At 59.9% G+C, this 56,277-nt stretch carries 50 protein-coding genes and 1 pseudogene; 28 read left to right on the forward strand and 23 right to left on the reverse strand.

What is annotated here, in order from left to right; genetic code table 11:
• Window positions 1-210 (reverse strand): annotated as a pseudogene (locus OXR00_RS18565) (MFS transporter); the annotation flags it as partial.
• A gap of 118 nt (window positions 211-328) precedes the next feature.
• Between OXR00_RS18565 and OXR00_RS18570 the strand changes: the two are divergent.
• The gene (locus OXR00_RS18570) at window positions 329-925 is read left to right on the forward strand and encodes a TetR/AcrR family transcriptional regulator (RefSeq protein WP_267389710.1); all 597 of its coding nucleotides are present in this window, start codon (window positions 329-331) and stop codon (window positions 923-925) included.
• 258 nt (window positions 926-1,183) lie between these two features.
• Window positions 1,184-1,843, forward strand: a complete 660-nt coding sequence (locus tag OXR00_RS18575) for a DUF2971 domain-containing protein (RefSeq protein ID WP_267389711.1) — start codon at window positions 1,184-1,186, stop codon at window positions 1,841-1,843.
• A gap of 610 nt (window positions 1,844-2,453) precedes the next feature.
• Here OXR00_RS18575 and OXR00_RS18580 read toward each other — a convergent pair.
• The 9 genes from OXR00_RS18580 to OXR00_RS18620 form a co-directional block, all read right to left on the reverse strand.
• Window positions 2,454-3,038 (reverse strand): hypothetical protein, encoded by a 585-nt coding sequence (locus OXR00_RS18580; protein ID WP_267389712.1) that lies wholly within the window; start codon window positions 3,036-3,038, stop codon window positions 2,454-2,456.
• A 110-nt stretch (window positions 3,039-3,148) separates the two neighbouring features.
• Window positions 3,149-3,616, reverse strand: coding sequence for a TIR domain-containing protein (locus OXR00_RS18585; RefSeq protein ID WP_267389713.1), 468 nt, complete (start codon window positions 3,614-3,616; stop codon window positions 3,149-3,151).
• A complete protein-coding gene (locus tag OXR00_RS18590; protein ID WP_267389714.1) occupies window positions 3,616-4,209 on the reverse strand; it encodes a 7-cyano-7-deazaguanine synthase in 594 nt (197 codons plus the stop codon). Before OXR00_RS18590 ends, OXR00_RS18585 begins: the two co-directional genes overlap by 1 nt.
• Complete coding sequence (locus OXR00_RS18595; RefSeq protein WP_267389715.1) at window positions 4,206-4,916, reverse strand: hypothetical protein; 711 nt, start codon at window positions 4,914-4,916, stop codon at window positions 4,206-4,208. Before OXR00_RS18595 ends, OXR00_RS18590 begins: the two co-directional genes overlap by 4 nt.
• A complete protein-coding gene (locus OXR00_RS18600) occupies window positions 4,916-6,322 on the reverse strand; it encodes a toll/interleukin-1 receptor domain-containing protein (protein ID WP_267389716.1) in 1,407 nt (468 codons plus the stop codon). The genes OXR00_RS18595 and OXR00_RS18600 overlap by 1 nt, the downstream gene beginning before the upstream one ends.
• Window positions 6,323-6,346: 24 nt before the next feature.
• Window positions 6,347-7,537, reverse strand: coding sequence for a PfkB family carbohydrate kinase (locus OXR00_RS18605; RefSeq protein WP_267389717.1), 1,191 nt, complete (start codon window positions 7,535-7,537; stop codon window positions 6,347-6,349).
• 10 nt (window positions 7,538-7,547) lie between these two features.
• The gene (locus OXR00_RS18610; protein WP_267389718.1) at window positions 7,548-8,420 is read right to left on the reverse strand and encodes a DUF4231 domain-containing protein; all 873 of its coding nucleotides are present in this window, start codon (window positions 8,418-8,420) and stop codon (window positions 7,548-7,550) included.
• A 33-nt stretch (window positions 8,421-8,453) separates the two neighbouring features.
• Window positions 8,454-9,731, reverse strand: coding sequence for a tetratricopeptide repeat-containing protein (locus OXR00_RS18615; protein ID WP_267389719.1), 1,278 nt, complete (start codon window positions 9,729-9,731; stop codon window positions 8,454-8,456).
• A gap of 92 nt (window positions 9,732-9,823) precedes the next feature.
• Window positions 9,824-10,240: a TIR domain-containing protein gene (locus OXR00_RS18620; RefSeq protein WP_267389720.1), complete on the reverse strand. Its 417-nt coding sequence runs from the start codon at window positions 10,238-10,240 to the stop codon at window positions 9,824-9,826.
• Between the two features lie 1,260 nt (window positions 10,241-11,500).
• Here OXR00_RS18620 and OXR00_RS18625 point away from each other — a divergent pair.
• The 6 genes from OXR00_RS18625 (at window position 11,501) to OXR00_RS19850 (ending at window position 22,198) form a co-directional block, all read left to right on the forward strand.
• Window positions 11,501-12,256, forward strand: a complete 756-nt coding sequence (locus OXR00_RS18625; protein ID WP_267389722.1) for a TnsA endonuclease N-terminal domain-containing protein — start codon at window positions 11,501-11,503, stop codon at window positions 12,254-12,256.
• Between the two features lie 132 nt (window positions 12,257-12,388).
• Window positions 12,389-14,563: a hypothetical protein gene (locus OXR00_RS18630; RefSeq protein ID WP_267389723.1), complete on the forward strand. Its 2,175-nt coding sequence runs from the start codon at window positions 12,389-12,391 to the stop codon at window positions 14,561-14,563.
• Window positions 14,560-15,507 (forward strand): TniB family NTP-binding protein, encoded by a 948-nt coding sequence (locus OXR00_RS18635; RefSeq protein WP_267389724.1) that lies wholly within the window; start codon window positions 14,560-14,562, stop codon window positions 15,505-15,507. Before OXR00_RS18630 ends, OXR00_RS18635 begins: the two co-directional genes overlap by 4 nt.
• On the forward strand, window positions 15,504-17,351 hold the full coding sequence (locus tag OXR00_RS18640; protein ID WP_267389725.1) for a TniQ family protein: 1,848 nt from the start codon (window positions 15,504-15,506) through the stop codon (window positions 17,349-17,351). Before OXR00_RS18635 ends, OXR00_RS18640 begins: the two co-directional genes overlap by 4 nt.
• A 1,338-nt stretch (window positions 17,352-18,689) precedes the next feature.
• The gene (locus OXR00_RS18645) at window positions 18,690-18,983 is read left to right on the forward strand and encodes a hypothetical protein (protein ID WP_267389726.1); all 294 of its coding nucleotides are present in this window, start codon (window positions 18,690-18,692) and stop codon (window positions 18,981-18,983) included.
• 1,736 nt (window positions 18,984-20,719) lie between these two features.
• Complete coding sequence (locus tag OXR00_RS19850) at window positions 20,720-22,198, forward strand: alpha/beta fold hydrolase (protein ID WP_267389727.1); 1,479 nt, start codon at window positions 20,720-20,722, stop codon at window positions 22,196-22,198.
• Between the two features lie 250 nt (window positions 22,199-22,448).
• Here the strand turns inward: OXR00_RS19850 and OXR00_RS18655 are convergent, their stop codons facing one another.
• Window positions 22,449-22,781 carry a hypothetical protein gene (locus tag OXR00_RS18655; RefSeq protein WP_267389728.1) on the reverse strand — a complete coding sequence of 111 codons (333 nt, stop codon included), beginning with the start codon at window positions 22,779-22,781 and terminating at the stop codon, window positions 22,449-22,451.
• A gap of 274 nt (window positions 22,782-23,055) precedes the next feature.
• Here OXR00_RS18655 and OXR00_RS18660 point away from each other — a divergent pair, with 274 nt between their 5' ends.
• From OXR00_RS18660 to OXR00_RS18680, 5 genes are all read left to right on the forward strand, one after another.
• Window positions 23,056-23,457, forward strand: a complete 402-nt coding sequence (locus OXR00_RS18660; RefSeq protein ID WP_267389729.1) for a hypothetical protein — start codon at window positions 23,056-23,058, stop codon at window positions 23,455-23,457.
• A 125-nt stretch (window positions 23,458-23,582) separates the two neighbouring features.
• Window positions 23,583-24,017, forward strand: coding sequence for a hypothetical protein (locus tag OXR00_RS18665; protein WP_267389730.1), 435 nt, complete (start codon window positions 23,583-23,585; stop codon window positions 24,015-24,017).
• Window positions 24,018-24,155: 138 nt separating this feature from the next.
• Window positions 24,156-24,647 carry a hypothetical protein gene (locus OXR00_RS18670; protein ID WP_267389731.1) on the forward strand — a complete coding sequence of 164 codons (492 nt, stop codon included), beginning with the start codon at window positions 24,156-24,158 and terminating at the stop codon, window positions 24,645-24,647.
• The gene (locus tag OXR00_RS18675; RefSeq protein ID WP_267389732.1) at window positions 24,640-25,242 is read left to right on the forward strand and encodes a hypothetical protein; all 603 of its coding nucleotides are present in this window, start codon (window positions 24,640-24,642) and stop codon (window positions 25,240-25,242) included. Before OXR00_RS18670 ends, OXR00_RS18675 begins: the two co-directional genes overlap by 8 nt.
• 170 nt (window positions 25,243-25,412) lie before the next feature.
• Window positions 25,413-25,775, forward strand: coding sequence for a hypothetical protein (locus OXR00_RS18680; RefSeq protein ID WP_267389733.1), 363 nt, complete (start codon window positions 25,413-25,415; stop codon window positions 25,773-25,775).
• A 120-nt stretch (window positions 25,776-25,895) separates the two neighbouring features.
• On the opposite strand, the gene OXR00_RS18685 is transcribed toward OXR00_RS18680, so the two are convergent.
• Together OXR00_RS18685 and OXR00_RS18690 are read right to left on the reverse strand one after the other, a co-directional pair.
• Window positions 25,896-26,441 carry a hypothetical protein gene (locus tag OXR00_RS18685; protein ID WP_267389734.1) on the reverse strand — a complete coding sequence of 182 codons (546 nt, stop codon included), beginning with the start codon at window positions 26,439-26,441 and terminating at the stop codon, window positions 25,896-25,898.
• 15 nt (window positions 26,442-26,456) lie between these two features.
• Entirely contained in the window at window positions 26,457-27,434 is a 978-nt protein-coding gene (locus tag OXR00_RS18690; protein WP_267389735.1) for a hypothetical protein, read from the reverse strand.
• A 461-nt stretch (window positions 27,435-27,895) separates the two neighbouring features.
• Between OXR00_RS18690 and OXR00_RS18695 the strand changes: the two genes are divergently transcribed.
• The 5 genes from OXR00_RS18695 (at window position 27,896) to OXR00_RS18715 (ending at window position 31,640) form a co-directional block, all read left to right on the forward strand.
• Window positions 27,896-29,788, forward strand: a complete 1,893-nt coding sequence (locus OXR00_RS18695) for a KUP/HAK/KT family potassium transporter (RefSeq protein WP_267389736.1) — start codon at window positions 27,896-27,898, stop codon at window positions 29,786-29,788.
• A gap of 330 nt (window positions 29,789-30,118) precedes the next feature.
• Window positions 30,119-30,385 carry a hypothetical protein gene (locus OXR00_RS18700; protein WP_267389737.1) on the forward strand — a complete coding sequence of 89 codons (267 nt, stop codon included), beginning with the start codon at window positions 30,119-30,121 and terminating at the stop codon, window positions 30,383-30,385.
• Window positions 30,386-30,446: 61 nt separating this feature from the next.
• Entirely contained in the window at window positions 30,447-30,950 is a 504-nt protein-coding gene (locus OXR00_RS18705; RefSeq protein ID WP_267389738.1) for a DUF892 family protein, read from the forward strand.
• Window positions 30,951-31,044: 94 nt separating this feature from the next.
• Complete coding sequence (locus tag OXR00_RS18710; RefSeq protein WP_242154462.1) at window positions 31,045-31,227, forward strand: CsbD family protein; 183 nt, start codon at window positions 31,045-31,047, stop codon at window positions 31,225-31,227.
• Window positions 31,228-31,280: 53 nt separating this feature from the next.
• On the forward strand, window positions 31,281-31,640 hold the full coding sequence (locus OXR00_RS18715; protein ID WP_267389739.1) for a hypothetical protein: 360 nt from the start codon (window positions 31,281-31,283) through the stop codon (window positions 31,638-31,640).
• Window positions 31,641-32,238: 598 nt separating this feature from the next.
• On the opposite strand, the gene OXR00_RS18720 is transcribed toward OXR00_RS18715, so the two are convergent.
• From OXR00_RS18720 to OXR00_RS18730, 3 genes are all read right to left on the reverse strand, one after another.
• Window positions 32,239-32,451 carry a hypothetical protein gene (locus OXR00_RS18720; protein WP_267389740.1) on the reverse strand — a complete coding sequence of 71 codons (213 nt, stop codon included), beginning with the start codon at window positions 32,449-32,451 and terminating at the stop codon, window positions 32,239-32,241.
• An 18-nt stretch (window positions 32,452-32,469) separates the two neighbouring features.
• Complete coding sequence (locus OXR00_RS18725; protein WP_267389741.1) at window positions 32,470-34,356, reverse strand: AI-2E family transporter; 1,887 nt, start codon at window positions 34,354-34,356, stop codon at window positions 32,470-32,472.
• Between the two features lie 906 nt (window positions 34,357-35,262).
• On the reverse strand, window positions 35,263-37,455 hold the full coding sequence (locus tag OXR00_RS18730) for a FecR family protein (RefSeq protein ID WP_346732016.1): 2,193 nt from the start codon (window positions 37,453-37,455) through the stop codon (window positions 35,263-35,265).
• Window positions 37,456-37,586: 131 nt separating this feature from the next.
• On the opposite strand from OXR00_RS18730, the gene OXR00_RS18735 reads away from it, so the two are divergent.
• The 8 genes from OXR00_RS18735 to OXR00_RS18770 all read left to right on the forward strand — a co-directional run bounded on the left by OXR00_RS18735 (window position 37,587) and on the right by OXR00_RS18770 (window position 46,946).
• Window positions 37,587-39,242 carry a ShlB/FhaC/HecB family hemolysin secretion/activation protein gene (locus OXR00_RS18735; RefSeq protein ID WP_267389742.1) on the forward strand — a complete coding sequence of 552 codons (1,656 nt, stop codon included), beginning with the start codon at window positions 37,587-37,589 and terminating at the stop codon, window positions 39,240-39,242.
• Window positions 39,242-41,539, forward strand: a complete 2,298-nt coding sequence (locus OXR00_RS18740; RefSeq protein WP_267389743.1) for an EAL domain-containing protein — start codon at window positions 39,242-39,244, stop codon at window positions 41,537-41,539. Before OXR00_RS18735 ends, OXR00_RS18740 begins: the two co-directional genes overlap by 1 nt.
• 257 nt (window positions 41,540-41,796) lie before the next feature.
• A complete protein-coding gene (locus OXR00_RS18745; RefSeq protein ID WP_267389744.1) occupies window positions 41,797-42,213 on the forward strand; it encodes a globin family protein in 417 nt (138 codons plus the stop codon).
• A gap of 3 nt (window positions 42,214-42,216) precedes the next feature.
• Window positions 42,217-42,954 (forward strand): methyl-accepting chemotaxis protein, encoded by a 738-nt coding sequence (locus OXR00_RS18750; protein ID WP_267389746.1) that lies wholly within the window; start codon window positions 42,217-42,219, stop codon window positions 42,952-42,954.
• Window positions 42,955-43,107: 153 nt separating this feature from the next.
• On the forward strand, window positions 43,108-43,692 hold the full coding sequence (locus tag OXR00_RS18755) for a recombinase family protein (protein WP_267389747.1): 585 nt from the start codon (window positions 43,108-43,110) through the stop codon (window positions 43,690-43,692).
• Window positions 43,693-44,207: 515 nt separating this feature from the next.
• The gene (locus tag OXR00_RS18760; protein ID WP_267389748.1) at window positions 44,208-44,432 is read left to right on the forward strand and encodes an antitoxin VbhA family protein; all 225 of its coding nucleotides are present in this window, start codon (window positions 44,208-44,210) and stop codon (window positions 44,430-44,432) included.
• A gap of 330 nt (window positions 44,433-44,762) precedes the next feature.
• Window positions 44,763-45,731 carry an AraC family transcriptional regulator gene (locus tag OXR00_RS18765; RefSeq protein WP_267389749.1) on the forward strand — a complete coding sequence of 323 codons (969 nt, stop codon included), beginning with the start codon at window positions 44,763-44,765 and terminating at the stop codon, window positions 45,729-45,731.
• Between the two features lie 90 nt (window positions 45,732-45,821).
• Window positions 45,822-46,946, forward strand: a complete 1,125-nt coding sequence (locus OXR00_RS18770) for a catalase family protein (RefSeq protein ID WP_267389750.1) — start codon at window positions 45,822-45,824, stop codon at window positions 46,944-46,946.
• A 749-nt stretch (window positions 46,947-47,695) separates the two neighbouring features.
• Here OXR00_RS18770 and OXR00_RS18775 read toward each other — a convergent pair.
• The 7 genes from OXR00_RS18775 to OXR00_RS18805 all read right to left on the reverse strand — a co-directional run bounded on the left by OXR00_RS18775 (window position 47,696) and on the right by OXR00_RS18805 (window position 53,752).
• Window positions 47,696-48,607: an NADP-dependent oxidoreductase gene (locus OXR00_RS18775; protein ID WP_267389751.1), complete on the reverse strand. Its 912-nt coding sequence runs from the start codon at window positions 48,605-48,607 to the stop codon at window positions 47,696-47,698.
• Window positions 48,608-48,769: 162 nt separating this feature from the next.
• A complete protein-coding gene (locus tag OXR00_RS18780; protein WP_242154290.1) occupies window positions 48,770-49,219 on the reverse strand; it encodes a hypothetical protein in 450 nt (149 codons plus the stop codon).
• Between the two features lie 38 nt (window positions 49,220-49,257).
• Window positions 49,258-50,130, reverse strand: coding sequence for an SDR family NAD(P)-dependent oxidoreductase (locus OXR00_RS18785; protein WP_267389752.1), 873 nt, complete (start codon window positions 50,128-50,130; stop codon window positions 49,258-49,260).
• Window positions 50,123-50,758 carry a cupin domain-containing protein gene (locus OXR00_RS18790; RefSeq protein ID WP_267389753.1) on the reverse strand — a complete coding sequence of 212 codons (636 nt, stop codon included), beginning with the start codon at window positions 50,756-50,758 and terminating at the stop codon, window positions 50,123-50,125. The genes OXR00_RS18785 and OXR00_RS18790 overlap by 8 nt, the downstream gene beginning before the upstream one ends.
• Window positions 50,759-50,762: 4 nt before the next feature.
• Window positions 50,763-51,011, reverse strand: a complete 249-nt coding sequence (locus tag OXR00_RS18795; protein ID WP_242154294.1) for a hypothetical protein — start codon at window positions 51,009-51,011, stop codon at window positions 50,763-50,765.
• A gap of 523 nt (window positions 51,012-51,534) precedes the next feature.
• The gene (locus OXR00_RS18800; RefSeq protein WP_267389754.1) at window positions 51,535-52,227 is read right to left on the reverse strand and encodes an alpha-ketoglutarate-dependent dioxygenase AlkB; all 693 of its coding nucleotides are present in this window, start codon (window positions 52,225-52,227) and stop codon (window positions 51,535-51,537) included.
• A 568-nt stretch (window positions 52,228-52,795) separates the two neighbouring features.
• Window positions 52,796-53,752, reverse strand: coding sequence for an AraC family transcriptional regulator (locus OXR00_RS18805; RefSeq protein WP_267389755.1), 957 nt, complete (start codon window positions 53,750-53,752; stop codon window positions 52,796-52,798).
• A gap of 91 nt (window positions 53,753-53,843) precedes the next feature.
• On the opposite strand from OXR00_RS18805, the gene OXR00_RS18810 reads away from it, so the two are divergent.
• Both OXR00_RS18810 and OXR00_RS18815 read left to right on the forward strand, forming a co-directional pair.
• Window positions 53,844-54,590: an SDR family oxidoreductase gene (locus tag OXR00_RS18810; RefSeq protein ID WP_267389756.1), complete on the forward strand. Its 747-nt coding sequence runs from the start codon at window positions 53,844-53,846 to the stop codon at window positions 54,588-54,590.
• A gap of 347 nt (window positions 54,591-54,937) precedes the next feature.
• On the forward strand, window positions 54,938-56,020 hold the full coding sequence (locus OXR00_RS18815; RefSeq protein WP_267389757.1) for a molybdopterin-dependent oxidoreductase: 1,083 nt from the start codon (window positions 54,938-54,940) through the stop codon (window positions 56,018-56,020).
• Window positions 56,021-56,277: the final 257 nt, after the last annotated feature.

Here is a 56,277-nt window from a genome sequence, read left to right on the forward strand (position 1 = left end):
TCCAAGCGCATAGACGGCAACGAGTTGTCCCGCGATCGCCTCGGAGATCCGCAGGCCGGATGCGATCTGCGGGAGTAGGCCAGCGGGCAGCGTCTCGGTGACGATGCACAGAAAGCCACTGGCGGCGAGGCCGGCAAGGGCCGCGATCGGGAGTGCGGCGCGGGCCGCCGAGCCCGCTTGAACGCCGATTTCGTTGGAGGAGGGCGGCATGGGTGTCCTTGTTCGTCGATGTGATGCCCGCCTCTTCGCCATGACGATCCTGAGGCATCGCTATTTCCATTAATGCTCGCTATATAAATACGACTCTCAGAGGCAAGCGATTTCTGTAATGGACGTTAATGCAAATAAGCGACAACGGGGGCGCCCCCGTGGTTTCGAGCTTGAGGCTGCGATCGAGGCCGGGCAGCATCTGTTTCATGAGCATGGCTATGAGAACGTCAGCGTGGCCGCGCTGACCGAGGCGATCGGGATTTCCCCGCCGAGCTTTTATGCAGCGTTCGGCAGCAAGGCCGCATTCTTTAAAGAGAGCCTAAGGCTTTACTCGGCCACCGTGGTGCCGCTGGACCGCTTCCTGACGCCGGGCGCAGCGCCGATGGCGGCGCTTGGCGACATGCTGCGAGCTGCGGCGCACGCTTATATCACTAGTCCGCAGCGGCGTGGTTGCCTGATCCTTGAACACGCAAAAACGGGCACAACGGATTGGGGCATCGCAGCCAAACAAATTGCGGCAGAAAACCGCAGCAGGGTGGCGGAATTTCTCAACGATGCGGGAATTAAAGCTTCCGGACGTGTCGCGGATTACGTTGCTACGACAATGCTCGGCCTATCGGCTGCAGCGCGAGAGGGATGGGACGAGCCAAGACTGCTTGCCGTCGCCGACACGGCAGCCCAGGCTCTACTTTGTCGCTCAGCCCTTGAGAAGTGAACAGGTTTCCGCTTGGGCCGGCTTTCCCACTGGGACCTGTGACCCAAAGTCCGTCGCTCAGCGGCACGGGAAGGCTTTCCACAATCCGACGTTCGTTCATCTGCGCTGCTCCCTACCCCAGTCGGCTTGCGATGTTGTCGATTGAACGGCTTTCCGGCATTCTGGCGAGAACGGAAAGCTGACAATAAGAAGCGCTTTAGTCGGCTTCGCGGGCCACATCGTCTGTAATGAGCCAAGCGTGCACAGGAGAGACCGCAAGTGGATGCGTTTAAGTTCCGAACATTGCGCGATCTGGATCGTGTGCTGGGTATGATCCGCTCCAATGACTTGTGGTGCGCGGAATGGCAAAATTTGAACGATCCGATGGAAGGTTTCTACTATTATGATCCGGGCGGCGCCCAAACCGACGCCCAAGGAATCATCAATGCTATACGGCGAGGGAAACGTGGCAGATTCGTATGCTCACTGTCGGCTCGTTTCGACATCGCTACCCAGTGGGCCTATTATGCCGACGAGTTCCGCGGCTTAGCTTTGGAGTATGATCTCTTCGACTTGAGAAGATCTGGAGAAGTGACCGTTGATCACGTGCGCTACGAACCTCTCGAAGCCAGCTTCGACATCTATCAAGACGCCGATCCCGAACGGTTGGCTGAGTTAGTCTTGCTGACGAAGATCGATGAATGGAGCCACGAACAGGAAATTCGAATCATTTCCCGTTCGTCCGGTCGGCTGCGAATACCTGGAGGCGTGCAATCGGTTACTGTAGGCCACCGGATGGCTCCAGAAGTAAAAGAAGTTATTTTCTCCTACTGCCATGCTCGCGATGTGCCGGTCTATGAACTAGTTTTAGACGGTCGCGGTATGAGCCGCGAACTTTTCGATCCGAACGCTCGAATTGGGCGGCGGCGACGAGTCTGACCCATAAGACGACGTTCGCGGCTCAATTCCGGCTCGCCGAAGTCAGCCGTTCGTTCATGTTCGGCTTCGACGTGGTTCGACCGCCTAGGAGCGGCAGGGTTGCCGGCATAGCCGAGTAACGGATTCAAGGCTTGGAACGCTGTCCCTTCGTGCCTTCCGCACACTAGACGCGACGATCTGTTCGAGCGAGGTGGCGCGAGTCGTCGCGCCCGACTGGCGCGGCGCGATGACCGCGGCTCTCGCCGCGATCGATGGCCCGGTTCGCAACCGGCTGGCGCGACTGAGCTGGAGGGGACGATCGCTGGCGATGAAACGTCGATCGTATAGATCGGTCGCCGCAACGGTTTCACACCTTCATCAGCTCAAGGATCCGATGTTCCAAATTGTCTCTGGTAGGCTAGCATCAACCGCGAGATATTCGCTCATATCGAGCGATATCGGCAAGGATGAGGAGATGGCGACAATGCCAATTATTGTGCCGCCAACTCGCCATCGTTGATACTGTTGACTTGATCGTGGATCTCAGACGCCGGTACCGCAAGTTCCGAGACAAAATAGCACCGGTTCAGGTCTACGACTTGAATCTTGTTCACGATTGAGCATTCAGTGATCACTCGTTTGAAGCTGTAGACCGGCGCCTTGTGGTCAAACTTGCCCTATCCCTAACCTGCCAAGCCCAGACGTCGGCGGCTGTTGCATCCTCTCTGTGGCGATACCGCGCTCGTGCTGTAGGAAGCTCCCTACTATGCTTGATGAGATCCCGCACCTGTCCCAACGGAGGCGCATGCCGTCTGCCGAGACCATCCAGCACGCCGAGTTTAACTGTGCTCGGATCGTCCAGCCACTCCTTCTGTATTCTTGTCTCCACTCTGCAGCCCGGATCCACCACAACCGGCAATCGCTCCGAGGTGATCTGGTGAAGAACATCCTCCCCATCACCGACGAACACGGACACAATTTGCGTAGGTTTAGCCCCTCGGTTAATGATGACTACGTTCACGACCGCTTCCTGGCGACCATGTTCCGTTTCGATGACAGTACCATAGGCGGCTTCCTCGGAGCCCAAGGCAGTGAATGCAAACCCGACGCTCACTTCAACTGAAGCGCGGTCGCGAACCGCCTTTACAATATCCTTGAGACCCACAGCGGTTGCGACCACTGCACCCCAAACCGCGGCTAGATCTACCAAGGTCATCGTGATGCGTTCTCCCCACCAGCACGTGCTTCACGGCGTTCATTACGATCTGGCACATCACAACCGCGCCTTCCACAATCCTGCGCCGGTCATGGGCCAGCCACGTGAGATCATGACAGCTTTCGGGCGAGATCCTTCCAAGCCACCTTTGTGATGTTCGTGTTTTGCAACCAAGATGGCATGTTACGCGGCGGGGCATCGCCCTTGTACATAGCTATCACACGCTTGCCGAGTTCTAGGCTAGTCTTGACCTCCCACTCGACCCAGTTGCTTTTCGCGGTATTCTCCGAAACATAGACCACGGTTGTCGAGGACTGATTGATACGCTCTTTCAGTCTCGAGCGGATATATTCCGCCCGTTCGCTGTTGTACGGCTCACGCACGGAACGATCGTTGAATTCGATGTCGCTGTTCTCGTTCTTGGCATGCGCGCGGACGAGGTTGACCTCGTCAATATCCTTCACAGAAAAACTGATAAACACGTTCTTGCGCCCGCCCTGCAGCGCTTCCTTCGCCTTTTGCTCCAGTCCTTTCACATCTCCCAGCCGACTGTAGCCGCCCCCGCCGCTGCCACCCATCAGCCCTCTCCCTCGAAAACAAACTCACGACAGGCAATGCACGCGCCGCAAGGCTCGGCCTCTCCCAGATGACACGAATAGGAACCCGTTAGGCCCTTCTCTTCTGTCAGCCGCACCACGTCGCGCTTGTGGAACGCCGCAAGCGGCGCGAGCACACGGACGGGCCTAGCGACCGCCATCGCGAGGGTCGACTCCGCCGATTTAAGAAAGGCGCCGGTCTGATCGGGAAAGAGGCTGGTATCCTCATGCAGCAGACCAATGGAGACGGCGTCGGCGCCAACCTGCGCGGCATAGGCCGCAGCGGTCAGCAAAAACAGGAGGTTCCGGCCGGGCGTGTAGGCATCCTCGTACACCCGTTGACTCACATCGGTGAGCCCGGATCGAATGAGTTGACCAAATCCGCTGAGACCCGCAGTGGCCGGCACGGGAAGTCCCAGGCGCCTCATGCCTTGCAGACAAGCCGCGTACTCCTGTTCGCGGGCACGTTGGCCGTAATCGATGAAGAGCGGATACTGCGTCAGCCCCTCCTCTTTGGCAAGACACGCTACGAGGAGGGAGTCGAGACCGCCGGAGACGAGTGTGACGACGCTCATTCAGCCTGTTCCTTCATCTCTTTGGCGTTCATTACACGCATGACGATCCAAACGGCCCAATCGAGGAACCCGACCGGCAGGCCGAAGCCCGCAGCGTGATCCTTCAGTACGATCTCATCCCGCCGGTAGTCTGCCATTCTGCGCATTGGCTTCGGATCCGCGGTCAGCCCCATCATCATCATGTAATTTATGAGATGACGATCAAGAACCGCTAGATCATAGCTCGCTCCGACGTTTCGGAGAAACATGCTCGCCTGCTTCGGTCCGAGACCCTTGGCATTGGTCACGAACCATCCTCGGGCCATCTCGATATCGCCGAAACTCCCAAGTAGGTCAGAAAGGCCTTTTGCCTCGCGCCGGACCTCAACGACCGTCGCGGTCAACTGGCGAGCGCGACTGTCGGGAAAGCGGTATCGCCGTGACGCGCCATCGATGTCGAACGGACATCTCAACAGTTCCGCCAGCGCGACCTCTAGGTCGCGCGGAGCGACTTCCTCCTCAAGGAATAGTCCGCTTGCCTCCAACCGGACGGCCGCTGCTTGCGCTGTCTCGTATGGAACCTGGCTGCTGAGCACGCAGCAGGCGAGCTCGGTCCACAGCCGGCTTTCCGTCCACGGCTGCGGAGTGCCCGTACTCAGCTGACGGTCGATCTCGGCGCCGACCACGCCGACCGCGTGGCGGATCCGTTCCGGTGACGGGAGGACCATCAGAGCACGTCCGGAAGCGCATTCCGCGCCTGCATTATTGCTCCCTTAGGCAGGAGGTGCGCGAGGAAGGCGACCAAGGCCTTATCGTCGTGCAGCGCAGTCCGGAGCTTCTCGAGCCAGGTGTGATAGAAGTCGAGATTATGCATCACGGCCTTGGTCGTATAGCTGACGGCGGGATCGAGCGCAGCCGAAGCGGCGACGGGCGAATTAGCGACTTCCGCCTGATACCTGAAGAGTTCGAATAGTTGAAAGTGGTGCAACTGGGAGTGCTCGGCGTCGAATGCGTATCTGCACCACTCGAGACCATCAAAGCTGTCAGCACCCGCCGCGGACAGGAGGGCGAGGCTGATGGGATTTCCCGCCCCCAGAATGTGGACCGGCTGGTAGCGCCCCAGGCCCTTGAGTGCCTTGCGAATGGCGACCATTGTCCGCGCCCGCTCGAATACTCCCGAGCCCAGCTCCCGCTCGGGAATGGCGATCATCACGGGTTCGAGGAACTGCGCCACTAGTCGCATCACCGCGCCGGCCATATCGGTTTCAAAGTCGTCGTCGGGCAACTGTGGCAGGTGAACGATGGGTATTATCGGCGCTGGAGTCAGCTTAGCAGTACGCATCGCGGCTGAGATAGCGGCCTTGGCGACCTTGTCAGCACTTCCGCGGGGATCAAGCTTGTCGAACGCGAATGCGAGATCGTGGGGCGTCGTATCCAATGCCGCCTTGAAGGTTTCGATGGTCCACGCTTCGTCCTGGCGTCGCGCCTTCTCGTAATTGCCGGAGTCCAGCAGAATGGTGGCGCCGCGTCTGCGGCGCCGCTCAAGGGTCCTAATCAGGCTCTTGGGGGCGTCCGGACCGGTATCGTAGGCGGAGACGAGGATGGTCTCCGCTCCAAACATGTCAAGCGTCCGGAGCGCCGCAGCGGGAGCCAGCCGGGTCTCGTGGGAGGAAACCGAGAAGAAGAAGATCGGCAATTCCACGGGGCCGTTCATCGTCAGCCGCTGCGGGCGTTCGTCGGGCCGCCGCCTTTCGATCGCGACGCGAATGCGCTCTACGAGGGAGGACATTTCCGGGCGATCGCGTTCGCCCGCCCAGCCGAGCATTTCGGTTGCCTGCAAGCTGCCATAGCCCATCGGCGCCTCCGCCTCGTGGATGCGCACGGGCAGGATGGCGACCCCCGCCTTCCGTGCGATCTCCAGTTCATCGTGCATGTGTGCGTTAAAGGTCGCCTCCGCGGACCAGACTGGAACCAAGACCTCGCACGTACGGATCTGCGTCTCGATCCCCGCCCGATAGTCACCCGCGACGAGATGCCGGTCCCACCAGACCGACCACTCCGGCTCCAGCACGGTCTCCAGCGCTGGCGGTATGCCCGATGCGTCGACGCGCGCATAGATGATGCATATGTCCACCAAATAGATCCCGCCCCTCGTCCTCTAACCGCGCCGCTCGGCATTGCGCTCGGGTGGCCCCCCGCTCGCGTCTGCCGCGGACTCCGTCGAGCTGATCCAGCAGACCCAGTAGAGCGCCGTGGTGAAATCCCCCGTTCGAAGCACGCCCTCCGGTGACGCCGCGTCCGTTTCGCTAATGACGACGACCCTGCCGGCACTGACTCGCCGCGCCAGCTCGTCGAGGGCAACCGGCTCGATCTGATCGGCAAAGACGAGGAACGCTCCGTCGGCCGGGAGACCGCCCGACAGATCATTTAGTCGGCGGACACGCACCCCTAGCTGCTGAATCCGCCATGCCGCCTCTTCGCACAGCCAGCGGTCGGCGAGGCGCGCCGTGGAGCCGACCAGATGAACCAGCCCGCCGCTCCGCGCGCCTATCGCCCGACCCTGGGCGGGCCCGTCCCAAGCCGGCGGCAAAGGCAGCAGACGACTTGCCGCATATTGAGAGACACTCCGGGAAGCAGCATGCGCGGCCTCGACGGGATCTCGCCCGAGATGCGCCCATGCGTACGTGAACGCGGCGCTGAACACGTCACCGGTGCCGATCTTGAAAACCGAATCCGACCAGAAGGCGGGTACCCAGGCCGATGATCGGCCCCGCGTGTGCACGAACGCTCCCTGGACGCCGCTTTTGGCAACCACCACCTCCGCACCGGATTCGAGGAGGGAGCGGGCCGCCGCGTCGAGATCGTCTTGTCCGGAAGCAGCACGCAATTCGTGAGCGTTCAGCACGACCGCAAGCTCCTGCGCCGAGGAACCGTTCCGGCCGAAGGGCTCGAACTCTCCGACACTCTGGGGATCGTAGACGACACGGCGTCCGCAGACGATCGCCTCGCCCTCCAAGAAGCCGAACCGCAGAACGGCATCACCCTCGGCCCGGATGGCAGGCAGGCGCGGTATATCGGAGCGTAGAGGGGCGAGAACCGGATCCGACAAGGGGTGGAAATAGGCGAAGGCCAACGCGCTCGCGCTGTCGGCCGCTCTGATGTCGATGCCCGCTGCGACGAACGGATACAGCTCGCCTTTGCGGGCTCTTGGAAAATAGGTGTGAAGGGTGACAGGTCCCCGGCCGATCAGAGCCTGCGCGGCCCGTCCACCCGAACCGTACAGCGCCCGCCAGTAGGGCGCTTCGCAGGCTTCAAAGTAGCAGCCGCCAGCGATGACGATCGGTTCCACGACCTCTCCGTCAGTTCGGACGGTCGCGCAGGGCCGATCGTCTGGCGAGCCACTGCGTGTGTTCGCGGGAGAACGCCTCCTCAGCGTCGTCGACGAAGATCGATAGTGCGGCGTCGTCCGCGATCTCGGGAGCACGCGACTTCAATATTCCGATTTCGGCGGCGGTGAGCCCATAGGAGGCACCTAGCTCGTTGAACCGCTTGATCTGCATCCATCCGAGGACGGAGGCACCGAGGAGGATCAGGGGGTCGGGATGGGCGTAGATCCACCGGGGCTGGTCCAGCCGGATCAGGAGGACGACGAACGCGATCACGTACAAGCAGCCGAGGATGACCGCGAATCTCCGGCCCGCGGTCGAGTTCGACTTAGACTTTCGGCTGTACCAATCGAGCTGGTCCTCCACGCGGTCCCGCATGTAGACGTCCAGCCGTTCAGATCGCGGCAGCATGCGGAGCGCCTCCATCTCGCCGGTAATCTGGTCGCCTCCGGCGCTACTGCCGTCGAACTGCGAGCCCACGCTGCGGTTCGCGTCGAGCAGTTCCTGCAGCATCTCACGCAGACGGCGCCGATCCTCCGCGTCGTGCTCGAAGGGTCTAGCGACCATGGCGAACTTCCACGCGGTGGTCTTCACCGACTCTGCCAATGCGCGCGCCTGATACCAGCGCCGTTCGGGCTTCAGAACTGATCGGACGACAAGCGTAGCGAGCGCAGCCCCCAGTAACGCGCCGTACAGGATAATGTAGCGCCGGTCCGGAATCATGTTGACGCTGAGAACGGCAACCGCCAAGAGCGCCGCATATTCCGCAAGCACTAGGCCGAAGTACAGCGACTGCTGACGGTCGGAGGCGCGATCCGCCACGGAGTGGAGAGCGGGGAACTTCATGCCACCGGCCTGCCGGCTTTACTAACCATGGAACTACAGCTCACCCGGCGACGGGATGTCGGCCAGCGGCGCGTCCAGCGGACAAGCACCTCGGACATGGGCCTTGGACTCCTCATAGGTCTCGATCTCCCAGAGTGCCGGCTGCTCCGCGATGAACCTCCCTTCGAACTGATCGCCCTCGTGCTCCTTGCCTAGGGCATATGCGCAGTTCGCAAGCGTCGCCAACACCCATCGCCGGTCGGATCGGTCATCGAACGATGGCGTTTCAATCAGGAGCGATAGGGTGTCGAACAGCACCGTCCGAACCTTCCGCGCGCTTAGGCGATCATATAAGGCTTCGTCCGGATCGGCGTGCAACACCTGCCGAAATTCGTAGCACAGCGCCAAATTCTCGCCATTGTAGTAGTCCCGACGGACCTCGAAGCCTCGCCCATAGTAGCGGATAGCGGCATCGAGCTGAGCACGATCGCCCGTCAGATGCCAGAGGCGCTTCCGTATCGCACCGGTGATCCCGAGAGTCTCCGGATCGTTGGACGCGTCGGGGCTCAGCTGATCCATGATTCGCAGACCTGCTATCAAAGCTTCCAAGGGCGAAGGCTTCTTCATTTTGTAGGTAGCCAGACCCAGCTGCTGAATGATGAACGGGTCCGGACCCTTCAAATGGGCGGCCGCCTGAAACGCTTCGACCGCGCCCTCGGGATCGCTCGCTTTCATCGCCGCCTCACCCCTTTGCATCAGTTCCGAAAGCCTCTCCTGAGCGGCCTCAGTCTCGTCTACCAGATCGGAGAACTCCTCTTCGCTAAGCCTGGGCTGCATAAGCCGCGGAAGATAGGTGTAGACGGGGCTGTCCGTCCTGCCCGACGCCATGACCTCTTCGATCAGGATTCCTAGGTCGCGGGTGGCGCGCTGGGCTTCACGTGCCCCGATATCTTCACCAAGGTGATCGTACTCGAAGGTGTTGACGTGGTTCAGGTCGAAATAGAGCCTGCCCTCGCGCTCCTTCATGATGATGGTGCAATTTGGCCGCAACGCATGCCGCACCCCAAGCTCGTACACTGCGTTGACGTTACCCGTCGAGATGTCCGCGATGACGAGGTTGGACCGAAGCAGCATTTCGTACATGGGCGTGTCAATGATGCCGGAATGCGTGATCTCATCGGCCCTGATGCACCGCAAATTATGCTTCGTTGCGGCTGGTTCAATGATCGCCTCGTAGGTCGCGTCCAGGTCAATCGTCCGCCCGGATTCAAAGTCGGTCTTCTTACCGAAACCCATCACAACGAAACATATGGCACGACTATCTTCGGTCATAGTATCAACACCGCTATATCCCCGATGATGGTGCCCGCGCCGGGTCGACCGGCGAGGGGCGATCGACCCGGCAGGCGCCAACTATCCGCGGATCAGTAGCCGACTTTCGCGTCGTTTAGAGCATCGACGATCCGGTCCCGTTCAAAGCTGGTCGCCCAGGAGGTACCGACGTTCAACAGCCCCGCAGGGGTGACGTTGGCCTTACTCAGCTTCACCGCAGCCAGCTTGAGCTTGATATCGGACTGTTTCGCACGCGCGATCTCCCAAGCCATCCAGTTGCTGGTGCTACTCTTCTCGCCAACAATGACCAACAGATGCGTGGCCGATTTTAGTAACTTCGTCAGGGATGTTTTGATCACCCCAGCATCGTCACTGTTGATCGGGACATTCGGCCCACGACTGTCGAACTCGAAGTCGAAATTTGCATTGGCGTCCCATGCCTGAAGGAGGCGCTTGTACAGGGCATCCTCCGAATGATCGTAGCTGACGAAAACCTTTGTTTTTGCCATCCTGCCCCCCTGTCTCTGTCAGATCCCAGATTTTCCTCGGTCCGCGACGACCATACTGACGCAAAGAGATGTGACAACGTTTAGTTATGAGACGCTGCTAGTTTGGCTATGCTGACTCGCGCGATCTTCCCGCAGCGATCGCGTACTCGCCGGTGGAGTCTCGGACGGGCGGAACAGTCGGGCGAAGCGCCACCCCCGCCATCCGGCGTCCTAGAACCGAGGCGGCTTCAGGATGATCCCGGTCGTTCGGTCGAGGTTTGGGAAGGCGACGACCCGAACTTGGCAGGATGATGGCCGCACCGGCCAGAGCTGCTGACCTGCAAAATCAACCAAGTTGCTGCAGATGAAGGAAAGCGCGTTATGGCTGACCAATCGCTCCAGAGCGGTCGTTCCGCTTTCCACCAAACTTAAGCGCGCCGCAAATTCATGGTCGAGACTCTACCCGCGTGCGCGTTGGGCGTATTGCAAAGCCCGCAAGTTTACTGTTAGAAAACATTTATCATCTTCGCCGCTCGACGGCACTATACTGTGTTCTTATTCAATAATTACCGCAAACAGAATAGTATAGTTCTTGTAAATGTTAAATTAGAAACCTCGTATCTACAATTTGTCCGAAACTCCCCCCAATCCGAGTTTCGGACACGTTTTGGACGTCAAATTCTACCTGGCAGATCTATCGATCCGGTAGCATCAATACTTGCAAATCGCAGAGATGGCTTGACGGCTGGGCCGATTCGTGATTCGAATCGCATATAAGTTGTCAGGGCAAACGGCCCCTACGACTTGGCGCAAATCACTTTTCAGTGAGGCAGGCGATGGGCGGCGAAAGTTGGCACGGGCACATTAAGTGGGCGCTGGAACGCCGGGGCACTTCGTTGTCGCAAATCGCCCGTGATTTGAGCGTCAGTCCCAGCACCGTCACCAGAGTTTCCAAAGGTCTCGTGCGCTCGCGCCGGGTCGAAGAGGCCATAGCTGCGGCGGCAGCCTTTACGCCCGCCCAGCTCTGGCCCGCGCATTATCCGCAACCAGCGAGAGGAGAGTCATAATGTCGTAAGAGATCGTTGCGCCAACGCGCGGATACATCTCCAAATACGGAACTGAGAAGGCCCCGCCGGTTGCACCCGGCGAGGCCCATAGAAGATCAAGGACCTTACTACCCCTGATCTCCTTCATTCCGTGAAACCTGTCAAGGTTCGGGGTCTTCCCGGATCATGTTCCCTCACGTCCATCGCATGCGATTGCGAGCTGGAAGGAAGATCGATGTCACCAAAATTTACAGACCATGCTCACCTGCCGAACCCCGCGTCCGGCACGCGCCCGAAGTTTGCTCGCGACAAGCTGAGTGATGCGAATCGTGTGCAGATGATCCGTGCCGAAAATGGCGGAGCACTGCGCACCTTCAACGGCGGTCTCGCTCATGAAAATGGCTGGTATACAAGCCGAAAGGCAGGACGTGTTCTTCACTGGCAGGGTGCGGGGCAGTACGATTTCCTGACACGTGCCGAGGTCGAGTTTTCCGTGAAGCGCGTCGCATCGGAATCGGTTCGCTTTGAATTTACGCGACACAGCAAAAAGCAGATCTACACCATCGACGTCGAACTGGTTGCGTCCGACGGCACGATTACCCTTATCGAGATCAAAAGGGATGAGCGGGATCTTGCCGACCCGGAGTACCGCGCGAAGCTAAAAGCCGTTCACGAGATTTGCGATGAGAACGGCATCGGGTTCAAAATCATTTTTTGTCACCAGATCTGGGACAGCCTTATTCATCGCCGTAACGTGATGCTATTTTGCTCTCGCAGGTTCGTGACGATCCTGCCGGAGCACATTGGTCGCCTCGAAGCTCACGCAAAACAGGTTGGTACGGACGCGACCTTCGGAAGCACTGCCAAAGCGCTCGTTCCTAATTGCCCCCGCACCGGAGAAGCTGTGTTTCAAGCGCTGACAGTAGCCCGGCGCATCGAAATCGACCTCACCCAATCGCTTTTGGACACGACGCGCGCGACTATTCACTGACGCGGCGCTGTTTGTCCGAAATCCGATCTTAGCGACGCTTTCGGCAAAATCCTATTCATCACACTCGCGCTTCTCGCCGCATCCTCTTGATGTCGACGACCCTCCCGGCGCGTCTCAAAGGATCAAAAGTACATGGCGCATATCCGCTTTTCTCCCGGCGCGATCGTCGATGTCCGCGGAGCTGAATACCATCCTGCCTATGCTCATGGTCGGGTCCAACTCACCCACCTGATCACAGGCGAAATCTTCAAATACGAACAACAGAATGGCTCGCTTGAGTTGCCGACTGTCGAGCAGTTTCAGCTTATGCAGAACTGTGGAGATGCCGTCACCCGAACGCCCCGCTCATCCGATCCAATTCGCAATTACAACGATCGCGCAGAATGGACACGCGACCAGGCCAGTGCGATCTCCTCCCGCGCTTTGCGCATGGCGACTGCCTGCCAGATGCTCGACGAACGAGGTGTCCCGCAAGGGCGCGGTGCCATCGAGGCCGCCCTAGACCAATGCTGGACGTCCGAATTGATCGATCGGTTCGGAACCAAACCTTCTGCTTCATCAGTCAAGAGTTGGCGCAGGAGTCGTGGCAGCATTGGGAACCGCCATCCGCGACATATGGTCCCGCTGTCAGGCAGGCATACCATGCTTCCACCCGACGGCCGCGTCGATCAGCAACTCCTTTGGGCATGTATACTCGAGGGTAGGAAGGCGGGGCTGAAGGTCGACGACATCCATTCTGATTATACCCATAGGCTGAAGTTGGTAAATGAAGGGCGCCATCCGTTCATCGACAAGCCTGCTCAGCCTTTCAAGATCTGCTCCGAGCGTACTGTACGGCGTCGCTTCAACGAACTGGAGTCCGACAAGACTCTGGCCACCTCCATAGAGGTAGAGGCGGTCAAACAGGACTGGTCAGGGGCGGGCAAGCCGCTCGCCGCCGATCTCGTGATGCAGTATGTGATCGTCGATCACACCCGGCTCGACGTGCATGTCGTATGCCCGGCCCTGCAGATGGTTCTCGGGCGCCCTTGGCTGACACTCGCCATCGACGTCAAAAGCCGCGCCATCGTCGGCCATCTGATCACCTTCCATGATCCATCCGGATGGTCGGTCAGTGAGATCCTGCGCCGCATCGTGCTGCCCAAACGTCCCCCGCCAGCCATGGCGAGCCGGTATCCGGTTCTTGCCATGCTTTGTGGCAAGCCGGGCTGCCTGATCCTCGACAATGCCGTCGAGTTTCGTAGTCACACCCTCGAAGCTGCAGCGCGCGATGCGGGCTTCTCCGTGCGGTTCTGCCCGATCAAGCAGCCGACCTACCGGGCGATCGGCGAGCGGGCGATCAAGACCCTCAACGATCAAATCACCCGTCTGCTGCCAGGGAGAGCGTTGACGCTCAACGATGCTCGGCGCTGGGGCTACGACGCCGAGGCTCAGGCTATCGTCATGCTCGATGAACTGGAGGCGATCGCAAACCAGATCGTAGCGTCATACAATGTCGAGCCGCATGACGGTCTGGGCGGCCGGCAGCCTTCGCTTGTGTTCGAACGTGACATCAATCGCTTCGGCATCAATGATTTTGCGGATTTCGCGTCCTTTGCGCGCGACGTGATGGAGGTGCGTTCCGGCGCACAGCTTTCCCCCACCGGCATCCGTGCCTTCAACCTGCGCTATCACGACATTCAGGCTGTGCCGGAACTGTTGCGAGACCTCGTGCCCATCGAGCCGCGCCGCCAGCGGCGCAGCGACGCCACCGCGACTGTCGAGTTCCGCTACGACAGCATGGATATTAGTCGCATCCATGTCTGGAACCGCAAGACCCGCAAATATGTCGAACTGACATGCGCCGACGAGACATACAGCGGCGGTATGCCTTTGTGGCTGCATGAGCAGATCGAACGCGAGGCGCAAAAGCAGGGACTGGCGTTCAACACACAAGAGGAGCGGATGAACGCCCGCGGCCATTTGATTGACGCCATCCGCAACATCAGCCCCGGTGACCTAGCCGCTTCGCGTAAGCGACTGGCGACCCTCATCGAGGTGCCACGCATAAGGCAGGTCACGGGGAACATCGTCGATCTGGTTCACGCGGGAGCATCGTCGGTCACGCTTGGTGATTTCATCGCCAATGACCGCGCGAAGTTGACCTCGCTCGATCAGGACATCCTCTCGTCACGACCGGATCCGCGCGCCAAACCAGCCAAGTCGGCGCTTGATCGCCGCCGTGAGCACGCCGGCGAAGGGCAGATCGAACCCAATGCCCCGGTCCGCGAGCGCCGGCTGCGCATGAACAAGGGAGGCTACCAATGATCGTTCGATCCAGTTCGGCTCCCGAGCAGGAAAGTGCCGCGAGTGCAGCCGCCCGCGTCGGCAAGGCCAAGGCGAGGTTCGACGCGATTCGCGTGGATTACCCGCCGCAGACGGCAGTCGTGGCAGCGCTCGACGAGATGCGCATCGCGGCATTAGGTCGCCCGGCGCATGCTCCTTGCGGCGGCGCGATGCTCGTCGCGCCGCATGGTTGCGGCAAAACAGAGTCCATCGTCGCGCTTCGCCGTCTTTTGGAAGCATCGGCTGACGACGGATGCAGGCCGTTGCTTCACGTAGAGACGGCCGGAGCCGGTACAACAGACTCCCTGCCAACCTCGATCTTGCAGGCGCTTGGGGCTGCTCGGCCGGACGTCGGTAACGAAAAGGCGCGCTGGCCAAGAGCAATCGCCGAAATGCAGCGCTGTGGTGTTCAGCTCGTTGTGTTCGACGAGTTCAATCGCGCCGCCCGTCGCCCTCGAATGAGCCGTCCTATGGCTACGGCCATCCGCGAAAAAATCATGGACGCTGGTATCGCGCCGGTGGCGTTTGTCGGCTCGGAAGATGCTCGATCGGTCTTGGCCCAGGTGCCCGAACTGATGGAGCGGCTCGACGACGATATCGATCTGTCGCCGCTACGTTGGGACACGAAGGGGGACCGCACGCTCTTCATAGCTTTTTTGGCCGATCTCGATAATGCGATGGTGAACGCAGGCATGCTAGCTTGCTCGTCAGGCCTTGCGGACGAGGGCGCCGCGCGACCGCTCTGGGAGGCGTCGGCGGGCCGGGTGCGACGCATCTGCAAAATTGTGCGCGCTGCAATGGCTTTCGCCTTGCATGACGGCCGGGGATCTATCAACCGGAACGATCTGGCGGAAGCGGTCGATAGCTACTGCATCCCGCGCGATTTCTGTCAGAGCAACCCGTTTGCCAGGCAGGGTACACGATGAGCGGCGCGCTTTCACCATGGCGGGTGACGCGCGTTCTCCCTTTGATTGCGGGAGAGTCGCTGGACGGTTATGTCGCGCGCGTCGCGGCGGCCCATCACATGCCCCGAATGGCGCAGATTACCGAAGTCACAGGCGATATCCAGTCACACCGCCCGCACGCTTCGTTCTGCGACGATACGGGTTTGGAGATCCTTGCCGATTGTTTGGGCATCAGCCCTGGAAGTGCCCGGCTTCACTCGCCTTTGTCTTCGCCCGACACGCAGCTGCTGAATTTGTTTGGCACACTCGTTCCTCGGAACGCTCTACAGTTTTCTTACCGACGCTTTTCACCCCAAGCTTTGTCGATGTCCGCGCATCACCGTGGCTTGTGGCAACTCCGCCACCTCCCGATCTGCACGGAAACGTGGGAGTATCTCGAAGAGCGCTGTCCAAACACGTCCTGCCGTCGCCGTCAGGTGTGGCGACGCGCGGCGGGCATCGACCTGTGTGACTATTGCGCAGAACCACTCACGCGAGCGGAAGCAACTCTCGTGCCCGAGAGCTTGCGGGAGAGCCTCACCATGCTCATCGGTTTGATACACCATGATACAGACAGACGGAGGATCGCCCGGCGCCATCTGCCGCCTGACCTAAGCGACTTGGGTGGTGGACATCTGCTCGAGCTGGCTGGTGTCCTCGCACCGGTTATAGACCGAAGGGTCGCATCGTCGCTTAACGGTAGATCTCTTTGTCTCGACACCGCTCGTAACCTCATCGTCCCGGCATTGGCAGGGACGTGGCCATTCCTGGCTGGCTGGCCCGGCGCGATCGAGCAGCATGTTGCCGAGAAGCTGAACATGGGCGGCATTGAAAAAGGTGGAAGCACGCGCAAAGCATTTTATCAGGTGCTGTGCGATCGCAATGATCCGAAATTGTCGCCTGCCGTCCAGAAAGTCCTTTCACGATTGTTTGAGCGATGCCGGGCTGCACGCTTACGTGGTGTTACCATTGCAGAGATGACGAAATTGACCGGTGCCGACCGGCCGACCCTCTTCGAGATGCGCAAGGCGGGCAAACTGCCTTCGTTCCTGGCACTAGATGGGATACGACTGCAGGTTCTCGTCGCCCACGAAACCGTGGCGCCATTGCTCGCTCAGAACAAACCGCGCGTACGCCTGGCCCATGCAGGAGAAATGCTCGGTTTACCGACGTATGCCATACGCGAAATGGTCCATCTTGGCCTGGTGACAGCTGCCCCTGTGCCGCCGGGACGTGGAGACTACCTGCAACTCGCCGTATATCGAGACAGCTTGCAGGCCTTCCAGGCCAAGCTTTCTCGTCGTCTAGCTCCGGCAGCAAGCGGCGATCCAGTCAGCCTTGCAGAGGCGATGCGGAATATTGGCGGGCGCCCGAAACCATGGGCAATGGTGCTCAAGGCGATTGTAGACGGCGATTTGCAGGCAACCGCAAACGACGGAGAAGATCCGCTAATACAACGCATCGCATTTGAACCAGATCAACTGCCGTCTCTCCGGTGCTTCCAGCATAACAGCAGCATGGATTGGAGCGACTGCATCGTGACTAAATCGGACCTCGCAGAAATGATGAATATCAAAGCTTCGCGTTTCAGCCGACATTCGGAGTTTCTGCTTGGTCCGGGTTCCGCTCTTCGCGAAGTCACGATGGACACCGCCCAGCGATTGGCTCGAACTTACATTTGCACGCGCGAGATGAGCGGGAAGCTACGTCTGTATCGGCGCGCGGTGGGCAACTTTGCAAAAAAACATGGAGTGAAACCTCAAGAAACCGGCTTATTCAGACGTGCCGAGGTAGAAAAGCTCATCCCGCGCCTGCTTGGTAACTGACGTGACGGTAAACCCCTACCGCCTAGATGTTGCAGCCGATCGTCGCAAACATCTGAAGTTTAGCGACAAAGGAAACCGTACCGGAAGTTCAAGGTCAGTCGGAAAACACATGATTCCCGTCGTTCGAGGATGCCACCAAAGCAACCGTTCGTATTCCTCGCGCGGCATAGGCGATAATTCCCGTCGGATAGCGAGCATGCGCGGAAATGGGCCGGCATAGGTTTCCGACAGGCTAAGCGTAAGTTCGTGCCTGTTCTATGTCATGACCCCTAAATGGCCGGGGCGTGAGCGAAAGCCGACCGGCCACTATTTGTTGATTTCTTGATGCAAACTTTTGATTTTTGCATCAGGATCGACCGGGTTTGGTGGGAAGCAGAAGGGCGGTTATTGGGACACCATTGATGCCCTTCGCGGGCGACATTTAGAAAGACCGCTCTCCTGCTCAAAGGGCCCTTGGCCGGGATCCAAGGCAATTGCCGGCGTCTGCCGGCTAGCCAAGCCTATAGGTGCCTCCGGCGCATCTCAGCCAAAGCAAGTCTATTTAGCGGGCTGCTGGCAAATTCGCTGAATATGTCGTGTAGATCCAAGAGGTCTTCAGCTGGCAGCGCTGCGATTGAAGCCTCGATCTCATTTACGGTTTTCAAAGCACGCGCGCCGCGATCAGCGCGCCACTTAAGCTTAATTTTCTGCATTGGCTGCCGGTAGCATTGATACGGACGGAACTGAACCCATCGGACCGGCGAAGACACGTCACTGCGTTGAACGGCCGGACGTGGGCGACTGCCGCCCAGCCGCTTTTCTCCAGAGAGCGGAAGGCTTCTATCGGCTCGCACCGGCATTAGTAGTAGAAGCGGCTTAGGGTGACGATCACATCGTTGCAGTTCCTCCAGGTGTCCCAGTCATGGACCGGATTGGTTAAGACAACCGAACATACAGTCGTAAAACAGCCTCTAATTTTGTACCGCCTGTCATGTGGTACTTACTCATTTTGGTTACTGTCTTCGGGAGCCTGTGTTGTTGCTTATGGAGCGCGAGCTCTATCTTCGGCAGAGGCAGAAAACCAATACGCCCCGAGACTGAAAGTTTAGCAATCTCAGTGCTTATTATAAGTGCGCTCGCCAACGCCTTCGCGTTGCTTGCTCTGGCAATCTACAGATAGCGTATCCATCAGATATCCCACATAAAGGGGATCGCGGCCCTGCCTGGGCGGCAGAGAATGGGCGCGAACGGCCATTCTGGTTTGTCGTTCTATCGATCAATGACGGACCCGACGCTCCCCCACAAACAGAGAGCGACAAACAGGGCATTCCAAAGCGCGGCTGCCCAGAACCACCGAGGGTGGGCCTCACGCTCCGCCACGAGGTTCAGGCCTTTGGTGATCGCCTCCATCTTGCCGCTGCGAAAGCCTTGGAGGGTGATCCAACCCACGTAAGCAGCGAACGCCATAAACAGCAGGGAGAACATCATTGCAGTAAATTGCCACTGCCGATCGAGGTCTGCAATTGGGCGACTGCGAAAGGGCTGCTCTTCTTCCCGATAGCCGCCAGTCGGCTTTCGGGCGATCCGATCGGCGCGGGAGCCACGGAACGGCTTGAGGTGGTGGGAAGCTGCCGCTTCAATTCACCCGCTTGAACTTAATCATCCCTGCTTCGCTGGGTAGCTCAATGCTTTGAGGGCGGTTTGCGTCATCGAGGCGCAAAAAAGACGGGCTGGTTGATCTTTCAACCTGAACGGCCCTGCCGCTCGCTACTCCCACATAGGCGCTTGGCAGAACATATGGGCTGACCTTATCGTATTCGACAACGTAGCTAACCGTTTGGCTAGGACCGAAAATCACCTGCCCGTTGTGAAACCTGATCGGCTTGCAACACGGATTGACGTAAATGCCATCAGCGGCCCCGACTGGTAGGCGTGATGGGAACGCCCACCAATATAGCGGCAACACGACGAAGACAGCAACGGCGACGATCAGGAGATGAAGGGGTGTATTATCCACTGACCTATCATGCGTCCGTTGTCCGCAGCGTCAACGGCTAGTTTTGGGCGATTTTAGCCAGTCTGCTTCTGGTCCCAGTGACCCGGATGCCGCCGTTGAAACTCTTCCCAAAATATGTCTCGGGCAACGCGAAGCAATTGGATGCCTTCGGGGTCACATTCAGACGCTTCGGCGTCATCGATAACGCCAAACAGTCCGGTTAGGACGAAGCCATAATAATCGGCGGCAGTGTGGGGCGGGGAGTTCTCTTCGGCGGTCGGCATGCGCTGAGCATGCCCGCGTCGCTCAACGTCCGCAATAATGGACGCGCGGCTGCTAGCTGAACGACCGGATTTGGGCGGCTTCCGACTGATCGGTTCCGGCTACCACTTCGCCGGTCGCGAATGACACAACGTGGAGATCATCTGCCGTTGTTATGACGCGGTAAAAAGCGCGACACCGGCATAATGCAAACACGCCTCAGCATATCGCAATGTCCACTGATAGCGAAGGGTTGCATGTTCTCGCGATCAGTGCCGACATATAGAGTTCTTAGTTCTTTGGGAGGCAAAGGAGCGGTGAGTGAGTCACCGGCAGAGATCTCTTGCGGACAGGGTGCTCTCTTCGAGCGTGAATCTATGAAGTCGGCGTAGACCTTATTGTGCGTGTCGTTTTCCAACGACGTTGCTGGGCCACAAGCCGTTAGAACTATCAGCATCAGTGGTGCAACGCGAGCGATCGACCTCATAAATACAGGATGCCGGTCAGCCCGAACGACGGCAAGTGGGCGGGAGCCGTCAGGCCGCTTTTCTTCCCTATAGCTGCCGGTCGGCTTCCGGGCGATCCGATCGGCGCGGGAGCGTCGGGGCGGCCATCACGAGAACGCTCCGGTCTTGCTCCGCACGCGGCGATCGCGTTAGCCTAAACAGCAAAAGGGGGGAACATGACTTTGCTTAAAACCATTGCGTTCGTCACAGCGCTCGCTGGTGCGACCGTGGCAGCGACCACAGCTGCCCACGCATCAGAGGCGCAATCGCTTGCGGCGGCCTTCGGCGCGCGCGTCGGTGCTTTTGCTCCGGCGCTTTCGCCCGACGGGAAATTCCTCGTCTATATCGCGCCCGGCGCTGGGCAAATGACAATTGCCGTGGTGATGAACTTGGCCGATGGTGCGACCAAACCGATAACCTACGCCGACGGCAAGCCGCTCAAGCTGAGCTTCTGCGGCTGGGCGGCGGCCGACCGGCTGGTGTGCCAACTATGGGGAATCTCCAAGACGGACGGCGTCAAGCTATCGTGGAGCCGGCTTGTAGCGGTCAATGCCGACGGCACGCACAGCCTGCCGATCGGCAATAATCCTAGAGCATATTACGGCATCCGCCAGCAGGACGGCGAAGTGCTCGATTGGATGGCGGGCAACGACGGCAAGGTGCTGATGGCGCGCGGCGGCAATGCCGAGTTGGTTGACACCCGCACCGGCGTGGGCGTGCCGGTCAAGCCGGCGGTCGGAACCGGCTGGACCGACGGCACCGGTACGGTGCGCATCATGGGAGTCAACGGCAGCGACAACGGTGGCATGCTGAACGGGCAATCGACATTTTGGTACCGCCTCCCCGGGCACGCCGATCGCAAGCTGTTCAGCCATGTCGATGCCGAGGGTCATGGCCTGTACCCGCTGGCCGTCGATGGCACGCGCAACCTCGCTTATGCCGTGGAGAAGAAAGACGGACGCCTAGCGCTGTATTCCGTCGCACTCGACGGAACGATGAAGACTGACCTAGTCTTCGCGGATCCTAAGGTCGACGTCGACAGCGTCGAGACGGTTGGGCGACACGACCGCGTAATTGGGCTGCGCTACGTTACCGACAAAACGCACATAATTTATTTCGATCCCACTTATCGCGCGCTTGCAGTCAGCCTCGCCAAGGCTTTGCCGGCCCTGTCCGACATTAGCTTCGTCAGTGCGAGCGCCGACGAAAAGCGGCTGCTATTGTTCGCCGAGAGCGATCGCGATGCAGGCCATTATTACCTTTTTGATCATGACACACGCAAGCTGACCGAGGTGCTTGTGCCTCGCGCTGAGCTTACGGGAATGCAGCTGAGCGAGCAGCGCAGCATCACCTTTCCCGCAACCGACGGAACACAGATCCCAGCATATCTTACCCTGCCGCCAGGCAGCAACGGCAAGCATCTACCGGCGCTCGTCATGCCGCACGGAGGGCCAGCTTCGCGGGATGTCTGGGGGTTCGATTGGCTATCCCAATATTTTGCACAGCGTGGGTTTGCGGTCATTCAGCCCGAATTCCGCGGGTCGACCGGGTTCGGCGAGGACTTCGAAAACAAGAACGGTTTTCTGTCATGGCCGACCGCCATCGGCGATGTAACCGACGCCGGGCGTTATCTTATTTCACAGGGTATCGCCGATCCGGATCGGCTCGGCATCTTCGGCTGGTCCTACGGCGGTTATGCCGCGCTGCAGGTCAATGTCGTGGACCCTGCCTTGTTTAAGGCGGTCGTCGCAGTGGCGCCGGTTACCGATCTGTATAGGCTTAAAGCCGATGCCGAGGCGTTCACCTCTGCACGCCTCGTCGCTAAGCAGGTGGGACACGGCGCGGTGCGCGAGCAGGGCTCGCCGGATCATTATGCCGCGCGCTTCCGCGCGCCGGTGCTACTGTTCCATGGCGATCAGGACATTAATGTTAACGTGACGCAGTCGCGGTTGATGCAGGTGGCCTTGGAAAAGGCGGGTAAGACGAGCCGACTGGTGGTCTATCCCGGGCTCGACCATCAGCTCGACGACAGCGCTGCGCGAACCGACATGCTTAGGCAAGCAGATGCTTTTTTTCGCACCCAAATGACGATCACAACACCATAAATCCCCCGGGGTATCGCGCCACGTCAGACGTTTTCGCGGAAGAAAGATCGGCGCACTGATCAAACAGAACGCAGAGCGATATGCACTACCCAATTCTGGCCGTTGGCGACGCGTTTTAGGCTTCCCAACTCCGGTCGCCCGTTCATGTCGCTAGAGCGTCCGGTTTTAGGCGTTCTGAATTGACTGCTGAACGGCTTGAGGTGGTGGACTGCGGATGGTCGGCTTTCGCATTGGCCTAGCGGCAAAGCGGTCATCCGCGATGGCGTGAAAATAGCTCGCGCTGCGCTGCATTTATCGTGCGATCGTCCCAGTCGACTTCGCGCTTCGATAAAGGGATGTTTCGATGCTCGTTGTCGTAAAACAGGGTTCCGTGCAGTCCGAAAGCTTCGCGCTTTAACAAGGGCCGTCCCCACAGCGGCGTCAACACCTCGCCTGCCTTTGCCTCCCCGAGCCGCTCGATCAGGTCCTCCACCAACTCCATGTCGCGGCCGTTAGGAAAAATCGCTGCGAACTCGTCATCAGTTGCTTGGAAGAGGCTGAAGGTGCCGTTGCTCGCGCCATCAATGATCTGAATATTCTTCATGTCGCGAGTTTTGGCAGGCGAAGTGAATGTCTGCAAATAGTGAGCGTAAAACCGATCTCAAACGACCGGATTTGGGCGCTTTGCGACGGTCCGCTTTTTCCGCCCGAAGCGGACGGTCGGCATTCGGGCCGCAGGCAAGCCCTAGTGCCGGCTTGCGTCTTGAGGTGGTGGTCAACAGACCTTTGGCTTTCAATCAAGGTAATAAAAATCAGAGTTTACGATGGGAACTATGACGCTCATACCGTGCTTATGATCGCCTGCCGCTGCGCCGCAAATGAAGTATAGTTGGTCTGCCGAGGTCTATAAGTCCGCCTCTGACGCTATCCTGCAATGCGCTCGAAAGATCGAGACTATCCTTGCAGAAGGTTTTTCAAGCGGCAGTCTTTCTGACCTGGATATGGAGTTGCGTTACGTCCCGATTGTAATGCCGATGGAGTCACATCTTAAATACAAAGAACGATCCAAGTGCCGACTGAAGCAGCGGATCTATGATTGTGCCCCACACTTGGACTACGAAACTTTTGTCAGTGGCTCCTATGCAGCCCAGATTGAGGAGTTCATTCGAGGCATGAAGACCAGCGCTCCTTACCTCACAAGGTTCGGCGCGAGTGACAAACAAGTGGCCGAGTTTGAAGAGGTTTTGGTCACCGCCGCTCGCCAACCAGATAGCCTCTGATCTGCTAGGCAAACGACGGCTTCAAGAAAGCCGCTGCCGACGCGGAATGTCGGGTTTTGGGCGACTGCGGAAGGGCCGATTTCCGTCCTAGTAGCTGCCGGTCAGTTTTCGGGCGAGTTGCCCTATTGGCGGCATTGGAACGGCTTGAGGTGGTGGCAAGCGGACATTGCGCCGCCATCGGAGATTTGCGACTGGAGCTGATGTTTCCCTTCCCGCCCGTCACAGACTTGCAGTTCCTCGTCGGGAAGGAATTGGGAGATATTTGCCTTAAGCCTTTCCAATTTCACTTTGCATTCGGCACTACAAAAATCGATGTCGGCAGTGATCTTGAGCACATTGACAAACAGGGTATAGCACGCCGTCACAACACCGATGCTGACAAACCGGCACCTCTCTATATTCACAGCTTATTGGGTCAAAAAATTCGACTCGTGTTGGTCGAGGATTTTCGGCTCACCCTTGCGTTTGATCAAGGCGATCTACTGCGCATTTACAGCAACAATGAACTGTATGAGTGCGGCGAGATTTATGACGAAACCGGTTCGTTGATCGTTTTCTAACTTCCGCTTTTGAGCGACTGCGGAGGGCTGCTTTCCTCCCCAATAGCCAGCTATCGACTTTTAGTCGATCCGATCGGCGTGGGAGCGTCGGAAGGGCGTGAGGTGGTGGAAACCGGACGTAGCGTGTTACGGTGGCGTATGACAACCAAAGGCATCGAGCACTTCCCACAGCCGGAAGACTGGACCGACGAGGCCTTGAAGCAGATCGGCTACAGGCGCTTTGCAATCTCGATCTTCGATTACTGGCTTACGCAGGACGAATGGCTACGAAACCCTTTCGTTTCTTTGGAGCGCGCTCGCGCAAACGGCGTAGCGCCGACGTTTCGTGAACAAAGTTCGAGATTCCGTAATTTCTATCACAACATCTTAAGTGATGGTGCTTTTCGCCTAACTGGATCGAAGTTGAAACCGCAGGTGGCTTGGCACGCCGGTTGGGATCGCCGCCTTAAGAAGGCGGTTACGGCGATGGTCGAAGATCGAAGCTGGGGGTCCGAGTTTTACGCACCTGCATCGCACGCCCGGTTCATATCTGCCGATGACCGCACTGATACGGTGCTGCTTGAAGATGGAGCGGATGAGCAAGCGATTAGGAAGCTCGCAGCTAGCCAAGGCCTGCATTTGATTGGCTGATGCGGACGCCCGCTTTTGGGCGATTATAGCTGATCCGCTTTTCCACCCGATTGTTCCCGGCCTGCTTTTGGGCGATCCGAGCGGCGCGGGAGCACCGGAACGGCTTGAGGTGGTGGTGAGCGGGACGGCTGCTTTCGGGCACGTGGGCAACTTATCAGACGTTGGCAGGCTATCCATGGTGCGGCTATCTGAGCCGATGGCCTTTAGCTACCGCGTGTCGCTCCAAGTCAGGCATCCTGACATCCACCCTCAAAAGTTGATTGACGGGATAGGTCTGCCCGCCGCTCGGTATTGGGCAGCGGGTGATGAACGCATGACGCCTAAGGGCACGCTGCTCCCGGGCACCTATCGCGAGAGTTACTGCCTGTTCAACCTTGGCGAGGGCGAAGATGGTGAGCTTGCCAGCTTTCTCCGCAGAACACTCGTGGAGCTTGAACAAGTCGCCACGTTCATCAGCGACCTGCGAGGGACTGGCGGCCAGGTCAGCTATTATGTGTCTTGGTATCCCGGCGACCATGGAGAGGTTTTCGACGTAGAGCTTTTGGCAGGCATGGCCCGACTGAAAATTGATCTTGGAATTGAACCTGTTTGCTGAATGGCTGAGGACCCGCCATGCCCGGCGAGAATAATGGCGATAAACGCCGGTCATTGGTGGAAATCACACGTTCTCTACATTCGATTTGCACAGCGGCACGGCACAGCATTTAGGAGTGGCCTCGGGAGAATGTCGTGCAGAGAGCTGGTGTTGAGCAGAGCGTCGGATGCTTGGCGGTGTTGCCAGCAGCAGTCATTGGCTTTCTTAGCCTAAACGATGGTATCGGTCCGCAGGGCTGGCGCGGGTTGGCCGAGCTGTTTGGGTGGTTCATAGCCTGCATGGTCGTCGCCAAATGTCTTGCTCTTCTGCTCATGCGGGGCGGTCAGAATGGTGTGCCTGCTTACGCGCTTGCGTTGACAGCAGTGGCCGGAATTGGTGCGCTCACATACGAGTTGCTCAATTGGCTCGGCCTCGACGCGCCCATGTCGGCGAAGATCGTTTTCACCTCGTCAATGCAGGTGTTAGGTGCGATTGGGGCCGCACTCTCTTCTCTGTTGATCGCCCGCACAGTTTGGAACGACGTGCGGCGCTGATGTCTGGAAGTGGGCGGGAGCCGTCTGGCCGCTTTTCTCCCCGTTGGCTGCCGTTCGGCTTTCGGGCGATCCGATCGGCGCGGGAGCCACGGAACGGCTTGAGGTGGTGGAAAGCTGCCGTCAGGGCTCGACCACAAAGCGACCTTTGATGAACGACCTCAACACCGGCTTGAACGGTTCAACACCACTGTCGGCTTCGTATGTGCGGATTGCCGAACGGCCCGTGCTGTCCGTCAGGAAGTCAGGTCTGCCACGACTTGAGAGTTCCGCCACTTTGCGAACGCCTGCGTCGCTTACCTGCCAGACACGCACCCGATAAGCCGATCCGCCGCTCCATAAGGAAAATACAAGATCGTCTTGATTTCGGCTGAACAGCCCCATCGGGACATCGCCAATAGGTTCGCTGAAGTCGATTGGCTGGGCGCATGTGGACACGCATGCGATCCGAATGTTGTAGCCGGTGCTGGCGCGTTCTTCGACCACCACGGAAAAGGTTGACCGCTCGCCATCAACCCGGAGGGAAGCGACGGGTGAAACGGTGCTCGCCAATAGTAAAGGGAGGGCAATCAACAGGTAACGCATATGTCCCATCATACCGGGAACGCGCATGTCCGCTACTGGGCGGCTACCGTCCGTCTGCTTTCCTGCCCAGTAGCTGCCATCCATTGAACGTTCTCACGATCAAAGCTTAGGCGGTGTCGTAATGTATCGCCCTTCTCGCAGCACGGCTTCGGGGTCTTTTAGCTCAAGCATCGCGCGGAGCGCGTTCCGCTTATCGGACTGGCGAGCATACCAGCGTTCCCAGATACGCTGTCCCATCCAGTAGCCCAATTCTCCGGGCCAGCCATCAGGGGCGTCTTCGGCGTTTTCGACCCATCGGCGTAAGCTCCGAGCCGCTGGAGTTCCCTCCTTTATCACGCTCTCGCCAAACGCGTGCGTGACTGCGAGGTCGGCTTCTAGTCGTTGCCAAAGTTCCGCTTCTCGCGGTTCTGCCCAAGCGGCACGGCCCGGGTCCATCTGCCTTCCCGTCACCAGCTGCGCGATGAAATCGGCTGCACCCTCCACGAGAATGCTGCTGAGGAGAGCGCCGCCCTGCCGCTCCCGGTCTGGGTCAGTCTGGAGAGTATGAACCGTCTCGTGAGCATAGAAGCCGCGTAAAAGTTCACGCAGCTTGTCTGGCGTGTCGGCGAGCCTGCACAAGACTTCCAGCCCAATTACTTGAGCACCCGGCCCTGCCGTACCGCCAGAGTTGCCGGCTCCTACGACTAGGTAGAGGTGCGGTAAAGCGCGATCGGGAAACAAGCCATGAAAGGCGAGGTAGGTGGCGCGCAGCTCAGCGGTCGTCTCCTTTGCAATTGGAAGGCAGACGCGGATCGCTTTGGAGTAGGCCTCAGTGTGAGCCGCAATGATAGCAGCCAAATGAGCCGCGTTTTCGATGCGATGAGGTGTGAAAACCTGTAAACCGTAAGTGCCAAAAGCGAGGTAGTCTTCTTGCAATTGTTCGGCGGTGGGCCGCCCCTTTGTCCGACCGAACAGTACGGAGAACCGATCGGCGTCCTCTGTTTCGATCTTTACCGTGAGTGGATCAGCAGGTGGTGGTGGAGGCAGACGCCGAGTTTCGGCAGCTGCCGCAAGAGCGGCGGCAATCAGGATCATCATGCTTTCCCTCGCGACCGGACTACGAATAACCGTCTGATCGAATGGCTGCAATTAGGAAGGCCTGAGCGCAGCAACTATGGCCGATATTGGGCGTCAGCCGGACGGCAGCTTTCTCCCATGTGTTGCAAAAATTCTAAGTTTCGGACGTCTCGAATGTCGCCAATTTTGCAACGGCGGGATGGTGTTGGACGGTGTACTGCGAGAACTCTATTTTCGAAGCGAGCGGCCGATAGACGCTTCCTCGCAAACAATCTGCCAATGAGAACGTCTTCTGCTTCCTAAACCGTGTGTTTAAAGCAATTAAGCTGGTGGATCGGCGACGATCGCTAGCGAGCTCAGATTGAGCGATCGACCAATTTCTGTTCGCGGCTCAAATCGCCACCCCTGACTCAAAAGTCACTGGTTGTGCGCATCGGCTTAGGGCACCTGCGGCCGGTGGATCGCAGGACGGAGAAGATATCATGGACGTGCAGCGACCAAGAAACCGGAGTCGGTTTCTCCAACGATCATCGGCAGCAGCAGCGCTGACAGCACTTGGGATCGTCTACGGCGATATCGGCACTAGTCCGCTGTACGCGTTCAAGGTCGCGGTGCAGGCTGCCGGTGGCAACGTGGCGGTCTCAGCCATCGGCGTCGCATCGCTTATCATCTGGTCGCTCGTGCTGGTCGTATCGATCAAATATGCGGCATTGATCCTGCGCGCAGACAATCATGGCGAGGGCGGGGTGGTTGCGATGCTTGCTCTGTTGGGTGCTCGTGATGCAGCCCCTCGTAGCCGACATGCTGCACTGCTGGTGCTCGGTCTGATCGGCGCCGCATTGCTGTACGGTGATGGCGCTATTACCCCTGCAATATCGGTGCTGAGCGCTGTGGAGGGGCTCAAGACCGATGCACCCGCCCTAACGCCAGCGGTGCTGCCTATTACCGTAGCGATCCTGATCGGTCTCTTCTTCGTGCAGTCCAAGGGTACCGGTTTCATCGGTCGCGTTTTCGGCCCCGTCATGCTGGCATGGTTCGCCAGTATCGCGGTCTTGGGAGGCACCGCACTTCTCCGTCGACCAGCGGCGCTCAATGCACTCGACCCGGCATGGGCGGTAGGCTTTGTTCTTCACGCACCGGTCGGCGTCAGTTTCGCGGTGCTGGGCGCTGTGTTCTTAGCGGTGACGGGCGGCGAGGCGATGTACGCCGACATGGGGCATTTCGGCCGCTTCCCTATCCGGCTTGCCTGGTTCGCCGTCGCGCTGCCGGCGCTGGTGCTTAACTATCTAGGTCAGGCAGCGCTCGTTACCGAAGATGCAAAAGCGCTCGACAACCCCTTTTATGGCCTTGCGCCGGATTGGGCGCACTATCCCCTGGTTCTGTTTGCCACGCTCGCCACCATCATCGCCAGCCAAGCAATCATTTCGGGTGTCTTCTCGCTGACCCAACAGTCGATCCAACTCGGTTTTCTGCCTCGGCTCGGCATTCGCCACACCGCTGCGGATCAGGAAGGCCAAGTATACCTGCCTTTTGCCAATTGGCTGCTCGCAGCTGGCACGTTGGCTGCGGTGCTGATCTTCCGTTCGTCCGACGCGCTAGCGGGCGCCTATGGCATTGCTGTGTCGGGGCTGATGGCGATCTCGACCTTCCTTGCCGCGCTGATTGCAATCCAATGGGGGTACAAGCCCTGGTTGGTCGTGGCGGTGAACGGCGGGTTCTTCATGCTCGACCTCGTATTTTTCTCAGCGAACGCGGCGAAGCTGATGGAGGGGGGCTGGTTCCCGCTATTAATCGCTGGCGTGATTGCATTCCTGATGCTGACGTGGCGGACCGGCGTCCGGCTTGTCGAAGCTGCCAGGGCGCACCTTCGCGAAGATGAGGCGACGTTCTTGGCCGGCCTCAATCAAGCAGTGCCATGCCGTACTGATGGCATCGGCGTGTTCCTAAGCGCTGCACCGACCGGCGTACCACTAGCCATGACTGAGCATGTACGTCACAATCATTCGCTCCAAAAGCGCCTTGCGCTCGTTTCGGTGACGATGGTGGAAAAACCGTTCGTTGCAGATGCCGAGCGGGCGACGGTGACGCGGCTGGCATCCGACATCGACCGCGTAGTTCTTCGTTTTGGCTTTATGGACGACGTTGCCATTCCCGCTGGCCTTACCTGCTCGGGGCTGTTCACATCAGCGGAACTGGATAAGATCAGCTACTACATTGGTCGAGAAACGGTGATCGCCGATCCCCGTATTCCAGGAATGGCGCCGTGGCGCGAGGAGCTGTTCGTCTCGATGCAGCGCAACACCGCACCGACCGGCAGCTCGTTCTGCATCCCATCGAAGCAGTTGATTGAGATTGGGACCGAGGTGCGAATTTAATTGGCTAGCATGGTGCGAAACGCTTGATTTAGCCGAAATCTCAAGTGCTTTTTCGAAGCAGATATGAGGCGAAATGGCTGATTTCGAAGAGACGACCGTCGACCAGATTGCAAGGTTATACGATCGACACGATGAGCGAACCACAAGAGTACAGCGTCTGGCCAATCGGATCACGTCCACGCTCGGCCGACCAATGTCTCTGGTGGTTATATTTGGCATCGTCATCGTCTGGGTCGTCGGCAATTACGTAGCGCGTGCCGTTGGCTCGACAGCGCTTGAGGAGTTCCCTTCCCTGACCTTGGGTTCCTTGCGACCATCGCGGCACTGCTGGTGGCGTTGCTCATCCTGACGACACAGCGGCATGGGGAGGAGCTCGCTGAGAGTAGGGCGCAGCTCACCCTTCACATCGCAATGCTCAGCGAGCGCAAGATCGCCAAGGTGATCGAGCTGCTGGAAGAGCAGCGTCGCGATAATTTAATGCTCCCGTCCCGGGTGGATCACGAAGCTGCGGAAATGGCCCAAGCTTCGGACCATGAGGTGACGCTCAGCCTGCTCGATGAGGCTTCGGACCAGCGTCGGCGGCTGGATGAGGGTTGATTGGGCCCGATCGACACTACCCATCGTTGACACCGTGTTACCCGGTAACAGGAGACGAAACATGGCCGAGATTGAAACGCTTCAGGAGCTTTATGTCGACGAACTGAAGGACCTTTGGTCGGCCAACGACCAGATGGCCAAAGCGCTCAAAAATATCGTAAAGCAGGCGACCAACGACAAGCTGAAGGACCTGCTCCAGTCGTCGCAGGACGGCATTGCCAAACATACCGATGTGCTGAAGGCACTTATTGAAGGCCAGGACGAAAAGCTCAAGAAAGAGCACTGCAAAGGCATGGAAGGCCTTGTCGCCGAGGCGCTCAAGCATACCGTCGAGGAAGCCCCCAAGTTCGGACCGGTGCTTGATGCCGCGATCATCGCCCAATACCAGCGCATGACGCACTATGGGATTACCGGCTTCGGCACGGTTGCGGCATTCGCCAAGGCGCTCAAGCTCGATGACGATGCTACCAAGCTTGAAGCTGCGGTTGAGGACATGCATCGGGGCGATGACCTGATGAGCGAGTTGGCCGAGTCCGCCGTCAATGTTGAGGCGGTCAAAGGTTGAGCTGCTGGCGGGGATGTAAGCCCAGCCCTTTCGCATTATCTTAAACCCTCAGGACCGGCACCGACGGGCGTGCCGACTGTAATGGAGATGTCTGATGGGTGAGTTCACCGACAAGCTTGATGCCGCTGGCAATAAGATCGCGGGCAACGTCAAGGAAGCCGCTGGCAAAGCGACCAACAACGACAAGCTGACCGCAGAGGGCCAAGCCCAGCAGGTCAAGGGCTCGGCTCAGGACGTTAAAGGTAGCGTCAAGGGCGCTCTGGGCGACGATATTTGAATAGGGATGGGGCGGCTCATCGCCGCCCCACTTCTTGATGGTTGGGAGACAGCATGAATAGAACGTCCATTAATGCCGCTGTGGCGCTGACGCTCGGGCTCGCTGCATGCAACGGTCCTAACGAGAAAGCCGGCGCCGCTCAGGACGAGGCCGCAGCCAATGCCGCGGGCATAGCTTACAACGGAAACGGACCAGCCGAAGCCGCAGGGAAAGCTGCAGATCACGCAAATCGTGCCGTGGCTAAAGCGCGGAACGAACAAGCCGATGCGCTGAAGGATCAAGGTCGGGCCATCCGCTCGCAAGCCGATGCCGACGCCGATAAGCTCGAAGAGCAGGCGAAGGCGATGCGTGATACGGCCAAGGACAAAGCGGGCAGGCTGGATCAGCAGGCAAAAACGGTGCGTCAGCAATAGCATTTTCTTGAGCCTGCCACCGGATCACATGGCGCTGAGCATACGGTCCAAGCGGGTCTCCATGGCTCGATGATTTCCTCGTGTCCCAGCGCTTGATCGACGTTGGGTTCTAGCAGTGCAGTTTGCCTTTACGGCGCACGGGAACCAGCAGGCGGGCGTAGCATAATCGTATAGCGCGAGTCCGTCCTCGAGACTGGAGAAGCGTCGGGTGCAACATAGCGCTCGATCTGCCGTCGCTAGCAAATCAAGCGATGGTCGGATGATTAGTCCTTCAGCTTCTTGCTTGCTTTCTCGAGCAAGGAACCAGTAGCATCCGCCGCCTTGTCGGCACCGTTGGTGATAGCGTTTCCCGCCTGATCCGCAGTAGCCGCGACGCTGTCATCCGCACTTGAAAATATGATTGCCGGCACGATCGGCCGCGTGGTCGGTGCTGGTTGTCGCACTCACATCCGCAGCAACAACACTTCCGGCTTGTGCCGTCTGGTCTTGCGCATTCTAGCTGCATGCCGCTAGGCCGGTAGCCGTTGCGAGGGTTACTACGAATGTGACGAGCGTCTCCATAAACAATCGTTCTCTGTTGCAATTCTTCGAACTTGGGTCAGTCGTCGAGATCGGGATCGTCTTCCTGCTCGCCGGGCGTGTTTTCCCCGAGCTGCTCGGCCTCCTCCTGCAGGAACTCGAGCAACTCGTCTTCAAGACTGTTCTGAGCGACGAATGCGGCCATGAGGCCGTGCAGGTCCTCCTCTTCCCAGCCTTTTGCATCGGCGAGCTTCTGGATGTCCCTGGGTAGGCTGGCGATACCGGTCATCATGATCCTCTATCTGTGGGGTCAGGCCGCAGCAGCGGCGGTGTTGGAAGTAGACTTGGCGATCTCTGTCACGGCATCGGCGAGTGATCCGACGTAACGGTCCGCCCCGAGCGTGCGCTGGATCGCGGTGTCGCTCAGCACGGCTTCACCCTGCGGCCATAGGCCGACGATGATCCGCGCGGTCGGCGCCCGCTCGCGTAGGCGACGGACGAGATAGCGGAGCTGCGCTGGCGAGCCAGTCACCTCCAGGTAGGAGATGGCGATGACATCGATGCCGGCCACATCGAGCATGGCGATGTTCTCGCGCGATGTGGCCTCATTAAGAATCCGGCGAGCTTCGACACCGCGCTGGCCGAGCAGTTGCGCGAGCATGGCGGTGACCGCATCGTCGAACGGACCGGGACCTGCGACGCAGATCGCGTTGACCGTCGGCGCGATCGCTTCCGCAGGGGTCGCGGAAGGCCGTAGATCGTCGATCACCGCCAGCATGGAACTGGTCATGCGGACTGCACCGGCTTGGTCGATGGTACCGCGCGCCTGGTCTTCTACCGCGAGCTTAAGACCTTCCAGCACCACGCCGTCATAATAGTCGGCCAACGACCGGTCGATCAACAGCGTCTCGGCCTGGGCCAGCGCCTCATCGGGATTATTAGCGAGGATACGCTGGTAGAAGCTCTCTACCGGCGTCAGCGCCGGTCGATCGCCGAGTAGAACGTCGAAGAACTCCAGGCTCTTCACGTGCCGGCCCATGACGACGAGGCACAAGGTTAGCGGCGTCGACATGATGAGGCCAATTGGGCCCCAAAGCCATGACCAGAAAATTGCCGATACGATAACGGAAGCTGGCGAGAGGCCTGTCGAATGGCCGTAAAGAAGCGGCTCGACGACGTAGCCAGCCAGCACCTCGACAACGACGAAAAGAGCCACCACTTCGATCACCATCGTCCAGCCAGGATCGACCGCAGCACCGAGCGCGGCCGGCGCCACGATTGCTAGGAACGAGCCAATATATGGTACGAAGCGAAGCAGCCCGGCCATGATCCCCCACATCGCAGGCGAGGGGATGCCGATCGCCCAGAGACCGAGACCGATCACGACGCCGAAGCAGGAATTCACCGCGAATTGCGAGAGGAAATACTTGCTCAGCCGTTGACCGGCGTCGTCCATCGCACGGGTTGTACGATGCAGGTCGCTTGAGCCGAACACGCGGATGAAACGGTCACGGAGATCCTCCTTCTGCATCAGCACGAAGATAGCAACAATCAGGACGAGAACTGTGGTTTCAAGCGGTCCGAGAATCGGCGAAAGCACGGTCTTGGCGATCGCGAACGGCGAGGCTCCGTCCGAGACGACCTGAACCGGCACAGGTTTGCGAGTGCTGGAAGGAGCGGCGGGTCGCCCGTCGAGAACCGGTCCAGCCGCGGTAAGGGCGGCGGGCTTCGCGGGCTTGCCGCTGCCGAGTTGCTTGGTGATCGAGGCGAGGCGCGAAACGGCGAAGCCCTGGACACCTTGGACCTTGGCTTCAATGGTCTGCGCGTATTGGGGCGCGTTTGCGGTGAGTGAGGCGGCTTGGCTACCGATCAGGGTCGCCACGAGACCAAGCACTCCGAGCGCTGTTAGCACGGTGATGATGACAGCCGGCGCCCGCCACAGCCGCAGCCGCTGGAGGAAGTTGACGACTGGCGACAGTACGAACGACAACATTACTGCGAGCGTGATCGGGATCAGCACTTCCTGCCCGAAATAGAGCGCGGCGATGACGAGCGTGCCAACGGCGACGGCGGCAAGCGTCTTGAGCTCGGGCGCGGAGGCGGCCCTGACCTGCGCGGCACCGGGGGTATCCGCGGGGGCCTGATGGCTGCCGGTAACGACATCCTTGTAGCCGGCGACGCTGTCGAGGTTGCTCATGGGAAGGGCGCTTTCGTCTTTGGTCGAGTGTCAGCGGGCACGAACGTGGGCACGCTACGTCAGCAGACCACCGCCCGCGAGATATAGCAATCCGCGGCTCACAGAGCCGCGCTGCCCGACAAGGGTGAGCTCAATCGCCATCAGTATCATTGGCACGACACCGAGCTGTACGTCGCCAACATGACGGCTGATCCGGGATGCAGCGTTTCCTGCAATCACGGGAGAGGCCAGCGACGGTTTGCCCGGTGCCGGCTTAACGTCGCGGATATCCTAAGTTTCGGCGGTTGCGTATATCCTAAGTTTCGGATGTTTCGAATATCGCCATTTTGCGACAGCGGGCTGATGTTAAATGTTGTACTGCGACAACTCTATTTCGAAAAAGCCGCCGATAGGCGCTTCCTCGCAAACTATCTGCCAATAAGAACGCTTTGTGATTCTAAACCGTGTGTCTGAAGCAAGTAAGCCGGTTGAATCGGCGACGATAGATAGCAAGCTTAGATTGAGCGATCGACAAATTTCTGCTCGCGGCGCCAATCGCCACCCCCTGACTCAAAAGTCGCTGGTTGTGCGCATCGGCTTAGGGTACCTGCGGCCGTTTTTTTAATATTTATCAGCACAGATGGATCTATTCTGCGTCAAGTATCTGCATAACCTCTTCATTAAGAAGAGGATATATAAAAGAAACGCCAACACGTCGTCCATTTACCCAGACGACGCGCGCTGATCGTGTTTGAGCACCACACGAAATCTGCAAGACCTCATGTGGTACAGGCGGTTGATCAAAGTGGAATAAAGCACCGCCGACCGACAGGTTGAGGATGTGCGCCCGCCTTTTCTGACCTGACATAGTGATCTCGGTTAGATCAAACAATTTATACCGAGGCTTTAAGCGGAGATCCACAATAACTACCCCTTAACAGCATTAACGGCAGCCATTTCCGCGTCCTGCGCAGCCTTGTTTGCAGCATCCTTGGCAGCCTGATCGGCTGCCTTCGCTGCATCTAACACTGCCTTGAGGGCATCTTGCGCTGGCTTAACAGGCCCGCCGTTGGTGGCGTCCTGTGCCGCCTTATTCGCCGCGTCCTTAGCAGCCTGATCCGCCGCTTTCGCTGCATCCTGTGCAGCCTTGTCAGGCCCACCCTTGGCGGCGTCCTGTGCCGCCTTGTTCGCCGCGTCCTTAGCAGCCTGATCCGCCGCTTTCGCTGCATCCTGTGCAGCCTTGTCAGGCCCACCCTTGGAGGCGTCCTGTGCCGCCTTGTTCGCTGCGTCCTTAGCAGCCTGATCCGCCGCTTTCGCTGCATCCTGTGCAGCCTTGTCAGGCCCACCCTTGGAGGCGTCCTGTGCCGCCTTGTTCGCCGCGTCCTTAGCAGCCTGATCCGCCGCTTTCGCTGCATCCTGTGCAGCCTTGTCAGGCCCACCCTTGGCGGCGTCCTGTGCCGCCTTATTCGCCGCGTCCTTAGCAGCCTGATCCGCCGCTTTCGCTGCATCCTGTGCAGCCTTGTCAGGCCCACCCTTGGAGGCGTCCTGTGCCGCCTTGTTCGCTGCGTCTTTAGCAGCCTGATCCGCCGCTTTCGCTGCATCTAATAATGCCTTGAGGGCATCTTGCGCAGCCTTAACAGGCCCGCCGTTGGTGGCGTCTTGCGCCGCCTTGTCGGCGGCGTCCTTGGCGGCCTGATCTGCCGCTTTCGATGCGGCCTGTGTGGCAGCGTCGCTGGCCGCCTTCTGGGCGGCCGCCTGTGCAGCGGCCTGTGTGGCAGCGTCGCTGGCCGCCTTCTGGGCTGCCGCCTGTGCAGCCGCCTGTGTGGCAGCGTCGCTGGCCGCCTTCTGGGCTGCCGCCTGTGCAGCCGCCTGCGTGGCAGCGTCGCTGGCCGCCTTCTGGGCTGCCGCCTGTGCAGCGGCCTGTGTGGCAGCGTCGCTGGCGGCCTTCTGGGCTGCCGCCTGTGCAGCGGCCTGCGTGGCAGCGTCGCTGGCGGCCTTCTGGGCTGCCGCCTGTGCAGCGGCCTGCGTGGCAGCGTCGCTGGCGACCTTCTGGGCTGCCGCCTGTGCAGCGGCCTGCGTGGCGGCGTCGCTGGCCGCCTTCTGGGCTGCCGCCTGTGCAGCGGCATTCGCTTGATTGTCAGTCTTTCCGACAGTGGATTTGATCGTCGGTTCAACGCGCTCAATCACGGCCACTACGGTCTGGGTAGCCTTGTCTGTTACCGCGTCACTTATGATCGGACTCGATGCAATCTCCACTGCCTTGACTACCGAACTGGAAGCTTCGGCAGCTATACGCGTCGCGCTCGAGACGTCGGGGATATCTGTGTTGCTCATGCCCGTCACCAGTCCGCCAGTGACGGTGGAGAGGGAAACAGGGGCCTCATAAACCGCCGCGACGATCGCCGGCGCCGCAGGCCCCGGTGTTGTTGTCTCGATGGCTGGCGTCGTCACTACTGTTGCCTGTGGGATTGCCGGTGCGGCTAACGGCGTATGCGATGGCGTGGGAGTGGGCGCGGACAGCGTAGCTGACGACGCAACTACGCGGCGGATGCCATTGCTCTCCACCGCCAAGCGGAACAGGTCATTGGCCCCAACCTGTGCAACCCCACCTGGGAGGACGAGCTGATGCACGCCGTTATCGACGGTCGCCACATCAACTGCGCCTTCAAGCACTTGTACCGACGTACCTGCTGCCGTTACCCCGACCGAGAACGTCGTGCCCTTCACAACTGCGGCGAGATAGGGTGTTTTTACCTCGAAATGCGGGGTCATCTTCTTCTTGATCATGAAGACAACGTTTCCGAAATCCTCGATCATTTGAGTAAAGCCATTCGCCTGCTGGGCTTCGGGAAGGCGCAGTCGCGAGTTGGCGGCAACCATAAGATATTCACTTCCGCGAACGACGACTGCTCGGCCGCCGGGGCCGGTTGAGATCGTGTCGCCCGCGGAGATGTTGGTCCCACGTGTAGCGACCTTGCTTATCCCAGAGCGAGCGATCTGAACCGAGCCACTAATTTCGCTGACGGTCCAACTCGGTTCGGACGCAATAGCCGCCGAAGAGCAACTCGCCGCTAACATCGCGACAATCGCCTTTCGCATGTTTAACCCCTTTAATTCCATCCTAGCCGATTAGCGGAGACGCATGTGCGGGAGGTTCAACAAGCTGGTGAACTTCACGTTAGCCAAATGAAAGCTAACCTTTTGCAAATGGTTGTCCGCTAGCCACACCGCATTGTGTGGGGATGTATTAAATGCGTGGTTTAAAAAGCGTGCTGGCAGGTGGGGCAGCCGCATTGAGTCCCTGGAATGCCGCAGAGGCGCAGACCCAGTTAAACCGGGCAGATCCGTCAATTCTTGAACGTGCTGTTCCTCAGGCGGTTCAGACCGTTCCTAATAGCGCCCCCGTGATTTCCATTACACCAAAAATTTCAAAACCGGGACTGGTTGCCGAATTGCGCCTAGCGACCGCGATCATCATCGATGGCGGCGGCGAGGTTCCGCGCAGCAGGTTTAGCGAGGCGCTGGTCCCTTACATAGGGCGAGATCTCACGAGTGCGGATCTCAAGACGTTGTCACACGCGGTTGCTGATGTCGCGCGGGAGGCAGGATATCCTTTCGCCAGCGCATGGATCGAGCCACAGACACTTAAAAGTGGGGTGTTGCATGTGCGGCTGGACACCGGCTCACTCGCGGCAGTGCGCGTAATTGGTCATACTAACGCACTGGCCGATCGCATCTTGACTACCGCCCTCGTCACCGGCCGAGCAGTACGCCGTGATCAACTGGAACGTGCGCTCTTGCTAGTCGGCGATATCCCTGGCGTTAGCGTCAAGGAGAGCAAATTCGTCCGCCAGAATGGCTTTGGCATCCTCTTGGTCACAATTACCGAAGACCGGCTGAGCGCCTATGCACAAATCGACAATCGCGGCAGCAGGGAAGTCGGTCCGCTGCGCTCGACGATCATCGCCAACGCGCGCGGCTTAATACAGACGGGCGACGAAGCAAGCTTTGTCCTAGCGCAGACGCCAATAGAACCACGCGAATTTCTTTTTGTCCGCGCGCGTTACTCGGCGCCAATCGATGCAAACGGGGCGATTTTATCAGCATCGGCTTCATATGGGCGCGCCAAACCCGGCGCGTCGCTCGCGCCGCTGGATCTGATAGGCGAAAGCTATGATGCTAGCGTGCTTTACTCGAAGCCAATCCTTCGCAGACGCGCCGGCAGCCTTTGGGGTACGATCGAGGTGCGCGGACTGCGCAGCAATCAAACCTTGCTGAACATTCCACTACGTGACGACCGCATTGCGACGCTGACGGGCTCGCTCAGCGGAACCGCACGGGCAGGATCAGGGATCCTACGAGGCGAGGTCCACCTTATTGACGGTCTCCCGCTGCCAGGCGTGACGCATGAGGGCGCGGCTCGTGCTTCGCGGGGTGATGGCGATGCCCGTTTCGTTATCCTCAGCTATGCTGCCGAATGGACAGCACCGCTAGCAGGGCGGGTTAGCGTAGCACTCGCATCTGAAGGGCAGGTGGCATCGCGCCCAGTGCTCGCGACGATGGAAATTGGTGCCGGAGGCCCCAGCTTTGGTCGCGGCTATGACTATGCCGAACGCACTGGCGACAACGGCATCCTTGGATCTGCTGAAATCCGGTTTGATCTCGGGCGATTTGCTCCACATATCGTTGATCGGTTGCAGCTCTATGGCTCAGTCGATGGCGGCAACGTCTCCAATCTTCGTGGCGGTGTTGGAGGCGGCACGCTGGTCTCAACGGCAGCAGGCTTGCGCGGGGGTAGGGGCAAGCTGAGCGCGATGGTTGAGGTCGCACTGCCGCTCAACGCCGACCGCTTCGACACGCGCAAGCGCAACCCGCGCTTCTCCTTCCGACTGTCGCGCCTGATCTGATGAAACGCCTTTCATTAAGTCGCAAATCAGATTGGGCGATCCTCGCCGTCAGCTTACTGATAGGGGTATGGCTGACAGCGACGCCGATCGGAGATGCGCTCGACCGAGTCATCTCACCTGCCCGTTTTGGCGTCGTGCACCGTGCAGCTGGCGGCAAGTTGCTGGTCGTCGAGATGGATGCGAAAAGTGCAGCGGCGATCAAACGATGGCCATGGTCACGATTAAATTACGCTGTGGTGGTCGATCATCTGCGCCAGGCAGGAGCGGCCTCGATCTTGTTCGACGTCGATTTCTCTTCGCCGTCTGATCCGGCGGGTGACGCCGCGTTCGCCGCTGCGCTTGCGCGGTCCGGTGCAATGGTGACACTGCCGACCTTCGGCCAAAGCGCCAATTCCCTGGACCAGCGAACCATCGACGCGTTGCCGATCGCGCTGTTTCGCCCGCATGCCGCGCTCGCCTCGGTCAGCATCCGACCCGACCAAGACGGACAGGTCCGATCGATGCCGTTTGGCACCATGACGGCCGGAACCCCGCGTCCGACACTCTCTGCTTTTATCGCGCAGCGCTCCGGCACCATCGATACTGATTTTCCGATCAATATGTCGATTGACCCTGCAACAATACCTCGCCTCAGCTTTATCGACATACGCGATGGCAAGTTCGATCCCGCGTTGGTACGGGGCCGCTCAATTCTGATAGGCGCAACAGCCATAGAAATGGGTGACCGCTACGGCACGCCTTTGTGGGGCGTCATTCCGGGCGTATTTGTACAGGCGCTCGCGGCCGAAACCTTGCTGCGCGGCGTACCGCTTCAGGGCGAACCGATGATCCCGTTGCTATTGGCGTCGCTCGCTACGCTGCTGATCATACGAACCCGAGGCATCGCCATCATCTTTGCCACGCTCTGCACTCAGGTTGCCCTTAGCACCTTGGCGCTTGGGGCGCAGCATGCCTTACTAGTCTTTTATCCGCTCGCAGCAGGGCTTAGCACTATTGCGGTTGCTGGGTTGGCCTGCGGAGTACGCGATGTCGCAGGCCGGTTCCGACTGCAACGTGCGATCGACGATGCTACCGGATTGCCGAACGGCCGATCCTTGATGTCGGATCGTCATAATCATGCGATGTGCACACTGGTCGTTACGCAATTGAACAACTACGACAGCTTACTTGCTGTGCTCGGCGCGCGCAGCGGAGCAGATATCGTGATGCGCATTGCCGATCGGCTCAGGCTAGTGGCGCAGGATGCTCGTGTCTTTCGTGCGGCGGACCGACACCTTGCATTTCTCTTGCCGCAGGACCAACCGGTTCAGGATACTCTTGACGGGTTGCGCGCGATCTTGCTCCAGCCAGTCGAGGTTGCCGGGCGACGGGCTGACGTTGCGGTCTCGCTGGGCCTCGCAAGTGGCTCCGCTGAAACGCTTGAACGCTTGTTGGCCGACGCTGTACTGGCGGCTGACGAAGCGCTGCAAGCTGGCGTTTTCTGGCAACGTAGCGTTGCTGACAACGGCGACCTTGAGAGGTCCATTTCTTTAATGGGCGAGCTCGACGCTGCGATCGCTGCTGATCAGATTGATGTCTATTACCAGCCCAAGTACAGTTTGCGCGAAGGAAGGATCACAAGCACTGAAGCGCTGGTACGCTGGCGGCACCCCAAACGGGGGTTTGTTGGACCCGACGTCTTCATACCGCTGGCGGAAAAAACCAATCGTATCGCGCCGCTTACGCTGTATGTGCTGCGTCGCGTGGTGCGGGATATTACGAACTGGCGCGCAGACTACGGCGCGGTCACGGCTGCCGTAAACATATCAGCGAAGTTGCTATCTGACGCCGCTTTCAACGCGCAAGTCGAAGACATTCTCCTGACCTCTGCCGTTCCGAGCGAGACTCTGATATTTGAAGTGACCGAGTCAGCTGCGATGTCGGACTCAACAAGCGCAATTGCAGCGTTGAAGCGCTATCGTGAAATCGGCGTTGCAGTATCGATGGACGATTATGGAACGGGCCAGTCCACGCTCACGTACCTCAGGCAGTTGCCGCTCAATGAGCTTAAAATTGATCGCAGTTTTGTTCAACACGCGCACATAAACCGCGATGATGGCGTGCTGGTGATTTCAACAATTAAATTAGCACAAGAACTCGGTCTCAAGGTAGTAGCGGAGGGAGTCGAGGATCGCGCGTGCTTGGATTTTTTAAAAGGATGCGGGTGTGATAGTATTCAGGGCTACTTCATTAGTCGCCCCCTTCCGCTTGCACAGTTCCTAGAGTTCCTGAGCGGAGGTTTAAGCCTTGCCGCTTAAGCAAGCCTATAGGCTTCGTCGGCGCATCTCAGCCGATACGGGCATGTTTAGCATGCTGTGGATATCTCATTGGATATGTCGCGCATCTCCTGAGTTTTGCGACAAAGAAGGAGTCGACTATGGCCAAACGGGTCCGGGCTTTGAGTTGAGTGGTCCGGTACTGAGGTAACAGAGCGGCCATTTCAGAAGCCGTACCATAGCGGCCGATCTGCAAACATTAACCGTTTTGAGGTGATTGCGGCGCTACGTTCCCGATCATGCTCAACGCTCGCCAAATCGATCTAGTGCAGGACAGCTTTGCCGCGGTTGTGCCCATCACCGACAGCACCGCAGCGGAATTTTACCATCGGCTGTTCGAGCTGGCACCGGATACAAAACCACTCTTTCGCGGCGACATGACCGAGCAGGGGCGCAAGCTGTTCCTGACGCTGGCTACCGTGGTCGATGCATTGGACCGCCTTGATGCCATCGTGCCGGTCGCTCGTGAATTGGCCATCCGGCACATCGCCTACGGTGCCAAGGAAAGGCATTATGCTGCGGTCGGCTCTGCACTGATCGAAACCCTGCGGGCCGGGCTCGGACTAGCCTTCGATCGTGACACAGAAGCAGCATGGCTCACCGCCTATACGATCCTGTCCGATACGATGCTGGCAGCGGTACGCGAAAAGGCCTGACTCATGACGGCCATGGGGCCATTGGCCGAGCCAGACCTTGCTGGCCAGCTCGGTGGCATCGCCTCGCGGCTTATTGATATCGCTGGCTGTGTGGCGTCAGAAGCGGAGGCGGCGACCATGATCGTCCGCGGTATGACCGACCATGCCAACCGGGTAGCCTTACTTGCTGCCGGGCTGGAAACGGCGGCTGCCTTGATTGAGGAAGCCGTTCGTCAGCAGGCCGATACCCTGATGCTGGCGCGCTCTGCACTCACCACAAATAAGCCGGTCATCGATGCCCTGGAGCAATCCATATCAGGGATTGCCTCTATTAATGCTACAATTGCAGGGATCGCACGAGAGAGCCAGGTCCTTAGTCTCAACGCTCGCATCGAAGCGGCACGGGCCGGGCCGGAAAGCGGGGCATTTGGTGTGGTTGCGGCAGAGATGTCGACGCTTGCCATGCGCACGAAGGATGCGACGGACGAGATTGCTAACCGGTCCTCAGCGATCGTGCACGATGTGAGTGCCGCCAGCGAAGTAGTCACCTCCCATGGTGTGCTCGTGCTGGAACAGGACGAGCTACTAGCGGCGTCACTCACTCATGCCATGGAACAGCGTCAGACTGCCCAGGACTTAGCCGTCATTACGGCCGAGACAGTCGCGACAGTGGATCAGGCTGCAGCTGCAATCGGACGGGTCGGAGCAAACGCGGTTGCGGTGAAGGTGCTGGCACGTCAGCTAACCAGATTGAACAAGTGAGATCGATAGCTGTGGGCGTCGGAAAACACATGATTGCCGAAACCCCATGGCCTGCACTTTGGCCGAACCACACCCGCCTTCGGTGTAAATGATCGATGAACCCTATCGCTTTGATGGAGTGTACGAAAATATGCTTTTAAGGGTCTGTCGTACATGCTGGTCGGATATATGCGGGTTTCGTCGGCCGACGACCGTCAGACGGTCGATCTCCAGCGCGACGCGCTGGTTGCAGTTGGTGTCGATCATCGGCATCTCCATACCGACAAGGCATCCGGCGCGCGCGACGACCGGCCGGGGCTGAAAGCCTGCCTCAACTATTTGAACGCGGGCGACACGCTGGTCGTTTGGAAACTCGACCGGCTCGGACGCTCACTGCCGCACCTGCTGACGATCGTCACCGACCTGAAGGCACGCGGCATCGCGTTCCGGTCGCTGACCGAGCAGATGGATACGACGACGCCCCACGGCGAGCTGCTGTTCTCGCTGTTCGGCGCATTGGCGCAATATGAGCGTGCGCTGACGCGCGAACGAGTGATGGCAGGACTAACTGCGGCCAAACGCCGGGGACGCCACGGTGGCCGCCCGCCAACGATCGACGACGAAACGCTCGAGCGGATCACCGCGGCGCTCGATGGCGGGGCCAGCAAGGCCTCCGTCTGCCGGACCTTTAAGGTGCCGCGCTCGACCCTGCTCGGCACGCTTGCCCGGATCGACTGGACCGCACCGGCCAAGATCTGACCGAACACCGCAGAGTGAATCTTACCGCCGACACCCCATGCCAATTAGCATTGATGTCTACACGACATGCCGATCGGCTAACCCGACCACGCCGGACAAATGGCTGTCAAAAACTTGGCTGATCGGTCAAAAGGCCTGTCACCTGCTTTGGACAGATCACGATCTGTTCTGACCTGAGAGGGCAAGTTCTCGTGTCAAAGGACACGGACTCTCCTTTGACACGAAAACCTGACTTTTTTGACAGAAGTCAGGGCACGAAGTTTCAGTCTGCTGATGATAGGCGCTCGCCTGAGGTTGGGGCGGAAGCTTAGGATCACGGTTATGGCCGTTCGAGCGTCCCGTCCTCCATGTTAACCACGTTGGCTCACGAGACGGTTTCTCAGCCTGCGGAGGCGAATCGTCTTAAGCGAATGAACGGTCGCATCCTGGCAGTGCGCTGCGCCGCTGACGCGAAGCTACACGATAGATGATCCACTCGTACTTCGGTGATAAGCTGTCCGTCGGAAGGATCTGTGATGCAGCTCGACACCCAAGGCCATAAACTTCTAACGGCTATCACCAGCGAGGAACGAGCGCGCCGTCAGGCCGAAGTCGATTTCGCCCGAGGTAGCGTGCGCTACGAAGGCGGCACGCTACCGGACGAGATCGAGCGTCTAAACATCCGCTACATTGCCGGTGAGATAGACAGCCGTGAACTCACCGCCGCCATTCTGTCATCCCACACGGTCCAACGTTTTTAATTTGTAGCCAAAAATTTGAGCCCCGAACGCTGGAACGCTCCGGGCTCAGGGGATGACCTATAGACCTAAAACATCGTAACCCAGCATACATACGGTTCAATCTGTAGCGCCGCAAGGTTGCCCCGCCGCAATCCCGTGTCGTTTATGTGCAGGCAACGCCGCAAGCATGCAGACCCAGAAAGCGACGTCCAGGACCGCTCTAGCATTTGCCGTAAGCGGAAGTTCGTTCACCCGGGCAATTGCATAGGATATTGCCACGGATACTTGAATCACGGTTGTATCCGGATGTGCACGGTGTTCGCGGAGGCACGCATGCGGTAGCGCTATTTCATGAGACGCACGCTCGATCAGCTCCTGACCACCATCGACGTCGACCCGCACGCTTTCTCGGTGTGCCGAATCCAGACTGGATGGAGGATGACCTTTCCCGCGTTCGCTGCGGTGACCATACACTTCGTGCTGCGGGGGTCCGGACATCTCCGGGTCGGCGCGTCACCACCGATCCCGTTCTCGCCATCGAGCATGCTGATCGTGCCTACCTCGGAGCAGCACTGGGTTGGCGAGGTCGGCGATCACGCCGAGGTCCGCGAATCCGCTGATTGTTGCGCCCTGCTTGGGGACGGATTGGTTGAGTTCACTGCGGGCAGCGGCGCCGATGATACGCTTATGCTGTGTGGAGCCTTGTCAGCGCCCTATCAAGACGGCCTGGGCTTCTTTGACCTGCTGCGAGCACCGACTGCAGGTGACATGGTCACGGGCGTCATCCCTGCGAGCGTGTTCGACGCAATGGCCGACGAAATCACCCGCGCCGGATTCGGCACGCAGGCGATGTGCCAAGCCTTGATGAAGCAAGGGCTCATTGCACTGCTGCGCGATCGACGGGAACGGCAGACGGAGCTCTCTGGAGGAGGTATATCCCACCCTCGCCTCTCCAAAGCGCTCGCTGCCATCATCGACAATCCCGCAGCTCCTCACACGGTCGACAGCCTAGCCTCACTTTCCGGTATGAGCCGTGCCTCGTTCTCGGACCACTTCTCCAAGACCTTTGGTCAGGGTCCGATCGACTTCGTGCAGAAGGCCAGGCTTCGCATCGCGGCACGGCTGCTGCGAACGACCGATTTGCCGATTAAGGTAATCGCGCAGAGTGCAGGATACGCCGGTCCGAGGCCGTTCTCGCGAGCCTTCCAGGCCAAATATGACTGCGGACCTGCAGACTACCGATCACGTCCGGACGGCGAGAACATCAGGGTTCCATCCCAGTTCGTGTCGTCGGAGGTCTCTGATCGTCCAGATCAGTGACACTGATCGTCCAAATGATCTGCTTGCGTGAACCCAAACCGGCCGGGGCACAGTTTCCATTGAACCCCATGCTTGCAGAAGGTCCATTCCATGTCCGATGATCTCCACCGCTCGCCCGTTGCCTTCACGCCAAACATTGAGGTGCGCGCCGACGACGAAGCGGAGACCATCCAGGGGCTGAATGAGCAGCTCCGCCTCATTCAGGAGACGACCGCCAAGGACTATGGCACCGCCGTTCGCGGCGTCCACGCGAAAGGTCACGCGATCGTCAAGGGTAAGCTTGAGGTGCTCGCCGGCCTTGCGCCTTCTTTCGCCCAGGGCCTGTTTTCGGCACCCGGCAGCTATGATGCGCTGCTGCGTTTCTCAACGCTGCCTGGCGACATCCTCGAAGACAGCATCAGTGTGCCGCGCGGGCTCGCGGTCAAGCTGTTCGGCGTTCCCGGCGACCGCCTGCCGGGCTCGGAGGCCGACACCACGCAAGACTTCATCCTGGTCAACGGCCCGGCGTTCGCAGCCCCCACACCGAAAGCATTTCTTGCCAATCTCAAGATGCTCGCCAAGACCACCGACACGGGCGAGGGGCTGAAGAAGGGCCTGTCCGCCGTGCTGCAGACCGTCGACGCAGCGCTCGAAACGGTCGGCATCCAGAGCCCGACGATCCAGACGCTGGGTGGCGCGCCCAACACTCACCCCCTTAGCGAGACGTACTACACCCAGGTGCCGCTACGGCATGGTAGCTATATCGCAAAGATCTCAGTCGCGCCGGTGTCGCCCAACCTTACCGAACTCACTGGTATTAAGGTCGATACGTCCGGCCGCCCGGACGCGTTGCGCGAGGACATGGGTCGAGAGCTGATCGAGCAGGACAGCGTTTGGGAGCTGCGCGTGCAGCTTTGCACCGACCTCGACAAGATGCCGGTGGAAGACTCCTCTGTGGTCTGGGACGAGGAAGCTAGCCCGTACGTGGCTGTCGCTCGCCTCACCGTGCCCGCGCAGCTCGGCTGGCAGCACGGTCTCAGCGAGCAGCAGGAGAAGGCGGTGTCGTTTAGCCCATGGCACGGGCTCGCTGCCCATCAGCCGATTGGCGGCGTCAACCGTGCGCGCAAGCCCACCTACGAGATGTCGACGCAGTTCCGCGGTCAGCACAACGGTTGTCCCGTCCACGAGCTTCGTTCTCTTGCAGAACTACCGACGCAGGGCATGACGATCGATTGAGTTGGCAATCGCTTGATACGGCCACGCTTTGATGACACGATTTCGTTCAATGCCGCTTCGTCAGGAATGCCGGCCTCCAGAGCCCGTGGGAGGACGGCCGGGCCTGCGAAGCGGCCGTGTTCATTTGAGCTTCTCACAGCCACAAGGCGGAGACGGCATGAACACGATTGAAGTGGGACATGCCAGGGAGAAGCTTGCCGTGATCCACAATGCGATTGGGTGAGGCTCCAAGAGTTGGGCTTTGCAAGTGGCCCAACGACATCTGCTTCGACCCATACGGGGGCGATGACCCACTTCCGGCCGTTCGACAGGCAATTCTTCCTCTCCAGCTTCGGACATTCGTTCATCGGTAGGATTATGCTCTCGCTCCTTCCTTCGACACTCTCCGGCATCGCGCGCCGAAACATTGAGATTCTGAGCTCTTTCGCTTCTGTGGCTCAATGGGAAGCATGACAATGTTGGGATTGCTGTAGGCGAGGAATTGGCGGCAAGCGCGTATCGACAATTGGAAATGCTGTGGCTTCGCTCATGCCCGGCAAGGAAAAGCGCACGCATATGCGCACGATCAGCCAGATCACGAAGGGTGAGGAGTTGAGGCGCCGGAGTGAGAGGACGGCTTGGCTCCGGATAAGGCATTTGGCCATGCTATGAGCCGGGATGGGCGCCTGCCACCTTGGTTCGACAGCACCCCGATCAGAAGGTGCCGGTTTCCTCTCCCCGTTGGTGGTCAGGATGGTCAGCCGATCGATCTAAATTGTGAGCACAACTTTCCCGCCCCCGCCTTTCTCTAGAAGCTCATGCGCTGCTCGAGCCTCACTGAGCGGCATGCGCCGGTTGATCGGCAGCACGAACTTGCCGTCGCGCAGATCGTCGGCGAACTCACGAAGCTTTGCGGGGTCCGGCTGCGCAAAGACCCGACTGATCTCGATCGAAGCATGCTTGGCGGCGTCCTCGGGCAGCACCGAGGTATAGCCGAACCGACCTCCTGCCTTGACCTTCCTGAGAAGCCTCGCCGCCGTGTCACCGCCCACTGTGTCGGCAACGCCGTCGACTTGGCTGAGCGCAGCCAGCGCATCCTCGTCGTCAATCGCGACGGATGCCGGCGCGCCGAGGCTCTCCGCTTCCGCGAGCTGATGCCCTCGGACGCCGGCGATAACGGTGGCGCCGAGCTTCATCGCCGAGTGGACGGCCGCCCGCCCGACGCTGCCAAGCGCACCACTCACCAGGATCGTCTGGCCCGCCATGGCCTGCGTTGCGACCCGCACGAGCTGGTCGCCCGTCATCGATACCAGCGGCAGTGCCGCCGCATCGATTGGATCGACGCCGTCAGGCAGATGGGTCACGAGCTTACCCGGCACCGCCACCTGCTCGGCATAGGTCGCATCGGTGAGTGCGATCACGCGATCGCCGACGACGACGTGGTGAACGTCGCGCCCGACCGCCAGTACCGTGCCACTGACGTCCTTGCCGAGAATGGCGGGCAGCTTGAGCGGGAAGTCTTTCTGCCGCGTACCCGAGCGGATCTTCCAGTCGATCGGGTTCACACTGGTTGCGACCGCAGCGATCAGCACGTCGTCGGCGCCAATGACGGGATCGGCGACGCTTTCCTCATAGTCGAGGACCTCAGGACCACCGTATCGGTGGATGCGTACCGCTCTCATCGTCTGCCCTCTAAAAGCTTAGCCTATCGCCTAACGCGCACCGCCGTATGGCGATGCGCGGTCGGGCGGGTTTACCGTCATCTAGCTTGTCGGGGGCGCACCGCTTCGCCCACATCGATCGCGCTCGCGACAAGGTCGTCCCTATCGACCGATCTACCGCGATCACGTCTTGGCCGCGAGCTTTGCGCCCGCTGCCGTCGCGATGCCGAAGGCAACATGGTTGGCGGCGTGCATACCGATCGTGCCGGCGTCCGCCTGCCACTCAGGCTTCTTCACGCCCAGGAGCGGTCCGGTGATCCAATGCATGGCGCCGTAGAAGGCAAGGCCGAAGGCCACGCCGGACGGGATGACCCCGGCGTCCTCATTCACCGTCGCCGCGAACACGGCACCGGCCGCCGCGGAGAGCAGCAGATGGCCGCCCTGGATGACCGCCTGCTCGGCTGCATCGGGCAGGCGATCCGCCCGAGGCACAGGGTGGACTCCAAGCCGGCGTGCGCTTGTGCGCTCAAGATCGGCAAGTTCAGACGGCTTGCCGCTCTTTCGCTCGCCTGCGATCATCAGCGCGGTGATCCCAAGTCCGGCGACGAGCCCGCCTGCGATCGCGCCGGCCATGCGAGTTCCGTTCATCTCGCTCTCTTTCTCTCTCACCATCAGGCCACGCCGTGCGCGCTGTCGCCACCGGTCACCGAATAGGTGCCGCCGCTCGCCATTCGCGCTGCGTCGGAGGCGAGGAAGACGACCATCGGCGCGACGTCCGCTGGGTCGATCCACGGCACGCCAAGCGGCGTCTTGGTAATCATCACCTGCCTAGCCAGTTGCTCGTCCTTCGCTTCGTCCCCGGTCGGCTGCTTGCCGCCGTCCTCTATTGCCTGAGCGTATCGGTCCTCGTGCCGGGTCAGCGCGGTGTCGATCAGCCCGGGGATCAACGCGTTGACGGTGATGCCATACTCACCGAACTCCAGCGCGGCTGACTTCATCAGGCCGATGATCCCCCATTTCGTCGCCGAATAGGCCGCACCATGCTTTGCGCCGTGCTGCCCCTGCGTCGAACTGGTGACGATAACGCGGCCGTGGCCCGTCGCCTTTGCACGGTCGCGGATCGCGGGGGCGAAGGCGCGCACGGCATTCATCGTGCCGGTTAGGTTGACGTCGATCTGATCGTGCCAGTCGATGTCCTCCATCTCCAAGATCGGCTTGAACGCTTGGATACCGGCGTTGGCGAACAGAATGTCGATCGCACCGAACGTCTCGACCACCTTGGTGGCGGCCTCGCGGAGCGCCGGCAGATCCCGCTGATCGAGCGTGATCGCCAGCCAGCGCCGCCCCGTCGCTTCGACCACGCGGCCGGTCGCGCAGAACTCCTCGGGCGTAGCGGCCGCCAAGTCGAGAATGGGGCTGACCGGCCCCGCGATGTCGATCCCGACAACGTCGGCACCAGCCTTTGCAAGCGCTTCGGCTGCGGCCCGGCCGATCCCTCTCGCCGCGCCCGTCACCACGGCTACCTTGCCTGAAAGATCAGCCATTCGCCGGCTCCTTGTTCTTGGATGCGATCACAACGCGATCGCGGTTTTTAGGGATGGCCTTGAACGTGTCGGCCGGCACGCCGAAGATCGCGCCAAGTACGTCGGGCGGGATCGCTGATAGCGATTCCACCAGGCCGATGTCGTCGTCGGGCTCGGCCACGCTGGTGTTGAAAACGATCAGAACAACGAGGTCATCTGTTTCGCTGGCGTTCTCGAAATAGTAGAAGTGACCCTGCGGCGCGAAGACAAGATCGCCCGCCTTGCCCTCGAACGCGTCGCCGGTGCCGCCCGGCCCGACCAGGCTCCAGCGAACCTTACCCGAGACGACAAAATTCATCTCCCAGGCAGACGGGTGCCAGTGCGGCTCGCGCACGCCACCGGGCGCGAGCCGCGCGAGATATACCGACCCCTGCTGCCCCTTAAGCACCGACCAGTTGTCCGCCACAGCACCGCGCAGGTCGCCACCGTCGAAGCGGCTCGGCGCTGCACTCGCAAGGTGGAACAGGTGCTGATGCGTAGGGTCAGCTCCACCACCATCCGTCATCGCAAAGCTCGGCTTGCCGCCGGGTTTGCTGGCAGCGTGATGCACCGCGGCGTTGTCGGCCGCCTGCGTGTCGAGATCGTCCATCTGCTCAGCGCCGCGCGATGCGGAGGGCCGCGAACGCGACTGGCAGCGGCTGTCCGTTCTCGACCTTGCCGGGCCAGGAAGCGGCATTGGCGAGCGTCGAGGCGATCGCATGCTCCTCATCGGGGCTATCAACCGGAAGCACGAACTCCTGCCCGCTCGCCGGCCCCTGGGCCGGGTCAAAGCGGCAAATGGTGACGTCGAACTTCGTCAGTTCGGCCGCGCCCTGGACGGGCGGTAGTGCCGAAGGCGTCATGCAGCCTCCACCATCTTGCGCGTCATTGAGGCCTTGCCGATGGCGCAAACGGTGTCCGCCCCATTTCTCAGTAAACCGGTCGCCATCGATCTCTCCTGTTCCAGCGGCGCTCCGCTGTCCCCTGCACAAACCCTTGGGGACTGTGGCGGGTTCACAGCTACGGTAAAGTTTTTAGACGACGAACCACGTGCACCGCCGATCAGGATGGTCGCACCGTCGAAGGCAGGCGAAGGCCTTCATGACGTCGATGGCCAAGGGCGATTGTGGTGCGGCGCAGGTCGTGGCAAACACCACCCGGCAGATCATCAGCGGCGTCCGTGAACGTCTCTGATCCTTGAAGCGATAAAGTCCTCAGCGACCTTGTGTCGGACAAGGAGGCAGGAATAGACGCTGACCTGCCGATCGGAATGACCCAAGGCTTGTAATAGCAACCTTTACTTTGGGCGGGACAGATTGATCGGCTAGCCCCTGCTGCTAGCACTAACGTGCTGACGTAGAATCAGGCGGTAAATTCGTGACGCGGTTAAGTTATTCTGTCGGCAGGTCGTTCGATCCGCCGTAAGGTTAGATTAATGCGGCCTCCTCCGGTAAATCCTTCGTCCGTCAGCAACGGCGAGGAACCGGGCACGATGCCCTCCACTCCGTGATAGATCAGCCGGGCCGGGCCACCGAACCAGACGACATCGCCGCTGCGCAGGCGCAATCGGCGCACGGCATCCTTCCTACTCATACCGCCGACGAGAAACGTCGCATCGTCGCCGAGCGACACGGACACGACCGGCGCGTCGAGGCTGGACTCGCCCTTGTCCTGATGAAGCCCGAGCCGAGCCTCGCCATCATAGAAGTTAATCAGGCATAGATTAGGCTGTATCACCTCCCCGGTCAGCTCTTTCCATAGGTCCAGCAGGTTCGAGGGAATCTGTGGCCACTGTTTTCCGGTCTTGGGATGACGCGATTGGTATCGATAGCCGCCCTCGCGATCCGTCACCCACCCGAACGTGCCCGCGTTGCTCATCTTTACACTGAGCGGCGCCCCGGTCTTTGGCATGGCCTGTTGGAAGAGCGGTGCCTCCGCGAGCACCGCGCGGATATCCGCCAGAATAGCGCGCTGTCCGGCCGCATCGTAGCAGCTAGGCAAATAGTGAAATCCCACCGGCAAATCGACTGCCTCGCCGTCGAAGAGAGTAGGATATTGGCTTTGTGGTCTAGCAGCCATGGGGGAACTCCTGTGCGTCGCCGTCACTGCTGCGCACCTAACTATGTAAGTCGCCCGCGGTTGACACGCCACACCGGTCACAGGCGGCATGCCTTCCCTCACCCCGCGCGCGGATTACACGGGTAGCCGTCGAGAATGACAATGAACTCCTCGATTATCTCGGCTGGTGAGCATCGATCGTGCCGGATGCTCACTTAAAGCGAGGCGACATTCAGAGCTGAGGGGCTGCTTCCCGAAAGCAGCCCCTCATCCATTACCCAGGCGGAAGGCTGCTACCGCCCGCGACGCCGGTTGTTGCGAGCGAGCCCATCCCGACCTATGTTCCCAATGTCTTCTTCGCCAAGCCCACTGATTACCGGTCGGCAACGATGACGCTGGAACACGGCTCCGCAGCGGGCACCGACGGTAGTGGGGCAAGCGCAGTGCTGCTGCCGGTCGTTCCAACCTCCACCGCCACCGGGCAAGGACTGGAGTAGGAATCGTGCATTCGGTGTAGAACCGCGTCATCGGCGTTTGGGCGAGCGCGTCAGAAGCGACCCAAAAACTGCCGCTCGAAGCTCCTCGAGCTTTACCCGAAAGCGGACACCGGTTCATGTTGTAGTAGCGAGCCGCGCACAGTCAGGTCGCCGTACGACCTTCGCCGTGCAAAAATAGTCGGCGAAGCGCCGACGTGGCGCGAGAACGCGACGCTGAAAGTACTTGCCGAGCTATAGCCAACCTGTCGGGCGATCTCGGCGACGCTTAGCTTGCCGTCCTCGAGCAATCGCTTGGCGAGCACCATGCGCCACTGCAGGAGGTACTCTATCGGCGCCTTGCCGACGGAGCGCCGGAAGCGCTCGAAAAAGGCAGAGCGCGACATCGCGGCGGTCTTGGCCAGGCCAGGTACGTCCCAGGCGGCGGCCGGCTGTTCGTGGATGGCACGCATCGCGGCCGCCACCCGCTCATCGCCAAGGCCGCGCAGAATGCCCGACGGGCAGTGCGGACCGCACGAGCGTAGCGCCTCAATGAACAGCACCTCCATCAGCCGGGCGAGGACGACATTGCGCCCCGCCCGTTCGCCCCTGGACTCCTCAACCGCCAGCTGGATCAGGGTCGTCAGGCGCGGCTCTCCGCGCGCATGGATCAGCAACGGCAGCAGCGATACGAGCAACGCGGCGTCCGGCGAGGCGAAGGCGCAGTGCCCTACGAGCATGCGGACATCGGGGTCGCAGGTTTGGTCGCCTAGGCGGAAGACGTTAGGCTTGATCTCCACTGGCATGCTGTTGAGGCCGGTCGGCAGAGCGCTGTGGGTACTCGACGAGGTGAAATCATACGCCGCCGGGATCAACACGAAGTCGCCGGGCTCGATCAGCAGCGGCGCTTCGTCTCGGACGTCGAGGAGGACGGTCCCTTCAAGCGCCGCGAAGAAGAAGGCACGGCCGTCCTCCACCCGGCGGACGCGCCATCGACCTGCCGCCTCAACAAATTTGGCATAGGACAGGTCGGGCTGAAGCAGGCTGACAATCTGCGCGAGAGGATCGGTCAATCTGGACGCTCGCCAAAAAGATACGGACGGATGACCGTAGCATGTCGCTTCAAGATTGCCATCTGTTGGCGTGACAACGACAGGAGCTTGCATGCCGACCATTTTGATAACCGGGTGTTCCTCGGGCTTCGGGCTAGAGATTGCCCGCCACTTTGCCGCGCGCGATTGGGACGTTGTTGCGACGATGCGAACCCCGCGCGAGGATGTGCTGCCCACGTCCGAGCGAATGAAAGTGCTGCCATTAGACGTAATCAGCGCCGACAGCATCGCCAACATCGTCGAGGCTGCGGGGCCGATCGACGCTCTCGTGAACAATGCGGGGATCGGCTTCCTGAACGCACTTGAGGGAACGCCGATCGAGGCGGCGCGCCACATCCTCGAGACCAACACGCTCGGCACCATCGCAATGATGCAGGCGGTGCTGCCGCAGATGCGCGAGCGGCGCGACGGCGTCGTCGTCAACGTCACCTCCTCAGTGACCTACCGGCCGCTGCCACTGCTATCGGTTTACACCGCGAGCAAGGCGGCCGTGAATGCCTTCTCCGATAGCGTCGCGCTGGAACTCGCGCCCTTCAACGTGCGCGTCCGGGTCGTGCTGCCGGGCCGCGCGCCGACGACACGCTTCGGAGACAACGCCCGCGCGTTGATGACCGACGGCTTTCCCGAAGCCTATGTGCCGTTGGTTGAGCAGGTAATGGCAGGCTGGCAGCAGGACACTGGACCGACCACCTCGTCCGAGGACGTTGCTGAGGCGGTCTGGCGCGCGGTGACTGACATGAGCGCACCGGCGCATCTGCCCGCGGGGGCCGACGCGATCGCCTGGTCGCAGGCAGGCTAGAACGACCCATGGGCCCGCAGTCTCCCGGGCCCGCTTGCAGCCAGTAACAGACTTTAAGCACTCTCAGCCGAGCTGCTTCGCGGCCGAGCAGACCCAATTATGGTTGTTCAGAGGGGCCCACGGCTTATTCAACTTCTGCCGCTCGTTCATATTCGCAGGAATTTGTCTAGCGGGCGGACCGCAAGCGGCCCTTCCCCCATAAAACTTCTTAGGACTCGGCCAGAATACAGGCACGCCGCGTTATGGGATGAACCGCACGCGAGCGGGCCGCGCTGCGACGGCCGGCATAGTCAGTAATTACCGCCGCCGCTATGCTGCAAGGACGCGAAACCATAGGAGCGGGCATCATGGATGACTTCAACGAAGCAGACTTCATCATCCAGCAGCGCGAGCCGTTTAACGCCGAGCCGCTGCCCAGCCGGCTTATCGAGCGATACCTCACCCCGCAGGCCCTGCTCTACGTCCGGAGCCATGGGGTTATACCCCACCTAGCCGACGACCATGCGATCAGGTTTGGAGGCAATGGCCTGCGCGACGCCGACCTGACACTTGCCCAGTTCAAAGCACATTTCGCCGAGCGACGCATCGTCGCGACCATGCAATGCGCGGGAAACCGTCGAGCCGATCTCCAGTCGGCGGGAAAGACTAACGGCGACCCATGGGAAGTCGGCGCGATCGGCAACGTCGAATGGACGGGCGTCAGCCTCGCCGAGGTGTTGGGCGAGTTGGGCATCGGGGACCGGCGTGAAGGCTATATTGCTTGCACTGCCGCAGACGTGGACGAGGTCGAAGGTGAGACGCACCCCTACGAAATCTCGATCTCATTACAGCGCGCCATGGCGGGCGACGTCTTGATCGCATGGGCTATTGGCGGTGAGCCGCTCAGCCCGGCACACGGTGCGCCCATGCGATTGGTGGTGCCGGGCTATGCGGGGGTGCGGAGCGTAAAGTGGGTGACCCGTATCGAACTGCGCGACGAGCCGAGCGCTGCGCCGGTCCAGGCCCGGGACTATAAGCTGTTCCCGCCCAACGAGGACGGCCGAGACGTCGATTGGAGCAAGGGGCTGGTGATCGAGGCAATGCCGGTCAACTCTGCTATCTGCGTCCCTCGCAATGGTGAGATCGTCGGTGCCGGCCCGCTGGCGGTCACCGGCTATGCGCTAGCTTACGGCCGCCGCGTTGCGCGCGTTGACCTCTCGATCGATGGAGGCCGGCACTGGGCGCAAGCACAATTTATCGACCAGGAAATCGCCCCGGATGCGTGGCAGCGTTGGCGTTGCGACATAGACGTGGCCCCAGGCCGGAACGAGATAGTGGTGCGTGCCGTAGACGACGCCGGGCAATCGCAGCCCGAGCGGGCAGAAGACGTCTGGAACTTCGCCGGCTACCTCTCGACGGCTTGGCACCGAATTACCGTCGACGTGAGATAGACCCACATGCGGTCATTTAGCCCTCCCCCGCCAATCCTCATACCGGTCATTGGTTCATGTCTGTCGAGCGTGCAGCTACGCAACTTAGGACAATATAAGGAGCTAGCTAGGGAGCGGCCCCACCGCGCGGTAGCTTTCGATCAGGGTATCGAATACGGCGATGTCGGATCTGCTGCGGGCAATGATTTGTCCGCCGGCAACCGCCGCGTAGATTGCGCGCGCTCTTGCCTCGACGCTTTCCGGCGATCCAATCGCTG

The sequence above is a fragment of the Sphingomonas sp. GC_Shp_3 genome (genome assembly GCF_026540945.1).
Taxonomy (GTDB): Bacteria; Pseudomonadota; Alphaproteobacteria; order Sphingomonadales; family Sphingomonadaceae; genus Sphingomonas.

Excerpts from the sequence above, each read along its gene's own strand:
- OXR00_RS18570 (WP_267389710.1), top strand. The coding sequence starts at position 329 with ATGGACGTTAATGCAAATAAGCGACAACGGGGGCGCCCCCGTGGTTTC.
- OXR00_RS18580 (WP_267389712.1), bottom strand. The coding sequence starts at position 3,038 with ATGACCTTGGTAGATCTAGCCGCGGTTTGGGGTGCAGTGGTCGCAACC.
- OXR00_RS18585 (WP_267389713.1), bottom strand. The coding sequence starts at position 3,616 with ATGGGTGGCAGCGGCGGGGGCGGCTACAGTCGGCTGGGAGATGTGAAA.
- OXR00_RS18590 (WP_267389714.1), bottom strand. The coding sequence starts at position 4,209 with ATGAGCGTCGTCACACTCGTCTCCGGCGGTCTCGACTCCCTCCTCGTA.
- OXR00_RS18595 (WP_267389715.1), bottom strand. The coding sequence starts at position 4,916 with ATGGTCCTCCCGTCACCGGAACGGATCCGCCACGCGGTCGGCGTGGTC.
- OXR00_RS18610 (WP_267389718.1), bottom strand. The coding sequence starts at position 8,420 with ATGAAGTTCCCCGCTCTCCACTCCGTGGCGGATCGCGCCTCCGACCGT.
- OXR00_RS18615 (WP_267389719.1), bottom strand. The coding sequence starts at position 9,731 with ATGACCGAAGATAGTCGTGCCATATGTTTCGTTGTGATGGGTTTCGGT.
- OXR00_RS18620 (WP_267389720.1), bottom strand. The coding sequence starts at position 10,240 with ATGGCAAAAACAAAGGTTTTCGTCAGCTACGATCATTCGGAGGATGCC.
- OXR00_RS18625 (WP_267389722.1), top strand. The coding sequence starts at position 11,501 with ATGTCACCAAAATTTACAGACCATGCTCACCTGCCGAACCCCGCGTCC.
- OXR00_RS18630 (WP_267389723.1), top strand. The coding sequence starts at position 12,389 with ATGGCGCATATCCGCTTTTCTCCCGGCGCGATCGTCGATGTCCGCGGA.
- OXR00_RS18635 (WP_267389724.1), top strand. The coding sequence starts at position 14,560 with ATGATCGTTCGATCCAGTTCGGCTCCCGAGCAGGAAAGTGCCGCGAGT.
- OXR00_RS18640 (WP_267389725.1), top strand. The coding sequence starts at position 15,504 with ATGAGCGGCGCGCTTTCACCATGGCGGGTGACGCGCGTTCTCCCTTTG.
- OXR00_RS18655 (WP_267389728.1), bottom strand. The coding sequence starts at position 22,781 with ATGAAGAATATTCAGATCATTGATGGCGCGAGCAACGGCACCTTCAGC.
- OXR00_RS18660 (WP_267389729.1), top strand. The coding sequence starts at position 23,056 with ATGAAGTATAGTTGGTCTGCCGAGGTCTATAAGTCCGCCTCTGACGCT.
- OXR00_RS18670 (WP_267389731.1), top strand. The coding sequence starts at position 24,156 with ATGACAACCAAAGGCATCGAGCACTTCCCACAGCCGGAAGACTGGACC.
- OXR00_RS18685 (WP_267389734.1), bottom strand. The coding sequence starts at position 26,441 with ATGGATGGCAGCTACTGGGCAGGAAAGCAGACGGACGGTAGCCGCCCA.
- OXR00_RS18690 (WP_267389735.1), bottom strand. The coding sequence starts at position 27,434 with ATGATGATCCTGATTGCCGCCGCTCTTGCGGCAGCTGCCGAAACTCGG.
- OXR00_RS18695 (WP_267389736.1), top strand. The coding sequence starts at position 27,896 with ATGGACGTGCAGCGACCAAGAAACCGGAGTCGGTTTCTCCAACGATCA.
- OXR00_RS18705 (WP_267389738.1), top strand. The coding sequence starts at position 30,447 with ATGGCCGAGATTGAAACGCTTCAGGAGCTTTATGTCGACGAACTGAAG.
- OXR00_RS18710 (WP_242154462.1), top strand. The coding sequence starts at position 31,045 with ATGGGTGAGTTCACCGACAAGCTTGATGCCGCTGGCAATAAGATCGCG.
- OXR00_RS18715 (WP_267389739.1), top strand. The coding sequence starts at position 31,281 with ATGAATAGAACGTCCATTAATGCCGCTGTGGCGCTGACGCTCGGGCTC.
- OXR00_RS18720 (WP_267389740.1), bottom strand. The coding sequence starts at position 32,451 with ATGATGACCGGTATCGCCAGCCTACCCAGGGACATCCAGAAGCTCGCC.
- OXR00_RS18725 (WP_267389741.1), bottom strand. The coding sequence starts at position 34,356 with ATGAGCAACCTCGACAGCGTCGCCGGCTACAAGGATGTCGTTACCGGC.
- OXR00_RS18730 (WP_346732016.1), bottom strand. The coding sequence starts at position 37,455 with ATGGAATTAAAGGGGTTAAACATGCGAAAGGCGATTGTCGCGATGTTA.
- OXR00_RS18735 (WP_267389742.1), top strand. The coding sequence starts at position 37,587 with ATGCGTGGTTTAAAAAGCGTGCTGGCAGGTGGGGCAGCCGCATTGAGT.
- OXR00_RS18740 (WP_267389743.1), top strand. The coding sequence starts at position 39,242 with ATGAAACGCCTTTCATTAAGTCGCAAATCAGATTGGGCGATCCTCGCC.
- OXR00_RS18745 (WP_267389744.1), top strand. The coding sequence starts at position 41,797 with ATGCTCAACGCTCGCCAAATCGATCTAGTGCAGGACAGCTTTGCCGCG.
- OXR00_RS18750 (WP_267389746.1), top strand. The coding sequence starts at position 42,217 with ATGACGGCCATGGGGCCATTGGCCGAGCCAGACCTTGCTGGCCAGCTC.
- OXR00_RS18755 (WP_267389747.1), top strand. The coding sequence starts at position 43,108 with ATGCTGGTCGGATATATGCGGGTTTCGTCGGCCGACGACCGTCAGACG.
- OXR00_RS18760 (WP_267389748.1), top strand. The coding sequence starts at position 44,208 with ATGCAGCTCGACACCCAAGGCCATAAACTTCTAACGGCTATCACCAGC.
- OXR00_RS18765 (WP_267389749.1), top strand. The coding sequence starts at position 44,763 with ATGAGACGCACGCTCGATCAGCTCCTGACCACCATCGACGTCGACCCG.
- OXR00_RS18770 (WP_267389750.1), top strand. The coding sequence starts at position 45,822 with ATGTCCGATGATCTCCACCGCTCGCCCGTTGCCTTCACGCCAAACATT.
- OXR00_RS18775 (WP_267389751.1), bottom strand. The coding sequence starts at position 48,607 with ATGAGAGCGGTACGCATCCACCGATACGGTGGTCCTGAGGTCCTCGAC.
- OXR00_RS18780 (WP_242154290.1), bottom strand. The coding sequence starts at position 49,219 with ATGGCCGGCGCGATCGCAGGCGGGCTCGTCGCCGGACTTGGGATCACC.
- OXR00_RS18785 (WP_267389752.1), bottom strand. The coding sequence starts at position 50,130 with ATGGCTGATCTTTCAGGCAAGGTAGCCGTGGTGACGGGCGCGGCGAGA.
- OXR00_RS18790 (WP_267389753.1), bottom strand. The coding sequence starts at position 50,758 with ATGGACGATCTCGACACGCAGGCGGCCGACAACGCCGCGGTGCATCAC.
- OXR00_RS18795 (WP_242154294.1), bottom strand. The coding sequence starts at position 51,011 with ATGACGCCTTCGGCACTACCGCCCGTCCAGGGCGCGGCCGAACTGACG.
- OXR00_RS18800 (WP_267389754.1), bottom strand. The coding sequence starts at position 52,227 with ATGGCTGCTAGACCACAAAGCCAATATCCTACTCTCTTCGACGGCGAG.
- OXR00_RS18810 (WP_267389756.1), top strand. The coding sequence starts at position 53,844 with ATGCCGACCATTTTGATAACCGGGTGTTCCTCGGGCTTCGGGCTAGAG.
- OXR00_RS18815 (WP_267389757.1), top strand. The coding sequence starts at position 54,938 with ATGGATGACTTCAACGAAGCAGACTTCATCATCCAGCAGCGCGAGCCG.